The organism is Pseudomonas sp. IT-P294 (assembly GCF_949767865.1).
In the GTDB taxonomy this organism is placed as follows: domain Bacteria; phylum Pseudomonadota; class Gammaproteobacteria; order Pseudomonadales; family Pseudomonadaceae; genus Aquipseudomonas.
The window spans coordinates 224,703-282,373 of sequence record NZ_CATKQW010000044.1 but is presented as its reverse complement, the minus strand read 5'-3'; the positions used below and the strand labels follow the sequence as shown (position 1 = coordinate 282,373).

39 protein-coding genes and 1 pseudogene (2 of these 40 cut by a window edge) are annotated in these 57,671 nt (G+C 59.3%); 21 read left to right on the top strand and 19 right to left on the bottom strand.

The window, feature by feature from the left end:
• Positions 1 to 901, top strand: partial view of a hypothetical protein gene (locus ACM6I0_RS24060; protein ID WP_414923460.1) — the final stretch only. It extends 2,033 nt beyond the left edge of the window; the window shows 901 of its 2,934 coding nt (coding positions 2,034–2,934); its start codon lies off the left edge, out of view; its stop codon occupies positions 899 to 901.
• Between the two features lie 68 nt (positions 902 to 969).
• Here the strand turns inward: ACM6I0_RS24060 and ACM6I0_RS24055 are convergent, their stop codons facing one another.
• Positions 970 to 1,989 carry an alpha/beta fold hydrolase gene (locus ACM6I0_RS24055; RefSeq protein ID WP_414923459.1) on the bottom strand — a complete coding sequence of 340 codons (1,020 nt, stop codon included), beginning with the start codon at positions 1,987 to 1,989 and terminating at the stop codon, positions 970 to 972.
• Between the two features lie 258 nt (positions 1,990 to 2,247).
• A complete protein-coding gene (metE, locus tag ACM6I0_RS24050) occupies positions 2,248 to 4,560 on the bottom strand; it encodes a 5-methyltetrahydropteroyltriglutamate--homocysteine S-methyltransferase (RefSeq protein WP_285429482.1) in 2,313 nt (770 codons plus the stop codon).
• A gap of 119 nt (positions 4,561 to 4,679) precedes the next feature.
• On the opposite strand from metE, the gene metR reads away from it, so the two are divergent.
• Positions 4,680 to 5,597, top strand: a complete 918-nt coding sequence (gene metR / locus ACM6I0_RS24045; protein ID WP_008155262.1) for a transcriptional regulator MetR — start codon at positions 4,680 to 4,682, stop codon at positions 5,595 to 5,597.
• Positions 5,598 to 5,728: 131 nt separating this feature from the next.
• Here the strand turns inward: metR and ACM6I0_RS24040 are convergent.
• The 4 genes and pseudogenes from ACM6I0_RS24040 to ACM6I0_RS24025 all read right to left on the bottom strand — a co-directional run bounded on the left by ACM6I0_RS24040 (position 5,729) and on the right by ACM6I0_RS24025 (position 8,897).
• Positions 5,729 to 6,226 (bottom strand): annotated as a pseudogene (locus ACM6I0_RS24040) (GNAT family N-acetyltransferase).
• 2 nt (positions 6,227 to 6,228) lie between these two features.
• The gene (locus ACM6I0_RS24035; protein WP_285429481.1) at positions 6,229 to 6,867 is read right to left on the bottom strand and encodes a LysE family translocator; all 639 of its coding nucleotides are present in this window, start codon (positions 6,865 to 6,867) and stop codon (positions 6,229 to 6,231) included.
• Positions 6,868 to 6,892: 25 nt separating this feature from the next.
• The gene (locus tag ACM6I0_RS24030; protein WP_285429480.1) at positions 6,893 to 7,327 is read right to left on the bottom strand and encodes an NUDIX hydrolase; all 435 of its coding nucleotides are present in this window, start codon (positions 7,325 to 7,327) and stop codon (positions 6,893 to 6,895) included.
• A gap of 190 nt (positions 7,328 to 7,517) precedes the next feature.
• Positions 7,518 to 8,897 carry an HD domain-containing phosphohydrolase gene (locus ACM6I0_RS24025; protein WP_414923458.1) on the bottom strand — a complete coding sequence of 460 codons (1,380 nt, stop codon included), beginning with the start codon at positions 8,895 to 8,897 and terminating at the stop codon, positions 7,518 to 7,520.
• Positions 8,898 to 9,161: 264 nt separating this feature from the next.
• Here ACM6I0_RS24025 and ACM6I0_RS24020 point away from each other — a divergent pair, with 264 nt between their 5' ends.
• The 5 genes from ACM6I0_RS24020 to ACM6I0_RS24000 are packed head-to-tail and all read left to right on the top strand — an operon-like array spanning position 9,162 to position 17,545.
• The gene (locus ACM6I0_RS24020; protein WP_414923457.1) at positions 9,162 to 11,459 is read left to right on the top strand and encodes an EAL domain-containing protein; all 2,298 of its coding nucleotides are present in this window, start codon (positions 9,162 to 9,164) and stop codon (positions 11,457 to 11,459) included.
• The gene (locus ACM6I0_RS24015) at positions 11,456 to 13,330 is read left to right on the top strand and encodes an EAL domain-containing protein (RefSeq protein ID WP_414923456.1); all 1,875 of its coding nucleotides are present in this window, start codon (positions 11,456 to 11,458) and stop codon (positions 13,328 to 13,330) included. Before ACM6I0_RS24020 ends, ACM6I0_RS24015 begins: the two co-directional genes overlap by 4 nt.
• Before the next feature lie 44 nt (positions 13,331 to 13,374).
• Positions 13,375 to 14,334 carry a cytochrome-c peroxidase gene (locus ACM6I0_RS24010; RefSeq protein WP_414923455.1) on the top strand — a complete coding sequence of 320 codons (960 nt, stop codon included), beginning with the start codon at positions 13,375 to 13,377 and terminating at the stop codon, positions 14,332 to 14,334.
• Positions 14,331 to 16,142, top strand: a complete 1,812-nt coding sequence (locus ACM6I0_RS24005) for a DAHL domain-containing protein (RefSeq protein WP_414923454.1) — start codon at positions 14,331 to 14,333, stop codon at positions 16,140 to 16,142. Before ACM6I0_RS24010 ends, ACM6I0_RS24005 begins: the two co-directional genes overlap by 4 nt.
• On the top strand, positions 16,139 to 17,545 hold the full coding sequence (locus ACM6I0_RS24000; protein ID WP_414923453.1) for an ATP-binding protein: 1,407 nt from the start codon (positions 16,139 to 16,141) through the stop codon (positions 17,543 to 17,545). The genes ACM6I0_RS24005 and ACM6I0_RS24000 overlap by 4 nt, the downstream gene beginning before the upstream one ends.
• A gap of 38 nt (positions 17,546 to 17,583) precedes the next feature.
• On the opposite strand, the gene ACM6I0_RS23995 is transcribed toward ACM6I0_RS24000, so the two are convergent.
• Both ACM6I0_RS23995 and ACM6I0_RS23990 read right to left on the bottom strand, forming a co-directional pair.
• A complete protein-coding gene (locus tag ACM6I0_RS23995; RefSeq protein WP_414923452.1) occupies positions 17,584 to 18,909 on the bottom strand; it encodes an APC family permease in 1,326 nt (441 codons plus the stop codon).
• Between the two features lie 223 nt (positions 18,910 to 19,132).
• Complete coding sequence (locus ACM6I0_RS23990) at positions 19,133 to 19,954, bottom strand: carbon-nitrogen hydrolase family protein (RefSeq protein ID WP_414923451.1); 822 nt, start codon at positions 19,952 to 19,954, stop codon at positions 19,133 to 19,135.
• 124 nt (positions 19,955 to 20,078) lie between these two features.
• Here ACM6I0_RS23990 and ACM6I0_RS23985 point away from each other — a divergent pair, with 124 nt between their 5' ends.
• Together ACM6I0_RS23985 and ACM6I0_RS23980 are read left to right on the top strand one after the other, a co-directional pair.
• Positions 20,079 to 20,879, top strand: a complete 801-nt coding sequence (locus ACM6I0_RS23985) for a helix-turn-helix transcriptional regulator (RefSeq protein ID WP_259153397.1) — start codon at positions 20,079 to 20,081, stop codon at positions 20,877 to 20,879.
• A gap of 191 nt (positions 20,880 to 21,070) precedes the next feature.
• Entirely contained in the window at positions 21,071 to 22,690 is a 1,620-nt protein-coding gene (locus ACM6I0_RS23980) for an FMN-binding glutamate synthase family protein (protein ID WP_414923450.1), read from the top strand.
• Between the two features lie 53 nt (positions 22,691 to 22,743).
• Here the strand turns inward: ACM6I0_RS23980 and ACM6I0_RS23975 are convergent, their stop codons facing one another.
• Together ACM6I0_RS23975 and ACM6I0_RS23970 are read right to left on the bottom strand one after the other, a co-directional pair.
• The gene (locus ACM6I0_RS23975) at positions 22,744 to 23,118 is read right to left on the bottom strand and encodes a GtrA family protein (RefSeq protein WP_414923449.1); all 375 of its coding nucleotides are present in this window, start codon (positions 23,116 to 23,118) and stop codon (positions 22,744 to 22,746) included.
• A gap of 127 nt (positions 23,119 to 23,245) precedes the next feature.
• Positions 23,246 to 24,751 (bottom strand): glucosyltransferase domain-containing protein, encoded by a 1,506-nt coding sequence (locus ACM6I0_RS23970; protein WP_414923448.1) that lies wholly within the window; start codon positions 24,749 to 24,751, stop codon positions 23,246 to 23,248.
• A gap of 248 nt (positions 24,752 to 24,999) precedes the next feature.
• Between ACM6I0_RS23970 and ACM6I0_RS23965 the strand changes: the two genes are divergently transcribed.
• Positions 25,000 to 26,124, top strand: a complete 1,125-nt coding sequence (locus ACM6I0_RS23965) for an OpgC family protein (RefSeq protein ID WP_414923447.1) — start codon at positions 25,000 to 25,002, stop codon at positions 26,122 to 26,124.
• An 896-nt stretch (positions 26,125 to 27,020) separates the two neighbouring features.
• Here ACM6I0_RS23965 and ACM6I0_RS23960 read toward each other — a convergent pair.
• Positions 27,021 to 28,442 (bottom strand): amino acid permease, encoded by a 1,422-nt coding sequence (locus tag ACM6I0_RS23960; RefSeq protein WP_414923446.1) that lies wholly within the window; start codon positions 28,440 to 28,442, stop codon positions 27,021 to 27,023.
• 522 nt (positions 28,443 to 28,964) lie between these two features.
• On the opposite strand from ACM6I0_RS23960, the gene ACM6I0_RS23955 reads away from it, so the two are divergent.
• Both ACM6I0_RS23955 and ACM6I0_RS23950 read left to right on the top strand, forming a co-directional pair.
• Entirely contained in the window at positions 28,965 to 32,081 is a 3,117-nt protein-coding gene (locus ACM6I0_RS23955; protein ID WP_414923445.1) for a transglycosylase domain-containing protein, read from the top strand.
• Between the two features lie 390 nt (positions 32,082 to 32,471).
• Positions 32,472 to 37,289 (top strand): NEL-type E3 ubiquitin ligase domain-containing protein, encoded by a 4,818-nt coding sequence (locus ACM6I0_RS23950; protein WP_414923444.1) that lies wholly within the window; start codon positions 32,472 to 32,474, stop codon positions 37,287 to 37,289.
• Between the two features lie 47 nt (positions 37,290 to 37,336).
• On the opposite strand, the gene ACM6I0_RS23945 is transcribed toward ACM6I0_RS23950, so the two are convergent.
• The 6 genes from ACM6I0_RS23945 to ACM6I0_RS23920 form a co-directional block, all read right to left on the bottom strand.
• Positions 37,337 to 38,554 (bottom strand): hypothetical protein, encoded by a 1,218-nt coding sequence (locus tag ACM6I0_RS23945; RefSeq protein ID WP_414923443.1) that lies wholly within the window; start codon positions 38,552 to 38,554, stop codon positions 37,337 to 37,339.
• Positions 38,555 to 38,604: 50 nt separating this feature from the next.
• Positions 38,605 to 39,105, bottom strand: a complete 501-nt coding sequence (locus ACM6I0_RS23940) for a CS1 type fimbrial major subunit (protein ID WP_414923442.1) — start codon at positions 39,103 to 39,105, stop codon at positions 38,605 to 38,607.
• 15 nt (positions 39,106 to 39,120) lie between these two features.
• Positions 39,121 to 39,861 carry a molecular chaperone gene (locus ACM6I0_RS23935; protein ID WP_414923441.1) on the bottom strand — a complete coding sequence of 247 codons (741 nt, stop codon included), beginning with the start codon at positions 39,859 to 39,861 and terminating at the stop codon, positions 39,121 to 39,123.
• A gap of 43 nt (positions 39,862 to 39,904) precedes the next feature.
• Positions 39,905 to 41,170: a hypothetical protein gene (locus ACM6I0_RS23930; protein WP_414923440.1), complete on the bottom strand. Its 1,266-nt coding sequence runs from the start codon at positions 41,168 to 41,170 to the stop codon at positions 39,905 to 39,907.
• Between the two features lie 31 nt (positions 41,171 to 41,201).
• Complete coding sequence (locus tag ACM6I0_RS23925) at positions 41,202 to 43,724, bottom strand: TcfC E-set like domain-containing protein (protein WP_414923439.1); 2,523 nt, start codon at positions 43,722 to 43,724, stop codon at positions 41,202 to 41,204.
• Between the two features lie 109 nt (positions 43,725 to 43,833).
• Positions 43,834 to 44,319 carry an adhesin gene (locus tag ACM6I0_RS23920; protein WP_414923438.1) on the bottom strand — a complete coding sequence of 162 codons (486 nt, stop codon included), beginning with the start codon at positions 44,317 to 44,319 and terminating at the stop codon, positions 43,834 to 43,836.
• Positions 44,320 to 44,818: 499 nt separating this feature from the next.
• Here ACM6I0_RS23920 and ACM6I0_RS23915 point away from each other — a divergent pair, with 499 nt between their 5' ends.
• Together ACM6I0_RS23915 and ACM6I0_RS23910 are read left to right on the top strand one after the other, a co-directional pair.
• Positions 44,819 to 45,397 (top strand): PadR family transcriptional regulator, encoded by a 579-nt coding sequence (locus tag ACM6I0_RS23915; RefSeq protein WP_259156627.1) that lies wholly within the window; start codon positions 44,819 to 44,821, stop codon positions 45,395 to 45,397.
• The gene (locus ACM6I0_RS23910) at positions 45,394 to 46,179 is read left to right on the top strand and encodes a siderophore-interacting protein (RefSeq protein WP_414923437.1); all 786 of its coding nucleotides are present in this window, start codon (positions 45,394 to 45,396) and stop codon (positions 46,177 to 46,179) included. Before ACM6I0_RS23915 ends, ACM6I0_RS23910 begins: the two co-directional genes overlap by 4 nt.
• Before the next feature lie 124 nt (positions 46,180 to 46,303).
• On the opposite strand, the gene ACM6I0_RS23905 is transcribed toward ACM6I0_RS23910, so the two are convergent.
• The gene (locus ACM6I0_RS23905) at positions 46,304 to 46,975 is read right to left on the bottom strand and encodes a Pr6Pr family membrane protein (RefSeq protein WP_414923436.1); all 672 of its coding nucleotides are present in this window, start codon (positions 46,973 to 46,975) and stop codon (positions 46,304 to 46,306) included.
• 2 nt (positions 46,976 to 46,977) lie between these two features.
• Positions 46,978 to 47,208, bottom strand: coding sequence for a VF530 family protein (locus ACM6I0_RS23900; protein WP_259156632.1), 231 nt, complete (start codon positions 47,206 to 47,208; stop codon positions 46,978 to 46,980).
• A 285-nt stretch (positions 47,209 to 47,493) separates the two neighbouring features.
• On the opposite strand from ACM6I0_RS23900, the gene ACM6I0_RS23895 reads away from it, so the two are divergent.
• The 7 genes from ACM6I0_RS23895 to ACM6I0_RS23865 form a co-directional block, all read left to right on the top strand.
• The gene (locus tag ACM6I0_RS23895; protein WP_414923435.1) at positions 47,494 to 48,876 is read left to right on the top strand and encodes a carbohydrate porin; all 1,383 of its coding nucleotides are present in this window, start codon (positions 47,494 to 47,496) and stop codon (positions 48,874 to 48,876) included.
• A 209-nt stretch (positions 48,877 to 49,085) separates the two neighbouring features.
• Positions 49,086 to 51,494 carry a glucose/quinate/shikimate family membrane-bound PQQ-dependent dehydrogenase gene (locus tag ACM6I0_RS23890; protein WP_414923434.1) on the top strand — a complete coding sequence of 803 codons (2,409 nt, stop codon included), beginning with the start codon at positions 49,086 to 49,088 and terminating at the stop codon, positions 51,492 to 51,494.
• A gap of 537 nt (positions 51,495 to 52,031) precedes the next feature.
• Positions 52,032 to 52,409, top strand: a complete 378-nt coding sequence (locus ACM6I0_RS23885) for a DUF6124 family protein (protein WP_414923433.1) — start codon at positions 52,032 to 52,034, stop codon at positions 52,407 to 52,409.
• A gap of 454 nt (positions 52,410 to 52,863) precedes the next feature.
• Positions 52,864 to 53,241: a DUF6124 family protein gene (locus ACM6I0_RS23880; RefSeq protein ID WP_414923432.1), complete on the top strand. Its 378-nt coding sequence runs from the start codon at positions 52,864 to 52,866 to the stop codon at positions 53,239 to 53,241.
• A gap of 1,120 nt (positions 53,242 to 54,361) precedes the next feature.
• Positions 54,362 to 56,779, top strand: coding sequence for an endopeptidase La (gene lon / locus ACM6I0_RS23875; RefSeq protein ID WP_285432270.1), 2,418 nt, complete (start codon positions 54,362 to 54,364; stop codon positions 56,777 to 56,779).
• A gap of 201 nt (positions 56,780 to 56,980) precedes the next feature.
• Positions 56,981 to 57,373, top strand: a complete 393-nt coding sequence (locus tag ACM6I0_RS23870) for a protease inhibitor I42 family protein (RefSeq protein ID WP_414923431.1) — start codon at positions 56,981 to 56,983, stop codon at positions 57,371 to 57,373.
• Between the two features lie 2 nt (positions 57,374 to 57,375).
• A protein-coding gene (locus ACM6I0_RS23865) for a lysoplasmalogenase (RefSeq protein ID WP_414923430.1) crosses the window boundary here: on the top strand, positions 57,376 to 57,671 show its beginning. It continues 340 nt past the right edge of the window; the window shows 296 of its 636 coding nt (coding positions 1–296); the start codon lies at positions 57,376 to 57,378; its stop codon lies off the right edge, out of view.

Below are 57,671 nucleotides of genomic sequence, written 5' to 3'. Positions count from 1 at the left end.
GAGTGTCCCCGTAGAACTTCGCGACCACGGCATGATTGTCGCCACACCAACCTCCACCGACGGGCGCAGCTGGTCATACACCATCACCACCCTGGCACCGGGCTCGCACAGCTTCACCGTGCAGACCCCCGGTACCAATCGGCCCTCCGCTATTTGGGCCTTTACAGTGCAGGAAGCGCAGACACCCACCATTACTTCCGTCACGGCAGGTGGCCGCCTGGTACCCAATAACGGCGCCACTTATTACCAGAACAACATCATTATTCAAGGTGGCGCAACGCCGGGACAGCAGGTCGAGGTCTATGATAACGGCGCCAGTCTCGGGCGCTTCCCGGTCTCTGACAATGGCGGATGGGTAGTGCCTGCGCGAGGGTTTGCGGTGACCAGTCATGTCATCACAGCACGCACGATCGACGGCACTAAACAATCGCTACCGCACACTTTCACCGTCCAGCAAGGATTGCTGGGCGATACTTCGGACTTCAAATACGTGGACTTGCAAGGCTGGGTCTGGGGCGGTGCGGGAAGCGCGCGGGACTTTACATTTTACGTGGGCGCCGGGAGAAACTATTACGCGCTGAACAACTACACCTATACGAACTCATCACACGGTGTGGTGCTGCAAAAATCGTATTCCAACCTGCAACCGGGGGTCAGCTATCGGTACCAGTTTGCCGTAGCCCGAATGGATGGCCATTTTGATTATCCGGTACTTCGCTTGCGGACCAGCACGGGTGCTGCATCGGCGTATCTGACGATAACCTCCTTTAACTTTATTGTTCTTGAGTTGTATTTCATTGCGACCACACCCGAGGTAATCCTCTATCTCGACAGCGGCCAACCCAGTGGCAACGGCAACGATTACGACATGGCATGGGCGGCTGTGAGCAAGATGTCTTAAGCAATAAAACCCCGCTGACCGTTATCCGGCCAGCGGGGTTTATTGTCCGGAAGTCGTTTGGGTACGGGCTAGAGCAGGTTCGGCGCCACCACCGGATCAATCTGCGCCCAATGCGACCTGTCTTCACGGTGCGCCTGCAAATACGGCAACACCGCCGCCAGCAACGGCGCCTTGAACGCTTCCTGGAAGCGATGCGCCAACCCCGGAATCAGCTTCAACTGACTGCCGCGGATATGCGCCGCCAGGTGCACGCCATGCATCACCGGCAACAAAGGATCGGCCGTACCGTGCACCACCAGTGTCGGCACTCGCAGTTGGTTGAGCAGTTCCACGCGGCTGCGCTCGGCGAGGATTGCCATGATCTGGCGCTTCACGCCTTCGGGGTTGAACGCCCGGTCATAAGACAGCGCCGCCTGATGCAGCAACACTTGGCGATCATCACTCACTGACGGACTGCCCAGCGCCGCCAGCAAATCGGCCTGCTGTTCCAGCGCCACTTCACGACTCGGCGCGCTTCGGCGGGCGAGCAACTGCAACAGCGCCGCACTCGGCGCCGGCAAGCCTTCGGCTCCGGAACTGGTCATGATCAGGGTCAGGCTCTCGACCCGTTGCGGCGCCATCGCCGCCATGTGCTGGGCAATCATCCCGCCCATGCTCGCGCCCAACACGTGGAATTGATCGACGTGCAATGCGTCCATCAGGCCAAAGGCATCGTCCGCCATGTCTGTCAGGGTGTAAGGCGCCGACACCGGCAACCCGAGTTTGTAGCGCAGCACTTCAAAGGTCAGGTTGGCGTCCGCAGGCGCTTGCCGCCAGGTGGAGAGGCCGACATCGCGATTGTCATAACGAATCACCCGAAAACCCTGCTGACACAACGCGACCACCACCTCGTCCGGCCAGTGAATCAACTGCCCACCCAGGCCCATCACCAGCAATAACGCAGGGTCGGAAGCACGGCCGATGCTCTGGTACGCCAGGCTCACCTGCGCCAGATCGGCATGTTCGGTTGGAACATTGACGTCGCAACGAGACGCCGCCAAAGACGGCAGGCCAAACAACAGAGCGGCCAGAAAAATGAATACACGCATGAAAAAACACCAAAACGCAGAACCCCAGTAGAGCGCGAGTCTGATGAAGTTTGATCAAGCGCGCTGCCACAGTTACGTGACAGTTTGATGAAGATTGCCGAGTGGTCATCTCCGGACAGAAGATCGTTCACACGCTCTGCGTGGGAATGCAGCCCGTGACGCTCCGCGTCACTGGACGCGGAGCGTCCCTTGAGGCATTCCCACGCAGAGCGTGGGAACGATCAAAATGTGGGAGCGAGCCTGCTCGCGATGGCGTCCTTAGGCCAACTGACTACGCAACTGCCGCGCCGCCGCCACCATGTTCACCAACGCCGCCTCAGTCTCCGGCCACGCCCGGGTTTTCAACCCGCAATCCGGATTCACCCACAACCGCTCTGCCGGAATCCGCTTCACCGCTTTGCTCATCAACTTGACCATCTCGGCAGTGTCCGGCACCCGTGGCGAGTGGATGTCATAAACCCCAGGGCCGATGTCGTTCGGGTAGTCGAAGGCTTCGAACGCCTCCAGCAGTTCCATGTCCGAGCGTGAGGTTTCGATGGTGATGACGTCAGCGTCCATCGCCGCGATGGCTTCGATCACGTCATTGAATTCGCTGTAGCACATGTGGGTGTGGATCTGGGTTTCATCGCGCACACCCGAGGCGCTCAGGCGGAATGCTTCCACCGCCCAATCGAGGTATTCCTGCCATTGCGCCCGGCGCAGCGGCAAGCCTTCGCGGAAGGCGGCTTCGTCGATTTGCACAATTTTGATGCCGGCGGCTTCCAGGTCGACCACTTCGTCACGCAGGGCCAATGCCAACTGCTGCGCCTGGATTTTGCGCGACACGTCTTCGCGCGGGAATGACCACATCAGCATGGTCACGGGACCGGTGAGCATGCCTTTCATGACCTTGTCGGTGAGGCTTTGCGCGTAGGTGATCCAGTCGACGGTCATGGCGTTCGGACGGCTCAGGTCGCCGTAGATGATCGCCGGTTTGACGCAGCGCGAACCGTAGCTCTGGACCCAGCCGAAACGGGTGAACAGGTAGCCGTCCAGTTGCTCGGCGAAGTATTCGACCATGTCGTTGCGTTCGGCTTCACCGTGCACCAGCACGTCCAGGCCCAGGCGTTCCTGGATTTGCACGGCGTGGCGGATTTCGCTGTGCATGGCGTCGGTGTAATCGTTGGCCGACAACTTGCCTTGCTTGAAGGCCTGACGCGCCAGGCGAATCGAACCGGTTTGCGGGAACGAGCCGATAGTGGTGGTCGGGAACGCCGGCAGTTGCAAGCGCGCCTGTTGCTGCGTAATGCGTTTGGCAAACGGCGACTGGCGCTGGCTGTCCGCTGCGCCAATGGCGTTGAGGCGTGCCTGGACGTCGGCTTTGTGGATACGCGGCGACTCGGCACGGCTGGCTGCAATGGCACGGCTTTGCGCGAGTGCGGCTTGCACCTTGGGCGACTGCGGATCGTTGAGGGCATCGCGCAGCACGGCGATTTCACCGCACTTTTGCACGGCGAAGGCCAGCCAGGATTTCAGCTCAGGGTCGAGTTTGTCTTCGCGTTCCAGGTCCACCGGGCTGTGCAGCAGCGAGCAGGAGCTGCTGACCCACAGGTTGTCGCCGAAGCGCTCCTGGGCGAATTGCAGTTGTGACAGGACTTGCTCCAGCTCGCAGCGCCAGACGTTGCGGCCGTTCACCAGCCCGACCGAAAGAATCTTGTAGGTCGGCAGACGATCCAGCACCTGGCCGAGTTGATCCGGCGCACGCACGGCGTCGATGTGCAGGCCTTGCACCGGCAGGCCAACGGCCAGCCCGAGGTTGTCTTCCAGGCCACTGAAGTAGGTCGCCACAAGCTTCTTCAGTGGCGAGTACTGGAGGATGTGATAGGCGCGTTCGAAGGCGTTTTTCCAGGCTTGCGGCAGGTCGAGGGTCAGGATCGGTTCGTCGATCTGCACCCATTCCACGCCTTGCGCGGCGAGGCGACCGAGGATTTCGTTGTAGACCGGCAGCAGACGTTCGAGCAATTCGAGCTTGTCGAAGTCGTTGCCCTTGGCTTTGCCCAACCACAGGTAAGTCAGCGGGCCAATGATCACCGGTTTGACGTTGTGACCCAGCGCTTTGGCCTCGTCGACTTCGTCGAACAGCTGTTCCCAGCTCAGTTTGAATTGTTGATCAGCGCTGAATTCCGGGACCAGGTAGTGGTAGTTGGTGTCGAACCACTTGGTCAGCTCCTGGGCGTATTGCGCGGTGCCGTGTTCGCTGCCGCAGCAGGCTGCCGTGGCGCCACGGGCCATGGCGAACAAGGTGTCGAGGGTCGGCAGGCCTTGGGCATCCTTGGCGCTGTCGAAGCGCTCGGGAATCACGCCGAAGGTCAGTGAATGGGTCAGGACCTGGTCGTACCAGGCGAAGTCGCCGACGGGCAGCAGGTCGATGCCGGCGTCTTTCTGCAATTGCCAGTGGCTGGCGCGCAATTGGCGGCCGACGCTGTTCAGCGCGTCCTGGTCCAGATCGCCCTTCCAGTAGGATTCGAGGGCTTTTTTCAATTCGCGGTCCGCGCCGATGCGGGGGAAACCAAGTGTGTGCGCCAGAGCCATGATGAGTTTGTTCCTATAAAGAGGCTGTAAAACATGGCGCTATTGTCGACAGCCAACCCAACATGAGACAAACTCAACCTTTTCGTGTTCATCACAAGTTTTCCTCATGGAGCAATCCGGTGCTTGAAATCCGTCACCTGAAGACCTTGCACGCCTTGCGCGAAGCCGACAGCCTGGTCGACGCCGCCGACCGGCTGCACCTGACGCAGTCAGCCCTGTCCCACCAGTTCAAGGAACTGGAAGAGCGCATGGGCATGCCACTGTTCGTGCGCAAGACCAAACCGGTGCGTTTCACCAGTGCCGGTTTGCGCCTGCTGCAACTGGCCGACGCGACCTTGCCGCTGCTGCGTGGTGCCGAACGTGATATCGCGCGCCTGGCGGGCGGTACGGCGGGACGCTTGCACATGGCGATCGAGTGCCACAGTTGTTTCCAGTGGCTGATGCCGACCATCGACCAGTTCCGCGATGCCTGGCCGGAAGTCGAGCTGGACCTGGCTTCGGGCTTCTCCTTCGCCCCGCTGCCGGCCCTGGCCCGGGGCGATCTGGACCTGGTGGTGACTTCCGATCCGTTGGAACTGGCCGGGATCACCTATGTGCCGTTGTTCACCTATGAAGCGATGCTCGCGGTGGCCAACCAGCACCGTTTGGCGAGCAAGGCTTACATCGTTCCGGAAGACCTGCTCACGGAAACGCTGATCACCTACCCGGTGGAACGCGATCGACTGGACATCTTCACCCGCTTCCTGGAACCCGCCGACATCGAACCGGCGCAGGTCCGCACCTCGGAACTGACGGTGATGATGATGCAATTGGTGGCCAGCGGGCGCGGCGTGTGCGGGATGCCGCATTGGGCGCTGCATGAATACAGCTCACGCGGCTATGTGAAGGCCAAGCGACTGGGCGAGAAGGGATTGTTTGCGACGCTGTATGCGGGGATTCGCGCAGACATGCTGGATGCGCCGTACATGCGCGATTTCTTGCTGACGGCCAAGGACACGTCGTTCTCGACCCTGGACGGGGTCAGCGCCGTCCGCTAGCGCTAGCGATCATTCCCACGCTCCGCGTGGGAATGCCGCCAGGGACGCTCCGCGTTCCGCTTCACGAACTGACGCAGAGCGTCAGAGGATGCATTCCCACGCAGAGCGTGGGAACGATCATTGCGGTGGGTTCAGAGTTCTCGCCACATGTGGATTTTGTCGAAGTAGTCTTCGCCGACGCGCACGGCCATCGGTTCGAGGCCGAACTGAATGAAGCCGCAGCGCTGGTACAAGTTGAACGCCGCCTCATTGCCGGCGGTGACGGTCAGCTGGATCAGCTTCAGGCGTTCATGGTTCTGCGCCTCGGCCAGTGCCGTCTGCACCAGACGATAACCCAAGCCGCGCTGCCGGACTTTGCCGGACACGTACATGCCGAACAGCGTTGCCTTGTGCTAGGCCTTTTGCCGAGGTTCGAAGGCGAGGCCGACGATGCCCACCAGCTTGCCCTCTTCGAACGCCCCGAACACCACCTCCAGCTTGCCGGTCAGGCGCGACTCCCACCAACTCAGCGGCATCGTGGCGCGCTCGCGCACGCTTGAGGTGAACGCCTGCGGGTGCAGGTCGTAGGCTTCAAGCATCAGGGCGCGATAGTCCAGGGCATGGCTGGCATCCAGTCGCTCAATCCACATGGTCAAGCCATCCGCCGCTGCTCAAGCATCAGTCGCACCGCCAGCGCTGACAGGACAAAGCCCATGAAATAGCGTTGCACCGCCAGCCAGGACGGGTTGTTGACGAACCAGGACGCGATGCCCGCCGCAAACATCGCGATCAGCAGATTGACGCTGAAACTGACGCTGATCTGGGTCAGGCCCAGCACGATGCTCTGGGTGAACACCGAACCGTGCTCAGGGGTGATGAATTGCGGAAACACCGACAGGTAAAACACCGCGATCTTCGGGTTCAGCGCACTGGTGAGAAAGCCCATGGTGATCAGTTTGCGCGACGAGTCCGGCGGCAATTGCTGCGCTTCGAACGGCGAACGCGCGCCGGGTTTGATGGCCTGCCAGGCCAGCCACAGCAGGTACAGCGCGCCCGCCCACTTGAGCACTTCATAGGCCATCGGCACGGCCAGAAACACCGCCGTCAAGCCAGCGGCGGCGGCAAACAAATGCACGAAAAATCCCGCGACTACGCCAAGCAACGAGGTCACGCCGGCCTTGCGCCCCTGACAGATCGAGCGGGAAATCAGGTAGATCATGTTCGGCCCCGGCGTCAGTACCATCAACAGTGCGGCGGCAGCGAAAATCAGCAAGTCTTGTAGCGGGATCATGGGGGCAATCCTAGTCCGTGAATGATCAGGTGGTCGCGGTCAGCGAAGCTCGATAAAACGGCAGGATCAGGTCCCGTGTCAATGGCGCCAGTGTGAGATCGCCGTCGGTGGCCGGATCAATCCAGCGCACCTCTTCGATCTCGGCGGCAGGCGACACGTCTGCGTCGATGCTCAGCTGAAAGAGTTCGGCCTGGACCACATAGCCCGGCTCGTTGGCGGCCGGAGCCGAAAACGGTCCCAGATACTGCGCGCGGGCGGGGTCGATGCGCAGGCCCAATTCTTCTTCCAGTTCACGGGCCAGGGCCTGGACCGGTTGCTCATGGGGCTCGATCTTGCCACCGGGTTGCATAAACGCTGCGGTGCCGCGCTTGCGCACCAGCAAAGTGCGACCGTCGGGACCGATCAACAGGGCGGCAGCAATGCGGATGATGCGGGGGGAAGCGGCGGATAAAAGCGTCATGAATGTAAAAGTGCCTGGGATGAAAGGCGTAAAGGATCACATGGGCACGGGTTCTGCGTCACCCCGAAATTCCCCTGCAAAGCACGACAGCGCCCTTTGTGGGAGCGAGCCTGCTCGCGATGAACGATGACGCGGTAAACCTGAAAAAATGCGTCGTCAGCATCGCGAGCAAGCTCGCTCATACAGCGGATCAGTGCTGCGGCTGAGCAGTCTCCAGCGCCCCAAGAGTCACGCCCTCCACTTCCTCCGGCACTTTCACGAAAATGCTGTATTTCGCCCCTTCCATCGCCTCGAAAGCGATCAGCTTCTCTATCAGCGGCCCACTCATCACCTTGCCCGCGTTGAGCAGCAACATGCCGTTATCGGCATTGAGGTTGCGTGCCAGCAGCATGCCAGCAGCCAGGTCCCGGGTGGTCAGCACTTTGACCGTCGGATCGGCCAGCGAGACGTCGCTCAGGTACGCGGCGCAGACCTGAATGAAGTCCTCGACCAGATCCGGGTCATACAGTCGCCCGGCGTACTGTCGGATATAGACCAGCGCTTCATCGCTGTTCATCTGGCGCTCAAGGATCAGTCCGCGCTGCAACTCGATGAAATCCACCGCCAGTTTCAGCCAGCGCGATCCGAGCGGAATCGCCTCGCCCTTGAGCCGGTCGGGGAACCCGCTGCCATCCCAGCGCTCCTGATGGTGAAGGATCAAGCGCGCCGCATCCTTCATCGGGTCGAGGGTCATCAGCAACGATTCGCTTTGCTTCGGATAACCGCGATAGCGCTCGCGATCGGTGTGGTGCAGCAGGTCCGATGGCGCACTTATCATGCTGTCGGTCCAGCTCAGCTTGCCGATGTTGTAGAGCGCTGCGGCCATGGTCAGGTCGCGGGTGCTGCCCTCGTCCACGCCGTGGAGTTTGCAGTACACACGCACCAGTTCAATGATTTGCCGGTTCGTCTGCTTGGCAGGCGGCAAGCGCAGGTTGGCCAGCAACGAGAACACCTCGGTGCCGGTGACATAGCTGTGTTTGAGCTCTTCGTACGCCAGGTCGAGCATGTCGGCGGTCTGCTGCAGCTCGGAAGTACGAGCCGCGACGTGTTTTTCCAGGGTCGCGTTCAAGACCTTCAATTCTTCGTTGCGATGCCACGTCTCGCGTTCCAGGCGCAACCGTTCACGCTCGGAGTGCTGGTAGGCCAGCGACTGTCGCAACGTCAGCAGCAATTCCTCATCGTGCCAGGGTTTGCTGATGTAACGGTCAATCTGGCCTTCGTTGATGGCTTTGACGATCGTTGTCAGGTCGGCGTACCCGGTCAACAAAATGCGCAGCGTATCGGGATAGTGCTGGTGAATGTGCGCCAGCAGCGTCGCACCGTCCATATTGGGCATACGCGCATCGCTCATCACCAGGTCGACGGGCTCGAGCGCCATGATTTCCAGCGCCTGGGCACCGCTGGTGGCCAATAACACTTCGTAGGGCTGGCCGCGTAAAAGTCGACGCAAACTGTTGAGGATCGATTCCTCATCGTCGACCAGTAACACCCTGGGTCTATCGGTGATCGTGGGGGGGAGTTGCTCTTCCATGGCATAACCTCAAGCGAAGCGGGTACATCGTGCGTCAAGTCGCAGCCAAACAATCCCCTTTGGCCACGCCTGAGATACAGGCTAGATGATTTTGCACACTTGTTCTGGAAATGATTCGTTTCAGTCGGGTAGGCGAAGTGCTGTACAGGAGACTATGCTGCATTCACTCGGATCCATTATTTGTAACGCATGGCCACGTGATCAGGGAAAGGATGCCCCTATGAGTACATCACACCGCACTGCATCCGTTCCGGCCGTACGCTTATGAGTACGCTGCTGGCGCGAACCAATCGTCGGATTCTCATCGTCGACGACACCGCTTCGATCCATGCGGACTTCATCAAGATCCTCAGTCCGCCATCAATCGATGACGAAGACCTGACCAACGCCGAAAAAGCCCTGTTCGGGATGCAAGCGACGGCAGTACTGCAAAGCTTCGTGCTCGATTCGGCGTTTCAGGGCCTTGAAGCCCTGCGCAAGGTCGAGCAAGCACTGGCCAACGACCTGCCCTACGCGCTGGCGTTCATCGACATGCGCATGCCGCCGGGCTGGGACGGTCTGGAAACCATTGAACGGTTGTGGCAGGTCGATCCCAAGCTGCAAGTGGCCCTGTGCACCGCCTATTCCGACTATTCCTGGGAAGACATCGATGAACGCCTGGAGCTGGGCGATCGGTTGCTGATTCTGAAAAAACCCTTCGACGCCATTGAAATCCGTCAGATAGCCAGTGCCCTGACCGCCAAATGGCAGATGACCGAAGACGCGGCGCTGAAGATGTCGTTGCTGGAGCAGGCGGTCGAGGAACGCACCCGGGAGCTGTCCGATGCCAACATCATCGTGCAGAACAGCCCGACCATCTTGTATCGCCTGCGCGGCGAACCCTCGTTTCCGCTGATGTACATCTCCCACAACATCACCAAGTACGGTCACGTCGCGGCGAACCTGGTCGCCTCGGCCAACTGGGCCCGGGAGCTGATTCATCCCGACGATCAACCGAAAGTCGACACGGCGATGGCTCGAGTGCTGGACCGTCACGCGGCGGGAGCCTCCATCGAGTTCCGCATGCGCACCGGCGACGGTGCCTGGCGCTGGGTGGAGAACCGCTATATCCCGGTGCGCGACGATGAAGGACGCTTGCTGGAAGTCGAAGGCATCATCATCGACGTCACCGAGCGCAAAGTCGCCGAAGAGAAAATCGCCTTGCTGGCCCGCACCGACGGACTGACCGGGCTGGCCAACCGGGCCACCCTGATCGAGCGCTTGCACCAGGCGTTCGCCGCCGCCCGTCGGGGGGCCACACCGTTCGCGATGTTCTACCTGGACCTGGATCACTTCAAACGGATCAACGACACCCTCGGTCATCCGGTGGGCGACCTGTTGCTGCAAGAGGTGTCCCGACGCATCAAGGCCTGCGTGCGGGAAAACGATGTGGTCGCGCGCCTCGGCGGCGACGAGTTCGCCATCCTGCAACTGGACGTCAGCGACCCGACTCATTCCGCGGCGCTGGCCGCCAAGGTCCGCGATGCCCTGGTGCTGCCCTACTTGCTCGCCAGCAACGACGTGCGCGTTTCCGTGAGCATCGGCATCAGCAGCTACTCGCCGCTCATTACCAGTGCCGACGGTCTGCTAAGCCAGGCTGACATGGCGCTCTACCGCTCCAAGGAACAAGGCCGAAACCAGTACCACTTCTATTCCGAGGAGATCAATCAGGAGGTGGTCGAACGCATGACCATCGCCAGCGACTTGAAAGACGCCATCAAGCATGAAGAGCTAGAGCTCAATTACTGGCCCGAAGTGGAACTGAGCAGCGGCAAAATCCTCGGCATGGAAGCCCAGGTCATCTGGAATCACCCCGAACGCGGCTTGCTGGAAGGACCGGCGTTCTTGCCGGCGGCGGAAAAAACCGGCGCCATTATCGCCCTCGGTCACTGGGTACTGGATCGCGCCTGCCAGCAAATGCGCCAGTGGCGCGATGAAGGCATGGCGCCGCCGGTCATTGCCATCAAGCTGTCACTGGCCCAGCTCAAGAGTGGTCCCGAGCTGATCTATGACGTACTGCGCACCACCGCGCGCTATGAACTGTGCCCCTGGGACCTGCGTTTCGATGTCACCGAAGCGACCCTGGCCCAGACCAAGTGGACCCACAACGACGTGCTGCCGCGCCTGCGTGAGCTGGGGGTGAAGATCGCCATCGACGACTTCGGCACCGAATATTCCTCGTTCGACTACCTCAAGACTTACCAGGTCAATCACCTGAAACTCGCCCAGGAGTTTATCGACACCGCGGCCCGGGATCCGGCTTGCGCCAACACATTGCGCGCCATCATCAATTTCGCTCGAGAAGTAGGGATCGGAATCATTGCTGAAGGTGTCGAAACCCAGGAACAGCGTAGTTCGCTGATGGCCACAGGCTCGCCAATGAACGCACAGGGTTACTTCTTCAGCAAAGCGGTCAGCAGCCAACAAGCCGCTCGCTTGCTCAAAGCCGGCAGCATCATGCCCGCCAGCTTTCAAACCGGACCGATCCGGGACAACCCACACTCCACGGAGGACAAGGGATGAAAACGTCCTCCGTGCAGACCAACCGGCGCATCCTGATCATCGATGACACGCCCTCGATCCATCAGGACTTTCGCAAAATCCTCGGTCCCGACACCGAAGACGAGCAGTCCCTGGCCGGCACTGAAGAAACGCTGTTCGGCACGCCCAAGTCTGACCGGCTGACGTTCCAGCTCGACTCGGCCTATCAGGGCCAGGAAGCGCTCGAACTGGTCAAGCGCGCCCAGGCCGAGGGTCGCCCCTACGCGATGGCCTTCACCGACATGCGCATGCCGCCGGGTTGGGACGGCCTGGAAACCGTCGAACAACTCTGGAAGGTCGACCCGCATCTGCAAATCGCCCTGTGCACGGCCTTTTCGGATTACAGCTGGGAAGAAATGGCCGAACGACTCGAGTACGGCGACCAGTTGCTGGTGTTGAAAAAACCCTTCGACAGTGTGGAAATCCGCCAGATGGCCAGCGCCCTGACCTGGAAATGGCAGATGACCCAGGACGCCGAGACGAAAGTGCAAAGCCTGGAGCAGACCATCGAGGCACGCGTCCACGAACTGCTCAAGGTGTCTCACCTGCTGCAATACGACGTGTTGACCGAGCTGCCCAACAGCACACTGCTCGGTGATCGGCTGAACCAGTCCCTGGCATTGTCCCGCCGCCATGACAAGCAATTGGCGGTGATGTTTGTGGGCCTTGACCGCTTCAAGCGCATCAACAATGCATTGGGGCACCCGGCCGGTGACGAAATGCTCAAACGGGTCGGGCAGAACCTGGTGGCTACGGTGCGCGAGTCCGACTCGGTGTTTCGCTATGGCTCTGACGAGTTCGTGGTGATCCTGGCCGATATCCGCCACCCGCAACAAACCAAAGGCATCGCCGAAAAAATCCTGAGCGCCATTCGCGCTCCCCAGCACATCGCCGGCCATGACCTGAGCGTGACCGCCAGCCTGGGCATCAGCATTTATCCCGATGACGGCTTCGATGCCATCGCGCTGATCAAGAAAGCCGAAACCGCGATGCGCAATATCAAGGAAATCGGCCCGAACGACTTCAGCTTCTTCCTCGACGAAATGAACCAGCGCGCCCGGGATCAACAAAGCATCGAAACAGGGATTCGCCTGGCACTGGAGCGCGACGAATTTGTGCTGCATTACCAGCCCAAGCTCGACCTCGGCACGGGTCAGGTGGTGGGTGCCGAAGCCTTAATCCGCTGGCTCAAACCCGGGCATGGCCTGGTTTACCCGACTGACTTCATCGGTGTCGCCGAAGACAGCGGCCTGATCGTGCCGTTGAGCAAATGGGTACTGGCCCAGGCCTGTCGTCAAGCCTGCGCCTGGCAGGCCGCGGGCCTGCCCAAGCTGTGCATGTCGGTGAACGTATCGGCCATCGATTTTCGCCAGCGAGGTTTCGTCGAAGGCATTGAACAAGTCCTTGAACAAACCGGCCTGGACCCTTCATTGCTGGAACTGGAAATCACCGAAGGGGTGTTGATGCAGAACGTCGATGCCACCGTCTCCGCCCTGAACCGCATAAAAGACTTGGGTGTGCGGCTGGCCATCGACGACTTCGGCACCGGTTATTCCAGCCTGAGTTACCTGCGACGGTTCCCCATCAACGTGCTGAAAATCGACCAGTCGTTCATTCGCGGCCTGACCCGCGACAGCAGCGATGCGGCATTGGTCAGCGCGATCATCAGCCTGGGCAAAAGCCTCAAGCTGACCATCATCGCCGAAGGGGTGGAAACCCTCGAACAACTGGATTTTCTAAAGGCTCATCAATGCGAGGAAGGCCAGGGTTATTACTTCAGCAAAGCCGTCGAGCCGGACGCCTTTGTGCAGTACATGACGTCGGTGAAGTCTCCCCCGTTCGCAGCCACCTGACCGATATGAAGCGACGCTTCGGCCATCCGCCAAGGAATCATAAGATGTCGCCATTGCTGTACTGCCTGCTGCTGGTGCCTTTGCTCGGACTCAGTGCGGGCGCGGTCTGCGAGCCGCTGAATGAACCACTCAAACCGCTGCCGGCCGCTCCAGAACAAAACCCGCAGCGCGTCGAACTGGGTCGCCAGTTGTTCAATGAGACCCGATTGTCGGTCAACAACAGCCTGTCCTGCGCCAGCTGTCATCACCTGGAAAACGGTGGCGCCGATGACAAGGCATTTTCCATTGGCTTCAACGGCCAGCCTGTGACAATCAACACCCCCAGCGTATTCAATGCCAGCCTGAACTTCCGACAGTTCTGGAACGGTCGCGCCGACACCCTGGAAACCCAGGTCCACACCGTGGTGCAAAGCCCCAGTGAGATGGGCAGCAACTGGGAACACGTGGTGCAGACCTTGTCGGCCGATCCGGCGTATCACCGCGCATTTGCCGACGCCTACCCGGACGGCGTGACCCAGCCCAATGTGCAAAATGCCCTGGCCGCCTACGAGCGCACGCTGCTCAGTGCCAACTCGCGTTTCGACCAATACCTGAAAGGCAATACCGACATCCTCACGATCGAAGAAAAATACGGTTACCAACGCTTCAAGGATTACGGCTGCATCACCTGCCATCAAGGCGTCAACATCGGCGGCAACATGTTCCAGAAGTTCGGCGTGATGGGTGATTACTTCAAGATGCGGGGTAACCCGACCGAAACCGACCTGGGGCGCTATCTGGTGACCAAGGACGAAGAGGACCGCAACGTGTTCAAGGTCCCAAGCCTGCGTAACGTCGCCGTGACCGCGCCGTACTTTCACGACGGCTCGGCCAAAACCCTCGAGGACGCCGTGGACGTGATGTTCACCTTTCAGCTGGGACGCATCCCCTCCGCAGACGACAAGGGCCTGATCATCCAGTTCCTCAAGACCCTGACCGGTGAATGGGAAGGCAAACCCTTATGAAAATGTCCCATCGCAGCAGCCTGGCACTCCTCGGCATCGCGGCGCTGTTACTGGCCTCGATGCTGTTGTTTCTGTACCTCAAATCCAGCTCGAACCAAACGCTGACCTACACCGAGTCCCGGTATCTGATTTCCCGGATGAAACAGCTGAACGCGCAATGGGAAACGGAAATCCTCAAGGCCCGGATAGACACCAACCACAACTACGATCCCCTGGTCACGCCGCTGACCGAGATGACTCAGTTGTGGGAGCGGTTCGACACGATGGAGTCCAGTCACGGCCGCAACGATTCCCCCCTCTGGCGCGCCAGCCATGATGCCTATCTGAGCGCTTTCGAGGAAAAGTCCCGGCTGGTGGAACAGTTCAAATCGCACAATGCCGTCTTGCGCAACTCCCTGGCGTTTCTGCCGACCGCCGAAGATGACATTCAGCAACCCCTTGCCCAGTTGCTGGACAGCGACAAACTGCAGCTGCAAAACATTGCCACCGACACCTATGACCTGCTGCTCAGCGGCCTGGAATTTGCCCAGGTCACCTCTGATGACAAAGCCGCCGACATCCTGGTGGGCCTGAACAAACTGAGCGTGAACAAGTTGAGCCTGCCGGAGGAGTTCCACCGTCCGATCGATATCCTGAGCAATCACGTCGCGCTGATCCTGCGGGAACAGCCGGTGGTCAACCGCTTGCTGGAAAACATCGAAGCCATTCCCGTGGCCGAACGGCTGGACGACATCACCGACCTGCTGAACAAGGATCAACAGCAGGCCGTCGCGATCGATCAGCGCTACCACTTCTACATGCTGGTGTTTTCCGTGCTGTTGGTGATGTTGCTGGTGTACATGGCGATTCACTTGATGCGCAGTTTCACGGTGATCAACCGCGTCAACAAAGCCCTGCAAACCGCCAATGACGACCTCGAACACCGGGTCGAAGAACGCACCCGCGAGCTCAAGGATACCCAGAGTGAACTGCTCGATACCGCACGCCTGGCTGGCATGGCCGAGATCGCTACCAATGTGTTGCACAACGTCGGCAACGTGCTCAACAGCGTGAACATCTCGGCAGACCTGGTCTCGCGCAAACTGCGCAGCAGCAAGGCTCAAGGTCTCGGCAAGGCGATGCAGCTGATCAACGCCTATCCTGGCGACATTGGCACGTTCCTGACCCAGGACGAGAAAGGCAAATTACTGCCCGGCTACCTGAACCAACTGGTCGAAGCCATTGCGCTCGAACAACACAGCATGACCGACGAACTCGCCCAACTGACCAAGAGCGTCGATCACATCAAGGACATTGTCGCCACCCAGCAGTCCTATGCCGGTGCCAACAACCTGACGGAACCGCTGCACATCAGCGAGTTGCTCGAAGACGCCCTGCGCATGAATTCCGGCGCCCTGACCCGGCACCATGTGACGGTGATCAAGGAGTACAACGACGTGCCGCAGGTCATGGGGGACAAGCATCGGTTGCTACTGATCCTGATCAACCTGATCAGCAACGCAAAATACGCCATGTCCGACCTCAGCAATCGCCCGCGACAAATGACACTGGGGGTGAAAATCGTTGAAGACGCGACCCTGCAGATCAGCGTCAAGGATGATGGCGAAGGCATCGCGCCGGAAAACATGACCCGAATCTTTGCTCACGGATTTACCACCCGCAAGGAAGGTCACGGCTTCGGCCTGCACAGTTGCGCCCTGGCGGCTATCGAGATGAACGGCCACCTCAGCGCGCACAGCGACGGGCCTGGAAAAGGTGCACTGTTCACCCTGCAGATCCCGCTGAAAACCGTTACGGAGCAGGCATGAACGAATCCTCGAACCGACGCATTCTGCTGATCGACGACACGCCGTCCATTCACGAGGACTTTCGCAAGATCCTCACGCCCGTGGCGGTGCAGCAAGTCGAACTGGACGAAATGGAAGCCGCGCTGTTTGGCATTGAAGTCAAAGCCGCGGGTACCCTGTTCGAACTGGACTCGGCTTACGGCGGCCAGGAAGGCCTGGAACTTCTCAACCAGGCCTTGCAGCAAAACCGCCCGTACGCCCTCGCCTTCGTCGACATGCGCATGCCCGAAGGCTGGGACGGCGCGCAGACCATCGAACACTTGTGGCGGCAAGACCCGCACCTGCAAGTGGTGGTGTGTACCGCGTATTCCGACTATTCCTGGGATGAACTGCTGGAGCGTCTACACGCACATGACCGCTTGCTGATCCTGAAAAAACCGTTCGACAACATCGAAGTCCAGCAGATGGCCAACACCCTGCTGACCAAGTGGGAAATGACTGAACGGGCCTCTGTGCAGATGAGCAATCTGGAGCACCTGGTTAACCTGCGCACGGCCGAGTTCAAAGAGGCCAGCGTGGCGTTGCAGCGAGAAATTGACGAGCGCAAACAGCTTGAATCGCAATTGGTGCAATCGGAAAAACTCGCCTCCCTCGGTCAGTTGGCGGCCGGCGTCGCCCATGAAATCAACAACCCCATCGGCTTTATTTCCTCCAACCTCGGCAGCCTCGAGGGTTACTTCAAGCAACTGCAGGCCATGCTCGATGCCTATCGCGATGCCGAAGAGGCGATTGGCTCAAGCGAGGTGCTCGAACGGCTTGGGCAATTACGCGAACGGGTCGAGCTGGAGTTTCTGCGCGAGGACATTCCGTTACTGATCAAGGAATCCAAGGACGGCATCAACCGCGTCGGGCAGATCGTCAAGGACCTGAAGGACTTCTCCCGCGTGGACTCGAATCAGGAATGGCAGTGGACCAATCTGCAACAGGGCATCGAATCGACCCTGAACATCGTCGCCAATGAACTCAAGTATAAGGCCGATGTGCTGAAGGAATATCAGGTGTTGCCCGACATCGAGTGCCTGCCGTCGCAAATCAATCAGGTGATCATGAACCTGATCGTCAACGCGTCGCAGGCAATGGGACCGCAACGCGGCACCATTACATTGCGTACCGGGGTTGAGGAGCAAAAGGTCTGGATCGAGGTGGCAGACACCGGCTCGGGTATCGCGCCGGACACCCTGCAAAAAATATTCGACCCCTTCTTCACCACCAAACCGGTGGGCCAAGGGACGGGGCTGGGCTTGTCCCTGTCCTATGGCATTGTGAAGAAGCACCGGGGGGATATCACAGTGCGTAGCGAGGTGGGTGCCGGGAGCACGTTCCGGGTCGAGTTGCCCATGCACCAGACAAAACCCGCCGCCTGAACACCGTCGCTCCCACAGGGTTATGCAGTGTCCGGAGGTCAGGTGGCTTCCTGGAAATCCATCTCCGGAGGCTGGCGGCGGAAACCACTGGTCAACACCGCCAGGTACACCACGCCAATCGCCAGCCAGCTCAAGCCCAGGTAAATCGCCAGGTGATCGAGGCTGACCATCAGCCACAAATCGGCGGCCAGGCCAATGAACGGGAACAACAGGAACAGCACGAACTCACGCAGCCCCTTCTTTTCACCGCCGATCCAGTAATGAAAGATCACCGACAGGTTCACCAGGCTGAAGGCCAGGAACGCGCCGAAGTTGATGAACGAGGTCGAGGTGGTGACGTCCAGTTTCAGCGCCAGCAACGCGACGACGGCGCACAACAGGATGCTGTTGACCGGGGTGCCGAAGCGCTCGTGCAACGTGCCGAAGAACGATTTCGGCAGCACACCGTCACGGCCCATGGCGAACAACAGACGCGAACCACTGGCCTGCGCCGACAGGCCCGAGGCGAACTGGCCGACGATCAGGCCAATCAGGAAGATCGTCACGAACAGGTCGCCACCGACGTTGCGGGCGATTTCATAGGCCGCCGAGTCGACGTTATCGAACTGGAACGAGGGATGCGCAATCTGCACGAAGTAGGAGACGCTGACGAAGATCAGCCCGCCGATCAGGGTAATCAGCATGATTGCTCGCGGGATGGTGCGGCGTGGGTCGCGGGTTTCTTCGGTCAGGGTGCTGACCGCGTCAAATCCAAGGAACGAGTAACAGGCGATGGCCGCACCGCTCATGATCAGCGGCATCTGCATGTCGCCGTTGAAGAACGGTTTGATCGACCACAACGGCGTGTTCGCATCGCCGCCGACGTAGTGAACGCACAGCGCGACGAAGGCGATCAGCACCAGGAACTGCACCAGCATCAGCAAGGCGTTGATGCCGTTGGCCAGTTTCAGGCCGACGATATTGATCGCACTGGTGATGCCGATAAATGCCAGCACCCAGATCCACTGCGGCACGGCCGGGAACGCGGAGTTGAGGTAGGCCGCACCGATCAGCCAGATTGCCATCGGCAGGAACAGGTAATCGAGCAGCACGGCCCACCCGGCGATAAATCCGAGTTTGGGGCTGATCGCTTTGCGCACATAACTGTAGGCGGAACCGGCGACGGGGAACGCCGACGCCATTCGGCCGTAGCTCATGGCCGTGAAAAACATCGCCACCAGCGCCGCCAGGTACGCGGCCGGCACCATGCCGGCGGTGGATTGAGCGAGGATGCCAAAAGTGCCGAGCACAATGATCGGCGTCATGTAGGCAATGCCGAACAGCACCACCGAACCCAATGACAGGGTGCGTTGCAAACGAGCCATGAGCGACTACTCCGAATTTATTAGATTTATGGCAGAGCCGAGTTCGGCGCTAAATTTCGGGTGTTTCGTTGTTGTTTTGGGTGATCGGTCAAACAGGTGTGTTGACTATTCGGGCCTCATCGCGAGCAAGCTCGCTCCCACATTGGATGTGTATCCACTGGAGACCACCTGTGGGAGCGAGCTTGCTCGCGATGGCGGCAGTCGAGCCGATAAAGTGTCTGGATCAGCGCGAAGGAATCAGCAACTCCCGAACGCCAGAAGTCTGCTCGACGATTTCCCCCGGCAACTTCAGCCGTTGATCATCCAGGTACCGATAGTCCTTACGTGCCGCTTCCAACTGGCTGAAATCCAGTTCAACCGCAAACTGCCCCTCCTCCCGTCCGGCTTCGAACAGCAACGTGCCCAGCGGGTCCACCAGCGCACTGCCACCGGCAAATACCAGCCCGTCGTCGCTGTCTTTCACACGGTTGACCATCAGCGCGAACGCCTGGTTTTCCTGGGCCCGGGCCATGATCGCGGTGCGGTGAGTCGGGCCGTAAGGGTCCATGTTGCCGTTGGTGACGATCAGCAGTTCAGCGCCCAGCTGCGCCAGGGCGCGGGCGGTTTCCGGGAATTCAATGTCGTAGCAAATCAGCAGGCCGACGCGCACGCCGTTCCACAGGCAGGTGGCGTAACGGTCACCGGCCTCGAACACGCCGCGATCCGAAGCCCACAGGTGCGTCTTGCGGTATTTCAGCGCGATGCCTTCGGGAGTAATCAGCAGCGTGGTGTTGTAGAAACGGCCGTTGTCGTTCTCGGCCATGCCAATCACCACCGCGATGTTGCGTTCGCGGGCAGCCGCCACAATGGCACTGACGGTAGGCCCGTTGAGCGGTTCGGCGGTCTGGTCCACGGTGGCGGCGGTGGGAAAGCCCATCAGGTGGGTTTCCGGGAAGACGATCAGTTGTGTGTCGCCAGCGCAGGCAGCAATCGCCGCCAAGGCGCGTTCGAGGTTGTACGCAGTGCCGTTGTCACGGCCCGCCAACTGGGCGAGTTCGACTTTCATGGGGAGTCCTTGTGATGGGCCGGGCGGCAGAAAGATTGCCCGGTCTGTGTCTGTGCGCCAGTATGCGCAGCAAGCAGCGGGCCGGGGAATCACGCCGCTGGGGTAACCCGATAGGGGTAGAGGCATGACACTTTCGTTAGACGACATCGCTTGGCACCGCTCGGTCGGACAACTGATCGACGCGCTGGACAAGCCCAATTTCTGGACGCAACTGGTGCGCCTGCTGGATCAGTACGTGACCTTCGACAGCTGGGTGGCCCTGCTTTTCAGCGCCGACCAGCACCCGCAAGTGTTCGCCGAATGCCCCGGACTGGACGGCAGCCCGGATCAGCTCTTCCAGGATTACCTGCGCGGCCTGTACTTGCTGGATCCGTTCTACATCGCCTGCCGTGAGCAATCGCGCACCGGCCTCTATCGGTTGTCGGAAGTGGCGCCGGAGCACTTCGAGCTGACCGAGTATTACCAGCGCTACTTTCGTCTGAATGTGGTGGCCGATGAAATCCAGTTCAATTGCCAGCTCGAAGGCGACCGCACCCTGTGCCTGTCATTGGGCAGCCAGCAGCGTTTCAGTGGTCAGCAGATTGCCTTGTTGTCGCTGATCCAGCCTTGGGTGCTGGGCCTTTTGCGCCAACGCCTGCCCTACGAAATCAACGAAGTCGTGGCCCTTGCGCCCACCCCGCCGCAGGGTGACTGGCGGGTGCAACTGGAGGCTTCGGTGCAGCAACTCAAAGGCGCGCAATTGACTGCGCGCGAACTGGACGTCGGCCGTTTGATGCTCAGCGGTTGCTCCAGTAAAGAAATCGCCCGTAAGCTGGAAATCTCTGTAGAAACCGTGAAAGTCCATAAGAAACACATGTACAGCAAGTTGGGGATCAAATCCCAGTCCGAGCTGTTTTCGATTTTTCTCCAGGCGCAGAATGCCTGATTAGACAGTGCATTGCTTTTCTGTGGGAGCGAGCTTGCTCCGGGCGGCGTTCCGACGATCGCGGTCTTTCATTCAGCATTGATGTCGACTGAACCACCGCAATCGCGAGCAGGCTCACTCCTACAAGGATCTGTGTTTGTATCCATGCCTCTGTGCGTTGAAATTATTGAGTCCGAACCCAAGGAAACCGTATGAGCCTGTCACTCCTGAGCCGCTACGCCTTCTTTGCCGCTTGCGTGATCTTCACCCTCGCCAGCCTGCCTTTTCTGCAACACGACTGGCTCTGGCCGATCACCGCCGTCACGGGCGTGCTCAGCCTGATCGGTATTTTCGACCTGCTGCAAAGCCCCCACGCGGTGCGCCGCAACTACCCGATCCTGGGCAACATTCGCTACCTGGTGGAGGGCATTCGCCCGGAAATCCGCCAATACCTGCTCGAATCCGACAGCGACGCCCTGCCCTTCTCCCGGTCCCAGCGCTCGCTGGTCTATTCACGAGCCAAAAATGAAACCGCCGACAAACCGTTCGGCACGCTGATCGATGTTTATCAATCGGGTTTCGAATTCATTGGCCACTCCATGCGTCCGGCACCGTTGAGCGACCCGAGCGGTTTCCGGGTCATCGTCGGCGGCCCGCAGTGCACCCAGCCGTACTCGGCGTCGGTGTTCAACATCTCGGCGATGAGCTTCGGCTCGCTCAGCGCCAACGCCATTCGCGCGTTGAACCAGGGCGCCAAACTCGGCAACTTCGCCCACGACACGGGTGAAGGCAGCATCAGCGCCTATCACCGGGAAAACGGCGGCGACCTGACCTGGGAATTGGGCAGCGGCTATTTCGGCTGCCGCACCGCAGACGGACGCTTCGACCCGGAACGCTTCGCCGCCCAGGCGCAGACGCCGCAAGTGCGGATGATCGAAATCAAGATGAGCCAAGGTGCCAAACCCGGTCACGGCGGCATCCTGCCCAAGCACAAGGTCACCAAGGAAATCGCCGAAACCCGCGGCATTCTGATGGGCGAAGATTGCATCTCACCGTCGCGCCACAGCGCGTTTTCCACGCCGATCGAACTGATGCATTTCATCCAGCAATTGCGTGAGCTGTCCGGTGGAAAACCGGTGGGCTTCAAATTCTGCCTCGGCCACCCGTGGGAATTCATGGGCATCGCCAAGGCCATGCTGGAAACCGGCATCCTCCCGGACTTCATCGTGGTCGACGGCAAGGAAGGCGGCACCGGCGCCGCCCCGGTGGAATTCACCGACCACATCGGCGTACCGATGCGCGAAGGCTTGTTGTTCGTGCACAACACCCTGGTGGGCCTGAACCTGCGCGACAAAATCAAACTGGGCGCCAGCGGCAAAATCGTCAGCGCCTTCGACATCGCCAGCGTGCTAGCCATCGGCGCCGATTGGGCCAACTCGGCACGCGGCTTCATGTTCGCCATCGGCTGCATCCAGTCGCAAAGCTGCCACACCAACAAATGCCCGACCGGTGTCGCCACACAGGACGCCTTGCGCCAACGCGCTTTGGTAGTTCCGGACAAGGCACAGCGTGTCTTCAACTTCCACCGCAACACGCTCAAGGCCCTGGCGGAAATGCTCGCGGCGGCCGGGCTCGATCACCCGTCACAGTTGTCGGCCAAGCATCTGGTGCGACGCATGTCGGCGACCGAGATCAAGTTGTTCTCGCAGTTGCATGTGTTCTTGAAGCCGGGGGAATTGCTCACTGGGGAAGTGAACGGCGAGTTCTACTCGCGGATGTGGCAGATGGCGCGGGCGGATAGTTTTGAGCCGAATGAGGTGGTTGCTGCTTAACGTTTGTTCGACACGCCAGCCTCAAGGAGGGGGCTGGCATCGACGAGCCCCCTTCATTCTTCCTGTTCCTTGAACAGGATCAACCTCGAAAAGAACATCCCGCAGATCAGGCTCAACAACGAGAACGACCCAACGGTCACCCACCCATCGAGTTTCCAGACATCGGCAAAATGTCCAACAACGAAACTCATTGCCCCCATAAAGCACACATACGCCAGATAACAACGTACCGACGTCCCGTCTTCAAACGTATACAGCGCATGCACATAAAAAGAGAACAACGCCGCCACGCAAAACGCCGCCAGGTTACTGGCCGCCTGACTGAGTTGGGCCGCGGTGACGAGTACGTAAAATAGTTGCCAATGAATCAGCGTATTGGCGACGCCAATTGCCGCAAAAGTGGAAAACGCTTTCCATAAAGCTTTCATGTCCGATCCTTGGCCTATTGCTGTTTCTGGGGTGTTTCAAACCTAAAGTCAGGGCCGATGGGCGTCTACTGTCAGAAATAACAGATAGCGCCCCCATCCCGACCAACGGTCATGCCGATGATTTCACTCACCACAGAAGCGCTTTAACCGGAACCGGCTCTTTCATGACAATGAAGCCGTAATCCCCCAGCAGATAAATGCGATAGAACAGCGTGTCCACCAGCGGCGGATAACCCAGGTAGCCGACCCGCGTGGCATTGCGTCGTTCGTTTTCCCGGACCACGTTGGTGATGCCGGTTTTCGGCAGGTTTTCGGCGAGCATGTAGAAGTCGTTGTTCAACAAATAGTGCAACACCGGCATCTGCTTGAACGTCCCGGCAGCTGACACCAGCCAGTGGTCGGAGTACGTCACCGACAGGTAGATACGCTTGGCTTGGCGCAATGCCGGGCGGGAGGCGATGTCGGCACTCAGGGCAAACAGCGCCTGAGTCGCGAAGGTTTTTTGCTGCGTCAGTACCCGTCCGTAAGCGAAGGACAGCGAGAGCATTGCCAGCAAGGGGACCAGCAACAACAGCGGCAGTTTTCCGTGTGCCGGCGCAAGCGCCAGATGGCTGAGGTAAAACAGCAGCACCAGCACCACAGCAAAGCCCATCAACGTTCGGGCGCCTTCGTTGAAGTCGCGGAAAAACAAGGTTGCGCCCGGCACCAGCAACATCAGCATGGGCAGAAGTAACAGACACAGCAGGCCGATCACGCTTTTCTTCAGGCCAGTGTCGGGTCGCTCCATCACGTGCTGACCCACACGCACGGCACCCGCAATGGCGCACAACAACAATCCGGCGAACACCCAGGCCAACCCGCCATGAAACAGCAGCACGACTTTTTCCAGGACCCGCCCCGCATTCACCTCAATTTGCAGCAGCGGTGCCGCCGCCCCGTTCAAAAAACCGGTTCGGTTCTGAGTCATGTAGGAATAGGCCGTGGCGTAGTAGATCAACCAGGCCAGCACCGTCTGCGCGACTTTCCAGCCAATCATTGCGCGCCACGCCGGCCAGGGTAATTTGTCGTTGGCGCCGCGCAGCAACTCCAGACAACAGAGCCCGAGAAACACATTGATACTGACCTGATACAAGCCAGCGGCCAACGCGATCAGCACGGCCGGTACGACCAGTCGCCGGACGGGTGAAGCGCTTCGATAGGTGATCGCGTAAATCACTGCAACAACGCTCAGCGCCATGGTCGGCCCGTCATATTGATAGGACAGGTTCTGCAGAAAAAACGGGGTGTACCAAAGTGGCAACACCACCAGGCAATGGGCAAGCGTCGGTTCAGGGAAGTAGTGGAACGTCAGGCGGGTCAACGCCGCACTCATGGCCAGCGTAACGACCAACAGGGGCAGCGGGAAGATATTGGGCGCGGCACCGCTGAATGTCAGGACGTTGTAGAACCATTGCGCGAACAGACGCCCCTCGCCCGCCCAGCCTGTGCCCGCGGCCAGGGTGCGCCAGTTGTCGTCGATATAGGGAAAGTCCGCGAGGATCAAAGGGAGGATGTAAATCAGCGTCGCAAAAAGAAACAACAGCCAGACCTGACGGCCGGTGAGCTCTTTGTCGAGCCATTCGCTGATCTTCATTCCGGCGCCTCTGGAGGAATTCCGCCTTCAATCGGTAGAGCTTTGAACTCCGACGTTACTCAGAGATTGCAGGTACGTATGGCTTTTAGACTAGCGGTTGTCCCATGACGATGCTCAGAGACATTCCGTAATATCCACGCTTTGCAATTGCCGGCGAATCCCTGCACCCTGCGCGCCGCCAATGTGCGGCGCGTCACCTTTTCAGCGCCGACCGTTTCTACTTCAAAACCGTTCAAGAGCCCGTAACCATGACGACTGAACGCGATCACCGAATCGACTTTTTCCGGGGCCTGGCGCTGATCTTCATTTTCTGGGATCACGTGCCCCACAACCCGCTGGGTCAAATCACCCTGCGTAATTTCGGCTTCAGCGATGCTGCGGAAATTTTCGTTTTTCTCGCCGGTTATGCGGCCGTCCTGGCCTACGGCAAGATCCTGGCGCGCGACGGATTTCTGATTGCCTGCGTGAAAATCCTGCGCCGCGCCTGGGTGTTGTATGTGGTGCATATTTTCCTGCTGGCGATGCTGATGGGCATTGTGTTCTTCGCCAACAGCCACGTGGAAACCCGCGACCTGGTCGAGGAAATGGGCCTGCATCACTTCATCACCAACCCGCAGCAAGCGTTGACGGATGAGTTGCTGTTGCGCTTCAAACCTAACCTGATGGACCCGTTGCCGCTGTACATCGTGCTGCTGGCCGGGTTACCGCTGGTGCTGCCGATGCTGGTGCGCAAGGCCTGGGCGGTGGTTGCGGTGTCGTTGACGGTGTACCTGCTGGCGCCGTCGTTTGGCTGGAACCTGGCGGCGATCAAGGACGGTGTGTGGTATTTCAATCCGGTCACGTGGCAATTGCTGTTTGTGCTTGGCGGTGCCGCGGCGATTCACGGGCAGCGGCCACGGCCGGTCGACATTCGTCCGCTGCTGCGCCGGCCGTTGTTTGTCAGCGCGGCGGTGTATGTGGTGGTGACGGGTGTGATTACTGTCTTGTGGCGTTGGCCGCACATCCACGATGCGCTGATGCCGGCCAGTCTGAGTAATCTGCTGTACCCGATCAGCAAGACGGATCTGTCGCCCGTGCGGCTTTTGCATTTTCTGGCGTTGGCGTATGTGGCGGCGAAGCTGTTGCCGGACAGGGGCTGGACGCGCAACTGGCTGGCGCAGCAATGCTGTCGGATGGGGCGCTATTCGCTGGAGGTGTTTTGCCTCGGTGTGTTGCTGGCGCCATTGGCGGATATGGTCAATGCCATGACTGATGATGCCTTTGCCATGCAGGTTTTCACTGCGTTGGTGGGGGCTGGGTTGATGGGGTTGTTGGGGGGGTGGCTGGAGTTCAATAAGCGGTTGAATCGGGTGCCTTATGTTGCGGCGGTTTGAAGCGGAAAGGCTTTGGGGGTTGGGGGCATATCCGTTTCTGCGGTAACGGCGGCTTAGGGTTCCGCCCTGACGGCGGGTCACTTTCGAAAAGCGCGAAAGTAACCAAAGCGCTTTGCCCCTGACGTTCGGTGCCTCGCCAAGGCTCGGCATGCCCTCGCTCCGGTCCTGCTCCGTGGGCCCGCCGCCATCGGCCATCCATGGCCGGGGGCGGCTACCGCGGCATCCTTGCCGCGGTGCCCACTGCGCAGAACCTCCACTCGGCCTCTCGAGGGGGCGTGTACCGCAAAAGCCAAAGCGAGGCGGCCTACGGGCCGACCTGTTTGCTCAACGCTTGCGCGTAGTGATGATCGTTCCCACGCTCCGCGTGGGAATGCATCCCGTGACGCTCCGCGTCACCCTTGCGTAAGACTCAAGCCTGGTGTCGACAGCGGAACGCGGAGCGTCCCCGGCGGCATTCCCACGCGGAGCATGGGAACGATCAACAGCAACAGCAACAGCATCGCGAGCAAGCTCACTCCCACATAAAGCAGAGCAGATAGGCGCACCGCTTTTGCTTCTCACCACTCATCAGGTCGAGCGTTAGCTCGCCTTCAGCTTTTGATCTTGATCTTGATCTGCCCCGTCGGAAGGCCGAACGCAGGTTCTGCGCAGTGGGCAACCCGGCATGGATGGCCGATGGCGGCGGGCCCACGGAGCAGGACCGGAGTGAGGGAATGCCGAGCCTAGGCGAGGCACCGTACGTCAGGGGCGCAAGCGCTTGGTTACTTGGCGCTTTTCCAAGTAACCCGCCGTCAGGGCGGAACCAATAGCCGCCGTTACCCAAGTAATGGATATGCCCCCACCCGCCCGACCAGCAATCAATCAAGCAATCAAGCAAGCAAACCAATCACCAAAACTTAAGAAGCCGACCCCACCGCCCCTTGAGACACATTCGTCGGCTGCAACTTGAACACATAGAACAACACCGTCAGCAGCACCAGAAACGCCGGCCCGACATACAACGCCACGCGGGTATCCGGGAAGTACGCCATCAACCCCACCACCAACACCAAAAATGCCAGCGCCAGGTACGAACTGACCGGGTACAACCACATACGGTATTTCAAACCCGCACGCTCACTGGCGCTCAGGCCTTTGCGGAACTTCAGCTGAGCCAGCAAAATCATCACCCAGGTCCAGATCGCGCCGAAAGTGGCAATCGCGGTCACCCAGACAAACACCTTCTCTGGCACCAGATAGTTCAGCAGCACACCCAGCAACAACGCACCCATCGACAGCAGCAGTGCGCGACGCGGCACGCCGTTGCTCGAGGTCTTGGCGAAACCGGCCGGGGCCTGGCCGTTCTGCGCCAGACTGTAGAGCATGCGCCCGGTGCTGAAGATGCCACCGTTGCAGGACGACAGCGCCGCAGTGATCACCACGAAGTTGATGATACCGGCGGCCGTCTTGATGCCCAGACGCTCGAACGTCATCACGAACGGACTGCCCTGGGTGCCGATTTCGTTCCACGGATAGATCGACAGAATCACGAACAACGCGCCGACGTAGAACAGCAGAATCCGCCAGAACACCGAGCCGATTGCGTTGGGAATAGTCTTCTGCGGGTTCTTCGCTTCACCGGCAGTCAGGCCGATCATCTCGACCCCGAGGTAGGCGAACATCACCATTTGCAAGGACATCAACACGCCTTGCACGCCGTTAGGCATGAAGCCGCCATGGGCCCAGAGATTGGAAATCCCCAAGGCCACGCCATCGTTACCGAAGCCGAAAGCAATCACGCCGATGCCGCCGATCACCATCGCGATGATGGTGACGATCTTGATCAAGGCGAACCAGAACTCGAACTCACCGAAGGCCTTGACCGCGATCAGGTTGATGGTGCCCATGCTGACCAACGCCGACAGCGCCCAGATCCAGCGCGGCACATCAGGAAACCAGACGCCCATGTACACCGCCACCGCGGTGATTTCCGCGACGCACGTCACCAGCCACAAGAACCAGTAATTCCAGCCAGTCAGAAAGCCGGCCAACGGCCCAAGGTAGTCTTGAGCGTAACGGCTGAAGGAGCCCGCCACCGGATTGTGCACAGCCATTTCGCCCAGGGCGCGCATGATCACCAGGATCGCCAGACCGCCGATGATGTAGGACAGCATGATGGCCGGGCCGGCCATTTCGATGGCCTTGGCCGAACCGAGGAACAGGCCGACGCCGATACAGGCACCCAGTGCCATCAAGCGAATATGCCGTTCGCCGAGTTCGCGTTTAAGCGGGCCGCCCTGAGCGGTCTCGCCGTGGGGCAGATGATTGCCAACTGGCATGGGGTACAACCTCGTCTTGTTATTGGATATGACCACCGAGTGTCCAAGCGCTGACCGGTAAGCCAGTGCTTGTGAAAAACCGGGCCTGCTTCGTGGGCAGAACCGTCCTGTAGGACAAAACCTCCAGGATCAGCGGGGCGTGCAGTATAAAAAGCTTAAGGCAGGAGTTTTCACTCTATAAACCACAACATTCAGCCAGAACTCTCGGGAAAAGCGCGGTTTACGGAGGGGCATTACCTGGTTTTTCCGCGTTTGCTCGGGGCTGAAACGGCGTCGAGTATTGCACAACAATGGTGCATCGTCATGCCCATGCGCAGAGGGAATTTACGCTGCGAAGGCTCTACAACAAGCCTCTTCACCCATTACCCCGCTTTTGCCCTATAACCGCCACCGGCAGCTATAGGAATGACTGTGGATCCAGAAAAATTCACGCCATCACGGTCCACAATTTTTTCACCATCGCCAACCACCGTCTAAGCTTCAGACAAGTCCGATCAATCTGCGTGAATGGATCAATCGACTATGGGCGCTTTGTGGCAAACCGATACGAGTAAAACTGTGGTCCCGACTGAGCGTGTGGATGAAGCGCCTATACCTGAAAAACCGCCTCGCAGTCGCATCAAACACGGCTGGGGTGCGTTCTGGTTGCTGCTGTTGATTATCCTGTTGGTGCTGGGCCTCGCTGCCGCCAAGGAAATGCGCACGTCCAGTTTTCAATCCCGGGAGGTCAGCAAGTTTGCCGCGTCCCTGAGCTACGATTTGCAACCCGGTCCCAGCAATGCCATTCGCTATCCCGGCGCGGGTCCATTCGACCTGCGTCTGGGCTACAGCTCTCTGGGTGAGTTCCTGCCACGCTTAATCAAACGCAACTACGTCGTGGCGTCACAGACCCGCTTTTCGCAAAAACTGATGGACTACACCGACAGGGGGCTTTTCGTCCCCTACGCGGAGAAAATACAGGCGGGCCTGTCAATTACCGATTGCCGGGCGGAACCGCTTTACCAGTACAAATACCCACAACAGCTGTATTCAAGCTTTGAGGCCATCCCGCCCGTGGTGGTCAACAGTCTGTTGTTTATTGAAAACCGCTTTTTGCTCGACCCTCGCCAGCCAATGGCCAACCCGGCGGTGGACTGGCCGCGATTCGGCATGGCGATCTGGTCTCAGATCGCCAAGCTGATCCACCTGCCAGGGCAGTCGGCGGGCGGCAGTACGCTGGCGACGCAGCTTGAGAAATACCGGCACTCGCCCGATGGCCTGACCGTATCGGGCGCGGAAAAGATCCGGCAGATGATTTCCGCCACCGTGCGGGCTTATCAATCCGGCCCCGAAACCCTGCAAGTCCGGCAAAATGTGGTGCGCGACTACCTCAACAGCGTGCCGCTGTCGGCGGTACCGGGCCACGGTGAAGTGCACGGCATGGCCGAAGGCTTGCGCGTCTGGTACGGCGCCGATTTCAACGCGGCCAACGAACGACTGAACAGCAACGCCACGGATCCCAAGACCATGGCCGAAAAAGGCCTGGCACTGCGCGAGATGCTGTCGTTGATGATCGCCCAGCGCCGCCCTTCCCATTACCTGACCAAGGGTCGTGATGAACTGGCTGACCTCACTGACAGCCATATCCGTCTGCTGGCACAAAACGGCGTGATCGATGCACCGTTCGCCGCCGCAGCACTGGCCAGTAAAGTGACGTATCGCGACTGGCAAACCCAGCCCACCATCCAGCCCATCGAAACCAACAAAGGCATCAGCGTGGCGCGCAGCCGTCTGGGCGGCTTGCTCAACCGTCCGCTGTACGACCTCGACCGCCTCGACTTGTCCGCCACCAGCACCCTGCAGGGCGACCTGCAATCGAAGGCCACCGAATACCTCAAGCACCTGGCGGACCCGGCGTTTGCAACGCAGATCGGCTTGATGGGTGAACGCTTGCTCACCCCCACCAGCACCACCCAGGTGCGCTACAGCTTCACGCTGTTCGAATTGACCCCGGACGGTGCCCGGGTGCGGGTGCAGACCGACAGCACCGATCAGCCGTTCGATATCAACGAAGGCAGCAAGCTGGAGCTGGGCTCCACCGCGAAAATGCGCGTGCTCACCACCTACCTGCAAATCATGGCCGAGCTGCACGACAAATACGCCGGCATGACGGTTCCGGAATTGAAGAAAGTCAACGTCCCGGAACAGGATCGCCTGAGCCGCTGGGCCGTCGATTACCTGATCCAGAACAAGGACCGCAACCTGCCGGCGATGCTTGGCGCCGCGCTGGATCGCAAATACTCGGCCAACCCCGGCGAAGCGTTTTTCACCGGTGGCGGGCTGCACGTGTTCCATAACTTCCGCAAGGAAGACAACGGCCGCATGCCGAGCCTGCGCGATGCCCTGCGCGAATCGATCAACCTGCCGTTCATTCGGTTGATGCGTGACCTGGTGCGCTACGCCACCTACTCGGGTCCCAACAACAGCGCCGAATTGCTCGGAGACGACCGCGACCCTCGGCGTCAGGAATACCTCGCCGATTTCGCCGACCGCGAAGGCACATCGTTCCTGCTGAAGTTCTGGAAGAAGTACAAAAACAAGGACACCCAGGCACGACTCGACACCTTCCTCGACAGCATGCGCCCGACCCCGATTCGCATGGCGGCGGTGCACCGTTATCTGCTGCCGCAGGCCAGTCAGGAAAGCTTCAACACCTTCGTGCGCTCGCACCTCAAAGGCGCCAAGCTCACTGAAAAACTCACCGACGAGCGCCTGCAACGCCTCTACGAAAATTACAGCCCCGGCGCCTATGACCTGCCGGACCAGGGCTTTATCGCCAAGGTTCACCCGCTGGACCTGTGGCTGATGGGCTATCTGTTGAACAACCCGGATGCCAAGTGGAGCCAGATCGTCAAAGCCAGCCAGTTCGAACGCCAGGAAGTGTATAGCTGGCTGTTCAAGAGCCGTCACAAAGGCGCCCGCGACAGCCGCATTCGCACCATGCTGGAGATCGAGGCGTTTCTCGATATTCATCAACGCTGGCAGAAAGTCGGCTATCCGTTCGATCACCTGGTGCCATCGCTGGCCACCGCCATCGGCAGCTCCGGCGACCGTCCCGCAGCGCTGGGCGAGCTGATCGGCACCATCCTCAACGATGGCGTGCGCATGCCGACCCTACGTATCGACACCCTGCACTTCGCCGCCAACACACCGTATGAAACCAAGCTGATCAACGACCCGGATGTCGGCAAACGGGTGATGCCTTCCGAAGTGGCGGCGGCGATGCGTGAAGCCTTGTCGCAGGTGGTGGATGCCGGTACAGCCAAACGTGTTTCCGGCAGTTTCGTGAGCCCCGATGGCAAACCACTGGCCATGGGCGGCAAGACCGGGACCGGCGACAACCGCATCGAGGCCATTGGTTCGGGCGGACGGATTCTCAGTTCGAAGTCGATCAACCGCACGGCGACCTTCGTGTTCTACATCGGCGACAACCATTTCGGCACCCTGACAGCCTTTGTTCCCGGGCGCTCCGCCGAAGCCTTCAAATTCACCTCGGCGTTGCCGGTGCAAGTGCTCAAGGGCATGGCGCCGATCCTGACACCGTACCTGCAGCCAGGGAGTCACACAGGATGCCTGCCTGTTGAAGTTGCCCGACGTTAATAGGGGCGGTAATTAATTATTTTCGGCATTGATAATCTCAATGCGTCGACACGTACCCAGCGGTATTCAACAGCAGGAATTCAAACTTTTACTTTGAGCCTTGGGCGTTAGGCTGATGCCTCTCTTCAACGCTCAAGGTTTAAAAAGATGCCTGAAATACAAGGAAGTATATTCAACGGCCCCTTGCAGGGGGCCGACGATACCAAAGGCCGCCATTACCCCTTTATAAAGAACCGGATCCACCCCACCTTCACCAGCGCTTCATTGCAAAGGGCCCGGGAGCTGAGCCTCACTCAGAAGGCAAACGGGCAATGGATAAAGAGCGCCAGCGACTTTGATCATGACCGGTTACAAGAAGCCAATCTCAAACTCTGGTCCACTCAAAACAGGGTGGATCGTTTTATCGATAAGTTACAAAACATCTATAAGTTCGCCGAACCGTTACTCACCGACGCATTAAGTAAACAGTACGACGTCAACGTGGACGTCAAGACGACGTATTTACACCTCTACTTGCCCAAAGAGCGCCCTTGGTATGTGGTTGACCTCTCCGGCGGTGTGGTGACCCGCACGGTTTCACTGCTGGACGCGGCGCTGCACAACTTTGCGCTGAGCGAAACCTGCGAACCCGACTCGGACTTCATCAGCCAGCCCGATGCGCGCGGGCACTTCGACATTCAACCCATCAAACACAAAATGTCCATCGCACAGTTCCAGGCGTTATGTCGCGAACTGGACATCGGCGCGCGCTACTCCCGGTACCTCAATGAACAGCTGCTGCCCAGTGACGGGCTGGCGCGGATTTTTTTGAAACGTAACGTGGTCGAGCACGAGAAAGCTGCGTTCAAGGCGGCTGCGCAACAGGCCGTGATGACCCATGACATCGACGCCGACGCTTGCGACCTGATCCTGAAAATGCTCGAGGGTCAGCGCAACCTCACCCGCAAGGGCCGGGTGATGCAATTCACTCAACTGTTCATGCAGGACAGCCTGCTGGCCGGGATCGTGTTGATCACCCCGGACCTGGAACGAACCCGCGACGTCGTGCCGATTTTTGCCTATGTCCCGCAAGACCCCGAGCATCCCCTCAAAGAATATCCGTCAACCGTCGCGTTCATGAATGAGCTGACTCGCCAGCTGCGTGACAACAAGGTCATCTCGTCGACCGCCATGACTTATCGCCAGTACTTCAGCCGGTTTGTCGACCAATCCGCGCGCGGGCATTTTTTCGGCGGATTGCAGCAACGTCTGTTCGAGATCAAATGGCATCCCAAAGAACCGCTGGACCCACGTCCAAGCTGGCGTGAAGAGCCGGTCAGCAGCCCCAATCTGCAGTTCAGCGCCGAACCGATCAGCGGTGACGTGTGGGAGTACCTCTATGAGCAGAAGCTGAACAAGATCTTCAATGATGCGCGGCATATCGCCGTGTCCACCGCCGACACCGATCGCAATGCCCGATGGGCCTGGTGGGAAAACTTCAAGAAAGTCGTCTCGGACCTCTTCAACGTCGCGCTGCTGGTTCTCACCCCGTTCGTCCCGGGGCTGGGTGAATTGATGATGGCGTACACCGCCTACCAGATCACCACCGACGTCATCGAATCCATCGTGGACCTGACACTGGGCCTGTGGATTGAGGCCACCGAACATATTGTCGGGGTTGTGACGGATGTCGTTCAGTTGGCCGCCTTCGCCGCCGGAGCGCAGATCGGACAGATCGCCCGCCTCAAACTCTCACCGCTGATCGAAGGTATGAAACAGGTGGAACTGCCCAGTGGCCAGCAACGCCTGTGGCATCCCGACCTCAAGCCCTACGAGCAGCCGAACGTCGAGTTACCGGCCGACTCCGTGCCTGACACATTGGGCCTGCATACCCACGCAAGCCAAAAGATTCTGCCGCTGGACAACACACTTTACGCCGTGCAAAAAGACCCGAAAACGGGCACCTACCGTGTCCGACATCCCCATCGCGGCAAGGCCTATTTACCCGAGCTGAAACACAACGGTTTGGGTGCCTGGACACATGAAGCGGAAAACCCGCGAGACTGGGACCATCCGACACTGATGCGACGTCTTGGATACCGCGTCGACGGTTTCAACGATGCACAACTGGAGCAGATTCGCATTGCCAGCGGCACCGAGGCGGCGGCATTACGCCGAATGTACGTCGACAACAGCGCACCACCGCCCTTGCTCACCGACGGCCTTGATCGCGCAGACATCCAGCAGCAAACCGAGCTGGCAATTGATGACATTCGCTACGGACGGCCAATCGATCCCGCTTCTTACTGGTTCGAACCGCTGGCGACTTACCTCGAGGGCTGGCCCTCGGACAAGGCCCTGAGGGTCTACGAAAACGCCGAACTGAGGGGCCGCTTTCGTACCTACGGTAATGCCTTGGCAAGCGACGAACAGACACTCGCCATCAGTCTGTCGCGCCTCATGCAGGGTGACCTGCCACAGCAACTCGTCGAGTTCCTGAGCGAAGAAGAACTTCAAGCGCTGCTCGGCCCGGGCGTCGCCAGGGAAGAACAGCTCCAGGCGCTGCGCAATCAACTGGCTGACGAGGCAGACCGCCTGCGACCCGATATCTTCAATCAGCGCTATCAAGCGTCACAAGCGAGCGCAAACCCGCAGGTCCAACAGCTGCGCGAGGTGGCTCCAGAGCTGCCGAGCCGAGCGGCAACGGTACTGCTCAACAATGCCAGCGGCGCCGAGCTCAAACGCATGACGTGGGACAAACGCCTGCCACTGGACCTGAAAAACCGGGTACGTGAAGCGGCGTTCGAAGCGCGGGCCAACCACGCCTATGAAGGCTTCACCGACGATGCGCGTTGGGGGCCGGAAACCGAGCGACTGGTGCTGAATGCGCTCAGGATTCACACCGATGCATTGGGCGATTTGCGTATCGACGTACGCCAGGGCACCGACATCGGGCCGCTACGATGCAGCGTGGGGGCAGAAGACGCGTCGGTCATCCGGGTATTGATCAAGGACGCCGGGGCACGCTACGAAGTGTGGGACGCCGACAACCAAAAATTGCATGACGCCGACGACTTTTACGAATCGGTACTCAACGCCCTGTCGGACGACAAACGCCTGCAACTGGGGTATCGACCCGGCCAAGGGGCCTCGTTCAAACAATGGGTACTGGTCAAAACCCAAGCCCCCGCCGAGCGCCGGATCGCGCTGGCAGAGCCGCCGATTCGCCCGGTCGGCGAACCGGACACTTTGTTGCTGTTGCGTGGCCCGGGCTTTTCCATACAAAGGGCCACCCTGGCGGAACGGGTGCAAGGCATTTACCCGCACTTGAACGAGCGCGAGATCAGCACCTTTGTCAGCTCGCTGGGCGAAGAACCTCAGGCGCGCAAGACCCTCGATAGGCTTGACCGCGAACTGTACGATCTTCAAGTCATACTCAAAAAATGGCGGTATCGCCAACCAGAAGCCTGGGGCCCGAATCATAGCGGGTTCATGAACGGTGGCGGGCTGCACATTTACGAGCGGCTCATCGCCTGTTTTCAAAGAAAGTCGATGGCTTTTGGCGAACGCAGCGCAACACTCGAAGGCGGGTATGTGCTGGACCTGTCAACGGAGTTCAACACCCTTGATCTTGAACTGTGGTGGCGCGAACTGCCTGATCTCAAGTATTACCTCGACCAGGTCAGTACGCTGAATCTGGACCGCACCGACTTTTCCACCAGCGCCACAGGGTTGTTGAAGGATTTCCCTAATCTTCGACAACTGAGTGCCCGAGGCTGCGGATTGGAAAAGCTCCCGGTAACGATTGGCAAAATGCATTTCCTTCGCACGCTGCGTTTGATGAACAACCGGATCCGGTTGAGCCGGGCAGCCGTCGAGCAATTACGCCATTTGACGCACATGGAAACGCTCAGGCTCGATGACAACCCACCGTTGGGTCTGCTGCCGAACGTCGAACGCATGCCGAAACTGAAGATTCTGAGTTTGAGCAACACCGGCGCAACCGCTTGGCCTGAAGGCCTGTTCGCAAGGCATCGCCCGCACGGGTTTTATCTGGACCTGATGCAAAATCCGTTGCGCGACATCCCTGTGGTTGTTCCCGGCTCGGACGCCGCGCGCCTCGTGGCACGCACGCGACTGTTTCCGACCGATCTTTCGGATACCAACCAGATTGTCTATACGGACTACCGGATGTCAGTCGGCATCAGCCCGGATAATCTGTACTCGGCTATCGCCGATCGTGCGATCGATCAGTGGCCTATGTCCGACGATTCCCAATGGTGGAGCCACAACTCTGCAGGCCTGGGAATCTTCAGGGTGGAAGCCTGGCATGACCTGATGACCGAGCCAGACTCCCAAGGGTTCTTCAGCTTGATCCAGAAGCAGACCGAATCGGCCGACTACCGCGCCGATGGCGAGCGGCGCAAACAACTGAGTGACCGTGTATGGCGAATGATCGAAGCCATTGACCTGGACAAGGCATTGCGCCGGGAGCTGTTCGATATGGCCACCGCCCCAACCACCTGCGGTGACGCCGGAGCCCAGGTATTCAACAACATGGGCATCAAAGTCCTGGTCAGCGAGGCCTATGCCCAGTCGACATCGACCGCGATCCTGGAAGGCAAGCTGGTGGCCCTGGCCAAAGGCGCCGCGCGTCTTGAACGGGTGGATGACATCGCCCGGGCTGATTTCTCCAGCCGAAAAGGTCATCCTGATGAAGTCCAAGTGTTTCTCGCTTACGAGACCGGCCTTGCCCAGCGTCTCGGTTTACCCTGGCAATCGCAGAGCATGCTCTATCGACCCATTGCCGGCGTGAGTACCAAAATGCTCGATACGGCCTTCGATACCGTGATGTCGATGGAAGGCGGCGACGGTTTGATCAACCACATGATCGAGCAGTCGTTCTGGGAAAAACACCTGCATGACACGTATCCCACGGAGTTCAGGCGCAATGCCCGGACGTATGAAATCAGAACCGATCAATTGGATGAATTGCGCGAGGCCCAGCGTTCCTGGGCGAATTCCAAAGGACAGGTGATTGCGCAAAGACAAGCGATCAAGAAGCGACTGCTGGACCTTGCCAACCAACTGAACGTTCAGGAAAACCGTGTGCTCACCGATGAAGAAATGACTGATGAGGTCTACGGCGGATTGCTGAACGACATCGGCTACGAGGAGAAACAGCTGAGCAGGCGGTTGACCCGACAGGCGCTGCTCAACGCCGGCTAACCGCCAGTGCCCTGAAGGCAAACAAACGCCTTCAGGGCATGCTGCGCTTATCCGATATCCGAATCCCAAACCACGGTGAAGTTTCCGGAATATTTGGAGGCCTCGCCCGGCTTCAACATGTAGTTCACGTAATAAGGTGCAATCTCGAAATGCAGAATGCCCGGCGCACGATCCAGGTAAAAACCGGGTTTGAATTCTTGTGCATTCACCTGCCCGATATGCAACGGACGACGCTTGACCGGTTGCCCGCTGGTATCCGTCAAGCCGTTCGGCAAGCTGACACTGAGTTGCACCACCGCGGCGCGTTGCGAAACGGGGTCGCGAATCATGCAATCGAACAATCCCGGAATGTCACACTCCAGATGCATCTTGAAACGGCTCGACGAAGAGATATTGAACGTCTGATCACGAAACAGTCGTGTCGGTTTACGCCCCTGAGCCAGCCAGGACTGCCAGCCACCTTCCGGGACCAGCTCCACACGATCACCGCCAGGAGGTATATCCACTTTCAAGGTGTGTTCGACCGTCAGGCTGAAGTTGAGGTTGATCAAATCGTCATCGGGCAACATGACATCACCCATATCAAAATCCTGCTGCGGCCCTACGGTGTAGTTCATGACGCCCCGGTAAGTGCCTGTCGACATCTTCAGCGGATCAGGTGTGACCAGCTCATATGAAAAACTGACATCCTGATAGGCAAATCCAAGCGTCTCGGGAATCGGTTGGTAAGCCCGTTTCGCACAGCTCCCCGCATTGGCCGGCACTCGCCAGAAAAACGCGTAGTAATACGCGCTCCCGTAACCTACGCCGCCATAATTGCACGGCGCAGGCGCATTGACCCAAGAGGCGTCCCAAACGCCGACAGGAAGCGGTTCCTTGATGGTGTAAGCCGCCCCTATGCCATTGACGCGCATCTTTACCGTCTCGGCCTTTCCGCTGCCATCATGGATGACCGTGACTTCCTTCCAGTACGACGGTGTCCGGAACATCGCGCCTTGACGCTCGGCATGCTCAGGCAGGATAGGCGCGATGGACCTGAAGCGAACCGGTAAAGCGATGCTGAAAACGCCATTTTCGCAATACGCCGGATGATCCTTGCAATACCCCCCTTGCGGGGTCGTGTTCTTGAATTCGTTGTGCATGGGCTTTGCCGGGTCAGGCCGAAACACGGCCGTCAAATCCACAGACACCGCGCCTGCCGACGCAGTAAATCCCCCCGTCAATACCAGCGCACTCAACTGGCTCGTTATTCTGATTTTGTCCATGGTTCATACAGTCCTTTTGGGTGCTTCTGTGCAAATCCGATGGGTGCGCATCACGCTCCAGGCAACACCGCATTGAAAATCAGATTGACGCTGCCAAAGTAATTTCCAGGCTTGTAAACGCCGTCGACCGGTGGAAATGGCACGACCTCCAGCAGCAACCGTTTACCCAACGCCGCTTCGCTCATCGGCAGCACTTCGCGGTTATCCAGCTCACTCAACAGAACGCCGTTGAACAGTACTCGCAAGCCAATGTCATGGGCATCAGTGCCGTTCGACAGATAAGGCCGACCCTCAAGCTTTGCTTCAATCGAGCCGGCCTCATTTTTCACATCGAAGTACTTGCGCAGACTGCCCAGTGTCGACGTCGAGAGGTTCCACGGCAGGCGTTGTTCACGATGAATCCAGCCAGGGTCAGAGGGGATCACGTAGAACGCCAGGGTCGGAATCGTCACGAACACGTCGAACGTGCGCGCTTCTCTGGCCGCGTAGGCCCACGAGCTTGCCAACAAGGCGGCAGCCAGCACGGGCATGACAGTCAGTTTCTTGAACATGGTCACCACCCGGGGTCAGCCCTTCACGTCTATTTTTTTGCTGCTCTCACCTTCGACCAAGGTGAAGCGGTACTCGCGGCCGGCCTGCTTCTCGAACTGAAACGTGCGACCAGCCAGAATGTGATGCTTGGTCGTTGGCTGGCAGTCCTGCTCGTTCTTGATCGAGCAATCCTTGAACTCGTCGATCACCACCACCGTGTTGCCGTTGTTGCGGATCCGGTAGTTGCCCGTCTCGTTCTCGATCGCGCTGTCGAAACGCGCGTCCTTGGGCCGCACGAAAAACACCGCACCGTAACCTGCCAGCACGGTGACCCCGGCGGACAATGATTTTTTGTAGTCTTCGCGCTCTTCGCTGGAAACGGCGAATTCGTCTTCCTTCTCTGGAACCACCGGTATGAAACGCACCCGGAAGTAGCGCTCCCGGTCGCGTTCCCCCATGTACAGCAACCGTGTGCCCTGCATGCCTTTGGCCGGCACGATCAGCCGCGCCGGACTGGCCATCAAGCCATCCCGGGCATTGCCGTCGGCCTGGGTCTTGAGCGGCACTTCGCGCGAGGTGCCATCGGCTTCATAGAGGATTTCAAGGATGTTGACCTTGACGAAGGCCGTGCTGTCGCCGCCATTGAATACGCGCTTCAAGTAGGTACTTTTGTCGCCGTCCAGGTAGTCGTAAACGGTCCCGATATTGATGCTCGGCGCGGCGTGCGCCAGTTGCGCGAAAAGATAAAAACCAAACAGTGCCAACAGGTGTTTCATCGTACTGAACCTCATTGAATTGAATGCTGCAAAGGGCGGCTCGCTAGATGTCTGAATCCCAGATCACCGTCACATTCCCGGAGTACTGGCGTTGTTGCTCGGGCCTTATCATTTGCGCGACTTCGTCGGGAGGAATCTCGAAGTGCAGCGTTCCCGGTCTTCGCTCCACATAAAAAGCCGGTTGAAATAATCCGGTGCCGCTGCCGTCACGCAACAGGGGGCGCCGTTCGACAGCGAGGCCGTTGGCGTCATTCAAACCCCGAGGCAGGCTGACGCTGACGTTCAGGGGCACGAGGTGGCCGGACACCAGCTCGCGTAATGAGCAGGACTTGCCGTCCTGGGTGTATTCACACTCCAGATTCATCTTGAAGCGCGAACTGGCCGAGATATTGAAGGTCTGGTCGCGGAACAGGCGTGTGGGTCTGCGCCCCTGCTGCAACCAGGCTTGCCAGCCGCCCTGCGGGACCAGTTCAATCCGGTTGCCGCCCGGCGGAATCTCGACTTTGAGGGTATGTTCGACTGTCAAGGTGAAGTCGAGCTGAATGATGTTGTCCGAGGGCGCGACGACATCGCCCAGATCGAAGTCGCCACCGGGACCGATCGAATAGACCATCGTCCCCTGGTAGATGCCAGTAGACATCTTCAGCGGATCCGGCGTGCGCAGTTCGTAGGTGAAATCCAGAGACTCATAACCAAACCCGGGAATGAGGAATTTGGCCTGCTTGCCACACACCGCTTCTGTAGGGGTCAGCCAGAAGAATTGGAAACCGGTGTGACCGTAATAGGTTGTGGTGCCTATGGCCACGCATGGCCCCGGCGCTGTCCGCCAGTCGCTTCCCCACAAGGCCGTATGCGCCCTGACATACTCCGTTTCCCCTGTCAGCTCCATCACGGAATCGCTGAGCCTGTAAACGCCACCCATCCCGGCAATGCGCACCTCGACCGTGGCGGGTTCACCGGTCTCGCGGTTCAACACCGTCAACGCTCGCCAGGCGGCTGGCGTCTTGATCATCGCGCCTTTACGTACGTCCGCTTGGTTGGGCTGGATCGCGCCTTGGACTCCAACATTCACGTGAGAACGCAAACTGAATACGCCGTAACTTTTGCAGATGGCGGGGTAAGCCCAGCAAAATCCTTCATTTCGCGTGGTGTTCTTGAACTCATTTTCCTGCGGGTTGCCCGGATCCGGGTTGAAAGTGGCAGTGATCTGTTTAGCCACCGCTCCCGCTTGCGACGGCGTGACAACCAGGCAGGCCGCAATGAAAAACGTTCTTGCCGTGCGCCATGGCACAGTCAATAAACTCATCATTTTGTGAACTCCAGACATTGAGCGGCCTTCATCAACCGGCGCTCTGCGCGGCATCACCCACATCCGCCAACGTGTCTGGCGTGCAGCGCAAATCCCCAATCATCAACACATTGTTTTCAGTTCGCCCCTGGCTAGGGTCCAGCCGGAACTGACACAGCAACTGATTGCCGTGGCGCACTTCCAGCGTCGGTGAGCCGGCGTTCATTTCCATGGAGAAGAACCCGTCCACCTCACTCACCCCGCGACTGGCGTGGTTGATGATGTGGTGGCCCTTGAGCGGATTGCCCTGAGGGTCGATCAAGCGACCGAGCACGGTGAGGGTTTGCATCACGCGAATTTGCCGATAACCCACACCGCCCTTGTTCAGGTGATAGCTGGAACGGGCCGGTTGAATGGTCGCGGCGGGGACGTCGGTGCCCTCGAAGTCGAAACTGACCGAGCTGCTTTTGTAAGCCGTGATCGGCACAAAATTGCGCCCGGGTTTGAGCACCGCACTGCCACCGCTCAAATCGTCGGCGCGCAGGATAATGCCGTCGATGTCCGATTCGACATCGATGATCATGCCGGCACCATTGCGGTGGTATTGGCTGGTCACGACCATTTTTTTACCGCCGACGGCCACGGTGCTATCCAGGTTCAAACCGCCGGTGAGGTCGTTGTTGAACGAGGAGCGCTGGATAAACCCGTCACCGTTCGCCAGGTCCGATTGCATCGACCCCATTGCGTTCAAACCGATACCGTAGGTGTCGCTGATGACCGTGGCCGAGACGTTTTGCAGCAGATGATCCTGCAAGTCTTTGCGGTAGGTGAGCGAGGCATTGTTATCGCGGCCACCGTCACGGGCGGTGCGCGTGCCGATGCTGCCGGAGATCTGCTCACCGGGGCCGCCCAACGCAATGTTCACACTTAAGTCGATGCCCCGATTACGGTCGTCTCCCGAGCTCACGCTGCCTGGACGATCGAACAGCGACAGGCGCCAATTGGCATCGCTGCCGAACAATCGAGAACGTTGGGTCCATCCCAGATCCACACCCGTGCCATTGGTGTTGCCTTCGCTGTGGGACACCCGGACATTAGCCGAACTCTTGCTGGTAATCCGGTGGTTTACCGATAACGACGAGTTACTGGTTTGCCCGATGAATACGTTGCGCTGCTGCACCCGCGTGCCGTCCGGCAGGGTGTCGTACAGCCGAGTGGTGTCGAGCCAGCTGCGGTTATGGCTGGCGACGAGGCTGCCGCTGCCATAGGAATAGAGTCCCTGCACATCGAGGCCGGTGCCGTAGTCTTCGGTTTTGTAGACGTTGGCGAAAAGGCTGGCGTTGTTGACGATTGCCCAGTCAATCGACGTGCCGTATTGCAGCGAGTCGCGCACCTGCCGCCCTGTCAGACCGAGGATCACACGCGGGTGCCACAGGAAGTTGAGCGCGGCACCGGCGGTCATGTCACCGTCGTCCTGCTGTTCCCAGTTGCTGAGCAATTTGGATTCGCGACCGGCGAACAGGTTGTAGCGCCAGCGCTCGTCATGATTGCGCCAATTGTTCGGTTTGTAGACCAGCTCCAGGGTGCTGGAAGTGATCTGGCCGTCTTCGATCAGGCGCACTTCCACTTCATAAATACCGCCGGGCAGCGGGCGCGTATCGAGGGTCTGCAACCCTGCCGGGACGGCCTGAGTGTTGATCAGCAACCCGTCGCGGTAAATCTCCACAGAACCCTGTCGATTGGCCGTGACATAGATCGGATAAACCGCCGGTTTCGGATTGTTGATCGCCAGGCTGTCGGAACTGCCATACATGACACCCAACGCGGTATCGGGGCTCGCGCCAAACGAACGCGGCTGACGGGTCAGGCCTTCGGAGTTGGGCGTGAAATAGCCCAGGCGCACAAAGTTGCCCTGCAATTCACGCTGGGTAAACAGCTCATGCACGGCGTGATTGGTCTGGTTGTCGACACCGCCCAGGCGCGACAGCTGCATATTGACCGCTTGGGTCCAGTTGCCCAGGCTGCTGCTGGCTTCCAGACCGTAACGACCACCGAGGTCCTGGTTCTGGCCACCATTGAGGTTCAATTGGTTGCGCACGATCAAGCCAGTGCTGCCGCCTTCGGGCAGGTTGTAATACTGCTGCACCTGATCGTCACGTTCGGCGTTTTCCGTGAGGATCGACACCAACGAGTTTTCGAGGCTGTAGTGCACGGCCAACAGTTGTTCGGGGCAATTGGCCTGGCAGGCGCCCAGCGCCACGCCTTGTTTCAGATAGTTGGCCCAGATCTCGCGTTCGCTGGGTTTGATAGTGCTGTCGCTGACATCATTGAAGTCAACTAAGGTAATTCGATCATCGCGGGTCAACACGACCATCGCCTCACCGAGAAACTGTTGATCAAGTTCCACGCGCACCGCCAGCGGCACATCAAAGAAGTGTTCTTCGAAGTCGCTCGGTAACCCCTTGGCTTGCGCAAGCAAACTTCGAGGTGTGTGGCCGTTGTCCGCTGGCGCGGCCAGGGCGGTTGCACAAAAACATAGGGCAAGCGCCGTCGCGATGGGAGTCATCGGGAACATGAACGAAATACTCTGAAGATAAATGCGTTGAAACCCGATCGACAGGCAGTGATGACCCATCGACCGGTAAGTGCTAACGAATAAGGCTGAGCCTTAAGTCATGGCTGACTTAGATGCGCGGAACGGCATCGAAGATCACGACTGGATTGGCCGTGTAAAGACCTGTCTGATTGTTCCCCGGCAGGGCGGCGGTAATCAACAGATCAGCCCGCATGCCCCCGTTGGATTCGGTATCGCCGACCACTTCTTTAGGCATACCGGTCAAGGTTACGCCGTTGAAGGCATAGGTCAGCGCGATGGTGCTGTTGCCGTTGTACAGGGGTTGCGGACCACCTTCCACATACGCATGGACCGAACCGAGGGTGTTGCGGATATCGTAAGCCGCACGCAGCGGGGCCAAGCTCTCGGTTATCACGTTCCAGGCCATATTTTCATCTTTACCGAAGTCAGGATTCACCGGTTGAGCGTAGAAATCATTGGTGGGGATATTCGCGCTGATGTTGATGGACGAGCGCGCTTCTCCCGCAGCGAACGCCATCGAAGAACTCAGGGCCAGGAGGGTCATCGGAACGGTGATTGCAAGCTTCTTGAACATTATTAAGTACCTGTCAGTTTCAAAGGATTGGGCCGAGAAAAGTCTTGAAACGCGAATACCACTCAACACGAAGATGGCGATTTCGCTTAACTTTCGACGCCGGAGAATGATCGTCAAATCCGTTGAGAAAGTAAGTACGTAACTTCCTAAGAACATGTAGTAACAACGACTTTCAAGTAGCAGGAAAAAAGTCAAAAAAACACTAACGGCACTGCTTTACCCTCAGAGAAATACTACACACAGTTCTAACTAAAAAAGCACACAGATATAAACTAACCCCGCCCCTGTAAGACCGGTACTACTTAACTACTGCCAGGCAATTAATGATAAGCAGACCCACTTACAATTAGTTCAATTACTCTAAAAAATCAATCGACTCATCATCCATTGCCCATAGTCTTTGAGCGCCGCTCAAGGGCGACCGTTGGTCCAGAACGCTTGCGCAAGCCATAAGATATATCTTAAGTTGTATCTAAACACGACGAGAGAAGACGCAAAAATGAGAGACCATCATTCCCATCGAGACCACGGCGACGTCCGCGACGGCTTCGAAAAACGTCCTGGCCCCGGCCGCGAACGCGGCGGTCGTGGCCCACGCGTATTTGCCCCCGGCGACCTGAAACTGCTGCTGCTGGCGTTGATCGCCGAACAGCCTTGCCACGGTTATGACCTGATCCGCCAGATCGAAAGCATGTTCGACGGCGCCTACAGCCCCAGTCCCGGCGTGATCTACCCGACCCTGACCTTTCTTGAAGAAAGCGAAATGATCCTGGGCGATGCCGAGGGCGGCAAAAAACGCTACAGCATCACCGACGCCGGACGTCAGTCATTGACCGACCAGGCCATTGCGCTGGACGGCGTGCGGATGCGCATCGAGGTCAGCAAGCGCTCATTGCGCGGCCAGGATCGGCCCGCCGAGATCCACGAGGCTGTGCATAACTTGCGTCACGCCTTGCAAATGCACCACGGCCGCTGGAGCCCGGAAGAAATCCTGCGGGTGCGCGACCTCCTCAACAACACCGCCAAAGCCATCGTCGACGGCCCTGCCGTTCAGCCCGTTCAGGAGAAAGCCGAATGACTGAAGTGATCGTGCAATCCATTCACCGTGTCATGCATGAAATCAAACGCCGTCGCCTGCAAGTATTGCGGGTGGTTGACCTGACGCCGCGGATGCGCCGGATTACGTTGGGCGGGCCGGAGTTGGCCGGCTTCGTCAGCCTCGGCACGGATGACCACGTCAAACTGCTGTTCCCGCAAAACGCAGCGGAACAAGCGGCACTGGAAACCCTGGTGCTCGGTGCTGGCAAGGACAACGGCCCCCTGCCGGCGATGCGCGATTACACGCCACGTCGTTACGACCTCGACACTCTGGAACTGGACATCGACTTTGTGTTGCACGGCGACGGCCCTGCCTCGACCTGGGCCGAGCAGGCGCAACCCGGCCAGTTCCTGCACATCGGCGGGCCACGCGGCTCGATGATCGTGCCGGACATGTTCGACAGCTACCTGTTGATCGGCGATGAAACCGCCCTGCCCGCTATCGCCCGGCGTCTTGAAGGCCTGGCGGCCAATCGGCGTGCGTTGGTGGTCATTGAAGTGGAAAACGGCGCCGAACAGCAAAAACTAGACAGCCCGGCTCAGGTCAACGTGATCTGGGTCCTGCGCGAAGGCGGCCGGAACAACCTGTTGAACACCGTGAAGCAACTGCACATTCCTGGCGGCAGCCTGTATGCGTGGGTGGCCACCGAGACCAAAGTGTCGCGGCAGATCCGTCGGGTGCTGCTCGATGAGCACGGCCTGAACGAGCAATTCGTCAAGGCGGTCGGCTACTGGCGTGCGGATGGCAGCGACGAGGAGTGATCGACTCCAGGGCGCCATCGCGAGCAAGCTCGCTCCCACAGAGGGCTCGGTTGTTCACAGATCATTTGCTCACAATCGATCCAATGTGGGAGCGAGCTTGCTCGCGATGGCGATGGGCCAACCACTAAAAATCTCGATCCTTTGCACGACGCCCAAGCCACCGATCCAAACCGATCAACCCAAGCGCAATCAGCACAAACCCCGCCAGCAACCCTGCGGCATTCAAAAACACCTGTGGATAACCCAGCTTGTCCACATCAATGAATGGATAGGGATAGACCGCCAACTCATGCCCACGCAGCAGTAAATAGGCGAAATACACCAATGGGTAAATCACCCACCGGCCGATATGCCGCACCCGCAACGTGCCCTTGGGCACACAGCCCCCCCAATACACCAGAAACAGCAACGGCATGACGTCATGCATCAGCTCATCGGCCAGCAATTGCCAGCCTTCGGGATGCCACAGATGGCGCAGCAGCAGACTGTACGCCAGACCGACCACGGCAATGCTGACGGCAATCCCACTGCTCACCCACGGCTGCAAAAACCAGCGGCGCGCCGCCGATTCGCGGGACGTCCATTCGCAGGTCAGGACGGTCGCCACCAGCGTATTGGTCAGCACGGTGAAATAGCTGAAAAAACTCAACAGCCCGCCCAGCAGACTGGCCGCCAAGGTCCAACGCGAGTAGAAAATCAGGTAGAGCTGGATGCTCAAACCGGCCCACCCGAGCACCGCCGCCACCGCCACACAACGACGCCTTGCGACAGCACCAGGCGCCAACAGCTTGACCATGTTCAGACCGGACGCTTGGTGCGCATCAACTTCACGTACAAGCGTTCGACCTTCTCCCGGGCCCACGGGGTTTTACGCAGGAACGTCAGGCTCGACTTGATGCTCGGGTCGCTCTTGAAGCAGCGGATATCGATGCGCTCGGCCAGCCCCGACCATTCGTAGTGTTCAACCAGGGCGTTGAGGATTTGTTCCAGCGTCACGCCATGCAGCGGGTCGTTGTTCTGTTCGGTCATGCCGGGCCTTCGAGCGATGTCAGGTTGGGAAGCCGCGCACCTTAGCCGACGGTGTGGCCGGGTGGAAGCGCTCTGTGCGCTATCCCCTAAATGTAGGTGACCTTTACCGGATCGGCGCACGGCACTGTTACCAAATACGAAATAATTCATGTCACTAAAAGCACTTTCTCTATTTGTAACAGGACATTATCCTTGCGCCCGTCAAGCTGAAACGCTTCCGCTGCCCGCTTCACTCCTGCCGCGTTCAGTTCACTCCCTTAGAAAAAGACCCAGAATTTCTCCTTTATGCCTGATTTTCAAACTTCGCGAGACAGCGCTGTCCGCATCGCTGTTGCCAGCCGAAAAGCACTCAACCTGATCGGCGGTTTCACCGCGATGGGCCTCGCCACGTGCACCCAGGCCGCTCAAGCCTTTGATAGCGAATCACCCTGGATGCTCGGCGACTGGAATGGCACGCGCACCGAACTTTCGGAAAAAGGCTACGACTTCAAAGTCGATTACACCGGCGAGATGGGCAGCAATCTGCACGGCGGCTACGACCATGACCGCACCACACGCTACAGCGATCAGTTCGGCCTCGGCACCCACCTGGACTTGCAGAAAATTTTGGGCTGGAACGCGGCTGAATTTCAGCTGACCGTCACCGAGCGCAACGGCAATAACATCAGCAACGACCGGATCAACGATCCTCGCGTCGGTGGTTTCACCTCGGCCCAGGAAGTCTGGGGGCGTGGGCAAACCTGGCGCCTGACGCAGATGTGGTATCAGCAGAAATTCTTCGATCAGAAGCTCGACATCAAAGTCGGTCGTTTCGGCGAAGGCGAGGACTTCAACAGCTTCCCCTGCGACTTCCAGAACCTGGCGTTCTGCGGCTCCCAGGTCGGCAACTGGGTCGGTGGCATCTGGTACAACTGGCCGGTCAGCCAGTGGGCGATGCGCGTCAAATATCACCTGACGCCAGAGCTGTACGCGCAAATTGGCGCGTATGAGCAGAACCCGTCGAACCTCGATCGCGGCAACGGCTTCAAGCTCAGCGGCAGTGGCACCCAGGGCGCGATCCTGCCGGTGGAACTGGTGTGGTCGCCCAAGCTCAATGGCCTGCCGGGTGAATACCGCGCCGGTTATTACTACAGCAGCGCCAACGCCACCGATGTCTACAAGGACAGCAACGGCCAGCCCGCCGCCCTGAGTGGCGAGGCTTACCGCAGCGCGTCGAGCAAACACGGCGTGTGGCTCGGCATACAGCAGCAGATCACCAGCCGTGCCAGCGACAACTCGCGCGGCTTGAGCGTGTTCGCCAACGGCACGATGCACGACAAGAAGACCAACGCCATCGACAACTATGTCCAGGCGGGCGTCGTCTACAAAGGCTTGTTCGATGCACGCGCCAAAGACGACATCGGCTTCGCCCTGGCGCGGGTTCACGTCAACCCGGCCTTTCGCAAGAACGCCGAGGCAACCAATCAGGCCCACGCGGTCTTCGACTTTGACGACCCGTCGTTTCTGCCGCCGCAGGACACCGAATACAGCGCCGAACTCTATTACGGCGTGCACGTCACGAACTGGCTGACCGTGCGCCCGAACCTGCAATACATCCGCCACCCCGGTGGCGTGGACAAGGTCGATGACGCGTTGATTGGCGGGATAAAAATCCAGTCATCGTTCTGACCCACACCACAAAACCCTTGTGGGAGCGGGCTTGCTCGCGAAAGCGGTGGGTCAGTCAACATTGATGTTGAGGCTGATGGCCTCTTCGCGAGCAAGCCCGCTCCCACAAGGATCAAGTTTCACTTTTATAACTGAACCATGCCCACGCCAGATCGTCATCTACAGTGAACTTGCGCGGGACTACTTAAAACGTCACGGAGAACCACACTATGAGCACTGATGGTGCTTTGAGTCGAAGCCGTTTGCTGCCGAGCCTGCTCGGCATCCTGCTTCTGCTAATGGGCCTGGCCATGCTGGCAGGCGGGATCAAGCTGAGCATGCTCGGCGGCTCGCTGTATTACTTGCTGGCCGGTATCGGCCTGACGCTGACCGGCGTGCTGCTGATCATGGCTCGCCGCGCTGCGCTGGGCCTCTACGCACTGGTGTTGTTCGCCAGTACGGTTTGGGCCTTGTGGGAAGTCGGCCTCGACTGGTGGCAACTGGTGCCGCGTCTGGCGATGTTGTTTGCGCTGGGCATCGTCATGTTGCTGCCGTGGTTCCGCCGTCCACTGCTGATCACCGGCCCCGCGCCGATGGGCACTGGCGCGCTGAGCGTTGCCGTGGTGCTGGCAGGCGCTACCGCACTGGCCAGCCAGTTCACCAACCCTGGTGAAATCAAAGGCCAACTGGACCGCGACAGCGTGCCGGGCATGACCAACACCGCCCCGGCCATGCCCGACGGTGACTGGAACTCCTACGGCCGCAGCGCCCATGGCGATCGTTACTCGCCACTGGCGCAGATCACCCCGCAAAACGTGAACAAACTGGTCCCGGCCTGGACCTTTCGCACTGGCGATCTGCCAGGGCCGAATGACCCAGGCGAAACCACGGCCGAAAACACCCCGCTGAAAGTCAACGGCATGCTGTATGTCTGCACGCCGCACAGCAAGGTGATCGCGCTGGACCCGGACACCGGCAAGGAAATCTGGCGTTTCGATCCGAAGCTCTCCACGCAGAACGCGGCGAACTTCAAGGGCTGGGCGCACATGACCTGCCGTGGCGTGTCGTATCACGATGATGCTGCTTACGCCTCCGAACAGAGCCCGACCGGCAGCGCCAGCGCGCCAGTTGCCAGCGCCTGCCCACGCCGGATCTTCCTGCCGACCGCCGACACCCGTCTGATCGCCCTGAACGCCGACACCGGCAAAATGTGCGAAGACTTCGGCAACAAAGGCCAGGTCGACCTGAGCGCCAACATCGGCGGCTTCAATGCCGGCGGTTACTACTCGACTTCGCCGCCAGCCGTCACCAAAGACCTGGTCGTGATTGGCGGCCACGTCACCGATAACGTCTCCACCGACGAGCCAAGCGGCGTGATCCGCGCGTTCGACGTGCACACCGGCAAACTGGTGTGGAACTGGGACAGCGGCAAACCGGACGACACCACGCCGATTGCCGAAGGCAAAACCTACACCCGTAACTCGCCGAACATGTGGTCCATGTTCGCCGTCGACGAAAAACTCGGCATGCTCTACCTGCCGATGGGCAACCAGACCCCCGACCAGTTCGGTGGCGCTCGCACCCCGGAATCGGAACTGCACGCTGCCGGCCTGACCGCCCTCGACATTGCCACCGGTAAAGTGCGCTGGCACTTCCAGTTCACCCACCACGACCTGTGGGACATGGACGTCGGCGGCCAGCCAACCCTGATGGACCTGAAAACCGCGGACGGTGTAAAACCGGCCGTGCTCGCGTCCACCAAGCAAGGCAGCATCTACGTGCTGGATCGCACCACCGGCAAAGCGATCGTGCCGATCAACGAAGTGCCTGTTCCGCAGGGTGCTGTCGAAGGTGATCACACCTCGCCGACCCAACCGAAATCCGACCTCAACCTGATGCCGCCGCCCCTCAAAGAGCGCGACATGTGGGGCGTGACTCCGTTCGACCAACTGATCTGCCGGATCGACTTCAAATCCATGCGCTACGACGGCCCGTTCACGCCGCCATCGCTGCAAGGTTCGATCGTTTATCCAGGCAACTTCGGCGTGTTCGACTGGGGCGGCATCTCGGTTGATCCGGTGCGTCAGATCGCTTTCATGAACCCGGACTACATGGCGTTCAAATCGAAACTGATCCCGGCCGCCGAAATCGCCGCCCAGGGCCCGCGTAAAAGCGAAACCCAAGGCGTGCAACCGAACAAGGGCGCGCCATACGGCGTCATCCTCGAACCCCTGCTCTCGCCTCTGGGCCTGCCATGCCAGGCACCGGCCTGGGGTTACGTGACAGCGGTCGACCTGACCACCACCAAAATCATCTGGAAACACAAAAACGGCACCGTGCGCGACAGCTCACCGGTTCCAATCCCGCTGAGCATGGGCGTACCTAGCCTGGGCGGCACCTTCACCACCGCAGGTGGCGTGGGCTTCCTGAGCGGCACCCTCGACCAGTACCTGCGTGCCTACGACATGAAAAACGGCAAGCAACTGTGGGAAGGCCGCCTGCCCGCTGGCGCGCAAACCACCCCAATGACCTACACCGGCAAAGACGGCAAGCAATACGTGCTCGTCGTCGCTGGCGGCCATGGTTCGCTGGGCACCAAGCAAGGTGACTACGTGATGGCGTACAAACTGTCCGAGTAAGGTTTAGCGGCGGTTAAAGCAAAGGCGACTCCTGTGAGGGGGTCGCCTTTTTTTGTGGCCGCTATTTTCGCCTCACCACTGATCACCAGTGGGAGCGAGCCTGCTCGCGATAGCGGTGTGTCAGACGACTGAGATGTTGAATTTTAAACAGCCATCGCGAGCAGGCTCGCTCCCACATTTCGATTGAGATCAGTCTGAAAAATCTGTGGAGGTCCTACAGACGAAGCGATTGTTGAGGGGGATTCCGACAGGTTGTGTCGGTTGTTGTGTCGGAAGCCGGGGGGATAGGCTTTGGGTGTCGCTGCAAAATCAGCGGCCGGGCTTCGCGGTCTGAACTGGATTACTTGGTGCATAATCACCGCCCTCAACCGACTCTCCTTCATAGTTTGTCGATTGGTTTCATGGTGGCTGTGCGCGGGATACCTTCGGGTATGCCGGGTTTACCAAGTGCTCGGTCCGCGAACCTGCGTACAGCTGCCACCCTCCATCGCATCGCGGCGATTAGTGGCAGCTCCATTACTGACTTGGAGCTTCACCATGATCAAAGAAACACCCAATCCCCCGGAAGCCGACGACGTCTCCCCCTACGAATCCGCCGACTCCAAAAAATTCAACGACGCCGCCGAACGCGCGCTGGACCACTACCTCAAACCTGCCGCCCTCAAATCACCGGCCAACCGCAAACCCAGCACCCTGTTCCTGGTTGCGCCGGACATCAAAGACGAAGACCTGCTGGCCCACACCTGCGAATCGTTGGCCCAGGCCAGCGTCATGGCCAGTGACTTCGCCGGCTATCTGGAAGGCCCGCACCGACACACGGCAATGGCGACTCAGCAGATTGTGATGCTGGCCGAGCTGGCGGTGAACCGGATGCTGGATAACGTCGAACTGCCGACACCTTCGCCACACCGCTAATCCCTGTGGGAGCGAGCTTGCTCGCGATGGCGGCGTGTCAGTCGATACCAGTGTTGAATGTTAAACAGCCATCGCGATCAGGCTCACTCCCGCATTTGGTCGAGGTTGGCCTGAAAAAATCTGCGAACGTCCTACAGAAATGAAAATTCCAGAGGACGATTCCGACATGTTCTGGCGGTTGTTGTGTCGGAAGGCTGGGAGATAGGCTTTGAGGGTCGCTGCAAAATCAGCGGCCGGGCTTCGCGGTCTGAACTGGATTACTTGGTGCATAATCACCGCCCTCAACCGACTCTCCTTCATAGTTTGTCGATTGGTTTCATGGTGGCTGTGCGCGGGATACCTTCGGGTATGCCGGGTTTCCAAATGGCTCGGTCTGCGACCCCGCGTACAGCTGCCTCCTTCACATCGCGTCGCAGCGATCAGTGGCAGCCGAACCTTCATTTGGAGTATCACCATGATCAAAGAAACACCAAACCCGCCCGCCGCAGACGACGTCTCCCCCTACGAATCCGCCGATTCCAAAAAATTCAACGACGCCGCCGAACGTGCGCTGGACCACTACCTCAACCCTGCCGCCCTCAAATCACCGGCTAACCGCAAACCCAGCACCCTGTTCCTGGTTGCGCCGGACATCAAAGACGAAGACCTGCTGGCCCACACCTGCGAGTCACTGGCCCAGGCCAGTGTCATGGCCAGTGACTTCGCCGGCTATCTCGAAGGCCCACACCGACACACGGCAATGGCGATTCAGCAGATTGTGATGCTGGCCGAGCTGGCGGTGAACCGGATGCTGGATAACGTCGAACTGCCGACACCTTCGCCACACCGCTAATCCCTGTGGGAGCAAGCTCGCAGCCACAATAAGTTTTGTACATCTGCAAGAGATTGGTCGGCTGGCAGGGCGCCATCGCTGGCAGGCCAGCTGCCACAGAGTTCGATGTGCACCTGCAAGAGATTGGTCGGCTGGTGGGCCGCCATCGCTGGCAAGCCAGCTCCCACAGGGTTCGGTGTACATCTGCAGGAGATTGGTTGGCTGGTGGGCCGCCATCGCTGGCAGGCCAGCTCCCACAGGTTCGGTGTACATCTGCAGGAGATTGGTCGGCTGTCAGGCCGCCATCGCTGCGATGCGGCGACCCGACAGGCCAGCTCCCACAATAAAAACCGAGGTACACCGCCCGCTCCTCACCACTCAACAGGCCGAGCGGTAGCTCGCCTGCAGCTCTTGATCTTGATCCACCTGCCCCTTCGGGACGCGGAGCGTCCCGGGCTGCATTCCCACGCGGAGCGTAGGGAACGATCAACTGGCGGCAGGAAGAGACTGGTCGGCTGGCCGGGCGCCATCGCGGCGATGCGGCGACCCGACAAGCCCGCTCCCACAGGGTTCGTGCACACCTGCAAGAGATTGGTCGGCTAGCAGGCCGCCATCGCTAGCAGGCCAGCTCCCACAATAAAAACCAAGGTACACCGCCCGCTTTTAACCACTCAACAGGCCGAGCGTTAGCTCGCCTGCAGCTTTTGATCTACCCGCCCCTTCGGCAGGCTGAGTGGAGGCGTTCATCTGGGGGGCAGGCGCGTAGCGCCGTGCGGCGAAGCCGCACACATCGAGAGGAGGTCGTCGCGAAGCAGACCGGAGGCGATGCCCCCAGATGAATGCCGGAACGAAGGAACACCGAGCCCCAGCGAGGGGCCGGACGCCGGGGCGAGCCTTTTTTTTGCTTACTTTTTTTGAGGCGTTTGTCAAAAAAAGTGAGTCGCCGTCAGGGCGAAACCCTAAGCCGCCGTTACCGCAGCAACGGATATATACCCCCCCCCATAAGAACATGGTCGGCCCAAAGGCCGCCAAGTCCCCAGCACCCGTCCAAACCCTGAACACACCCAGAAATATCCCAGCCCATTGAAACCGCAGCCAACCCGCCCCATCTAAGACCCATACCCCATTGCGCAGGTGCCCCATGAGCGACCAGCAAGAATTCCCCGAAGACCCGAGCGAATACGCCGACCCAGAAAACGCCGAACACCCCGCCTCCAGCAAAGGCCTCGCCCTGCCCGGCCAAAACCTGCCGGACAAGGTCTACATCATCCCGATCCACAACCGCCCGTTCTTCCCGGCCCAAGTCCTGCCAGTCATCGTCAACGAAGAACCCTGGGCCGAAACCCTCGACCTCGTCAGCAAATCCGACCACCACTCCCTGGCCCTGTTCTACATGGACACCCCCCAGGAAGACCCACGCCATTTCGACACCTCGGCCCTGCCGCTCTACGGCACCCTGGTCAAAGTGCACCACGCCAGCCGCGAAAACGGCAAACTGCAATTCGTCGCCCAAGGCCTGACCCGCGTACGCATCCGCACCTGGCTCAAACACCATCGCCCGCCGTACCTGGTCGAAGTCGAATACCCGCACCAGCCCACCGAGCCGACCGATGAGGTCAAGGCCTACGGCATGGCGCTGATCAACGCCATCAAAGAACTGCTGCCGCTCAACCCGCTGTACAGCGAAGAACTGAAAAACTACCTCAACCGCTTCAGCCCCAACGACCCCTCGCCACTGACCGACTTCGCCGCAGCCCTGACCTCGGCCACCGGCAGCGAACTGCAAGAAGTGCTCGACTGCGTGCCAATGCTCAAGCGCATGGAAAAAGTCCTGCCGATGCTGCGCAAGGAAGTCGAAGTCGCACGCCTGCAGAAAGAGATTTCAGCCGAAGTTAACCGCAAGATCGGCGAACATCAGCGCGAGTTCTTCCTCAAGGAACAACTCAAGGTCATCCAGCAAGAGCTGGGCCTGACCAAGGACGACCGCAGCGCCGACATCGAACAGTTCGAGCAACGCCTGGAAGGCAAAGTGTTGCCGACCCAGGCGCAAAAACGCATCGAAGAGGAAATGAACAAGCTGTCGATCCTCGAGACCGGCTCCCCGGAATACGCAGTCACCCGCAACTACCTCGACTGGGCGACCTCGGTGCCGTGGGGCGTGTACGGCGAAGACAAACTCGACCTCAAGCACGCGCGCAAAGTGCTGGACAAGCACCACGCCGGCCTCGACGACATCAAGGACCGCATCCTCGAATTCCTCGCGGTCGGTGCTTACAAAGGCGAGATCAGCGGTTCCATCGTGCTGCTGGTCGGCCCACCGGGCGTAGGTAAAACCAGCGTCGGCAAATCCATCGCCGAATCCCTCGGGCGACCGTTCTATCGCTTCAGCCTCGGCGGCATGCGCGACGAAGCCGAAATCAAGGGCCACCGCCGCACGTACATCGGCGCGCAACCGGGCAAACTCGTCCACGCGTTGAAAGACGTCGAAGTGATGAACCCGGTGATCATGCTCGACGAAATCGACAAGATGGGCCAAAGCTACCAGGGCGACCCGGCCTCGGCGCTGCTGGAAACCCTCGACCCGGAACAGAACGTCGAATTCCTCGACCACTATCTTGACCTGCGCCTGGACTTGTCCAAAGTGCTGTTCATCTGCACGGCCAACACCCTGGACTCGATTCCCGGCCCGTTGCTGGACCGGATGGAAGTGATTCGCCTGTCGGGTTACATCACCGAAGAAAAAATCGCCATCGCCAAGCGCCACTTGTGGCCCAAGCAGCTGGAAAAGGCCGGCGTATCCAAAAGCAGCCTGAGCATCAGCGACAGCGCGTTGAAGGCCCTGATCGACGGTTACGCCCGTGAAGCTGGGGTGCGTCAGTTGGAAAAACAACTGGGCAAACTGGTGCGCAAGGCCGTGGTCAAGCTGATCGACGAACCCAAAGCGGTGATCAAGCTCGGCCCCAAAGACCTCGAAGCCTCCCTCGGCCATCCAGTGTTCCGCAACGAGCAAGTGCTGTCCGGGGTCGGTGTCATCACTGGCCTGGCCTGGACCAGCATGGGCGGCGCGACCCTGCCGATCGAAGCCACGCGAATCCACACCTTGAACCGAGGCTTCAAACTCACCGGGCAACTGGGCGATGTGATGAAAGAGTCGGCGGAAATCGCCTACAGCTACGTCAGTTCGAACCTGAAGTCATTTGGCGGTGATCCGAAGTTCTTCGACGAAGCCTTCGTCCACCTGCACGTCCCGGAAGGCGCAACTCCGAAAGACGGCCCAAGCGCCGGCGTGACCATGGCCAGCGCCCTGCTCTCGCTCGCCCGCAACCAGCCGCCGAAAAAAGGCGTGGCCATGACCGGAGAACTGACGCTGACCGGGCACGTACTGCCAATTGGCGGGGTGCGAGAGAAGGTCATCGCAGCGCGGCGGCAGAAGATTTTTGAATTGATCCTGCCCGAGCCGAACCGTGGAAGCTTTGAAGAACTGCCGGACTATCTGAAGGAAGGGATTACCGTGCACTTCGCCAAACGCTTTGCGGATGTGGCGAAGATTCTGTTCTGACCCCACAACCTGATCGTTCCCACGCTCTGCGTGGGAATGCATTCGGTGACGCTCTGCGTCACGCCTGTAAAGGGACGCGGAGCGTCCCGGGCGGCATTCCCACGCAGAGCGTGGGAACGATCCCTCCCGCAGCGCCGTCACACTTTGTCTCATCTTCAGTTATGCTCGCCGTTCGTCGTGAACGCCGGAGCCTCTGCCCCCATGTCCCCCACTCGCCTGTTTGTCCCCCTCGCCCTTTCACTGTTGGCGGCTTGCACCACGCAACCGAAACAGAACGTGACCGTGGAAAAACAAAGCGAATGCCCCGTGCAACTGCGCAGCGGGCAAAACCTGATCCTGACCCTGCCCAGTAACCCGACCACCGGATATCGCTGGGCGATTCAAGACTCCGCCGGCGGCGTGTTGCAAGCACTCGGCCCCGAGGTCTATAGCAACCCCGAAGACGCCGGAATTGTCGGCAGTGCCGGTATTTCCACTTGGCGCTTTCAGGCGTTCGCCGCCGGCAACGGTCGTCTGCGCCTGACTTCCCAACAGCCTTGGGCGCCGGAAGTGCTGCCGGTGGACACCTTCGACTGCGCGATCTCGGTTAACTGATCATGGGTTGGCTGATCCTGGCGCTGATGGGTGCGGTGACGTTCCTCTATGGGCTCAGCGTGCATGCCGCGTTGTTATGCCTGCTGGTCAAGCCACTGCCGGTGCTGGCCTTGCTCGGTTGGTTGCACGACGCACCGCCCACTGAGTACCGCCGCTGGATCAGTCTAGGTTTGATTTTCTCCCTGCTCGGCGATGTGTTGCTGGCGTGGCCGGGGGATTTGTTTGTGTTTGGCCTCGGTGCGTTTTTGGTCGCGCATCTGGCGTATCTGAAGGCCTATTTGAGCGACTGCCGGCGGTT

Bases quoted from the DNA above. Each gene is read 5' to 3' on its own strand.
- ACM6I0_RS23965 (WP_414923447.1), top strand. From the start codon at position 25,000: ATGACGACTGAACGCGATCACCGAATCGACTTTTTCCGGGGCCTGGCG.
- ACM6I0_RS23920 (WP_414923438.1), bottom strand. From the start codon at position 44,319: ATGTTCAAGAAGCTTGCAATCACCGTTCCGATGACCCTCCTGGCCCTG.
- ACM6I0_RS23980 (WP_414923450.1), top strand. From the start codon at position 21,071: ATGAGCCTGTCACTCCTGAGCCGCTACGCCTTCTTTGCCGCTTGCGTG.
- ACM6I0_RS23890 (WP_414923434.1), top strand. From the start codon at position 49,086: ATGAGCACTGATGGTGCTTTGAGTCGAAGCCGTTTGCTGCCGAGCCTG.
- ACM6I0_RS23960 (WP_414923446.1), bottom strand. From the start codon at position 28,442: ATGCCAGTTGGCAATCATCTGCCCCACGGCGAGACCGCTCAGGGCGGC.
- lon (WP_285432270.1), top strand. From the start codon at position 54,362: ATGAGCGACCAGCAAGAATTCCCCGAAGACCCGAGCGAATACGCCGAC.
- ACM6I0_RS23955 (WP_414923445.1), top strand. From the start codon at position 28,965: ATGGGCGCTTTGTGGCAAACCGATACGAGTAAAACTGTGGTCCCGACT.
- ACM6I0_RS23985 (WP_259153397.1), top strand. From the start codon at position 20,079: ATGACACTTTCGTTAGACGACATCGCTTGGCACCGCTCGGTCGGACAA.
- ACM6I0_RS23905 (WP_414923436.1), bottom strand. From the start codon at position 46,975: ATGGTCAAGCTGTTGGCGCCTGGTGCTGTCGCAAGGCGTCGTTGTGTG.
- ACM6I0_RS24010 (WP_414923455.1), top strand. From the start codon at position 13,375: ATGTCGCCATTGCTGTACTGCCTGCTGCTGGTGCCTTTGCTCGGACTC.
- ACM6I0_RS24020 (WP_414923457.1), top strand. From the start codon at position 9,162: ATGAGTACGCTGCTGGCGCGAACCAATCGTCGGATTCTCATCGTCGAC.
- ACM6I0_RS23895 (WP_414923435.1), top strand. From the start codon at position 47,494: ATGCCTGATTTTCAAACTTCGCGAGACAGCGCTGTCCGCATCGCTGTT.
- ACM6I0_RS23915 (WP_259156627.1), top strand. From the start codon at position 44,819: ATGAGAGACCATCATTCCCATCGAGACCACGGCGACGTCCGCGACGGC.
- ACM6I0_RS23995 (WP_414923452.1), bottom strand. From the start codon at position 18,909: ATGGCTCGTTTGCAACGCACCCTGTCATTGGGTTCGGTGGTGCTGTTC.
- ACM6I0_RS24030 (WP_285429480.1), bottom strand. From the start codon at position 7,327: ATGACGCTTTTATCCGCCGCTTCCCCCCGCATCATCCGCATTGCTGCC.
- ACM6I0_RS23870 (WP_414923431.1), top strand. From the start codon at position 56,981: ATGTCCCCCACTCGCCTGTTTGTCCCCCTCGCCCTTTCACTGTTGGCG.
- ACM6I0_RS23900 (WP_259156632.1), bottom strand. From the start codon at position 47,208: ATGACCGAACAGAACAACGACCCGCTGCATGGCGTGACGCTGGAACAA.
- metE (WP_285429482.1), bottom strand. From the start codon at position 4,560: ATGGCTCTGGCGCACACACTTGGTTTCCCCCGCATCGGCGCGGACCGC.
- ACM6I0_RS23945 (WP_414923443.1), bottom strand. From the start codon at position 38,554: ATGGACAAAATCAGAATAACGAGCCAGTTGAGTGCGCTGGTATTGACG.
- ACM6I0_RS23935 (WP_414923441.1), bottom strand. From the start codon at position 39,861: ATGAAACACCTGTTGGCACTGTTTGGTTTTTATCTTTTCGCGCAACTG.
- ACM6I0_RS24055 (WP_414923459.1), bottom strand. From the start codon at position 1,989: ATGCGTGTATTCATTTTTCTGGCCGCTCTGTTGTTTGGCCTGCCGTCT.
- ACM6I0_RS23880 (WP_414923432.1), top strand. From the start codon at position 52,864: ATGATCAAAGAAACACCAAACCCGCCCGCCGCAGACGACGTCTCCCCC.
- ACM6I0_RS23930 (WP_414923440.1), bottom strand. From the start codon at position 41,170: ATGATGAGTTTATTGACTGTGCCATGGCGCACGGCAAGAACGTTTTTC.
- ACM6I0_RS23940 (WP_414923442.1), bottom strand. From the start codon at position 39,105: ATGTTCAAGAAACTGACTGTCATGCCCGTGCTGGCTGCCGCCTTGTTG.
- ACM6I0_RS23990 (WP_414923451.1), bottom strand. From the start codon at position 19,954: ATGAAAGTCGAACTCGCCCAGTTGGCGGGCCGTGACAACGGCACTGCG.
- ACM6I0_RS23970 (WP_414923448.1), bottom strand. From the start codon at position 24,751: ATGAAGATCAGCGAATGGCTCGACAAAGAGCTCACCGGCCGTCAGGTC.
- ACM6I0_RS24035 (WP_285429481.1), bottom strand. From the start codon at position 6,867: ATGATCCCGCTACAAGACTTGCTGATTTTCGCTGCCGCCGCACTGTTG.
- ACM6I0_RS24000 (WP_414923453.1), top strand. From the start codon at position 16,139: ATGAACGAATCCTCGAACCGACGCATTCTGCTGATCGACGACACGCCG.
- ACM6I0_RS23910 (WP_414923437.1), top strand. From the start codon at position 45,394: ATGACTGAAGTGATCGTGCAATCCATTCACCGTGTCATGCATGAAATC.
- ACM6I0_RS23885 (WP_414923433.1), top strand. From the start codon at position 52,032: ATGATCAAAGAAACACCCAATCCCCCGGAAGCCGACGACGTCTCCCCC.
- ACM6I0_RS24005 (WP_414923454.1), top strand. From the start codon at position 14,331: ATGAAAATGTCCCATCGCAGCAGCCTGGCACTCCTCGGCATCGCGGCG.
- ACM6I0_RS23975 (WP_414923449.1), bottom strand. From the start codon at position 23,118: ATGAAAGCTTTATGGAAAGCGTTTTCCACTTTTGCGGCAATTGGCGTC.
- ACM6I0_RS24025 (WP_414923458.1), bottom strand. From the start codon at position 8,897: ATGGAAGAGCAACTCCCCCCCACGATCACCGATAGACCCAGGGTGTTA.
- ACM6I0_RS24015 (WP_414923456.1), top strand. From the start codon at position 11,456: ATGAAAACGTCCTCCGTGCAGACCAACCGGCGCATCCTGATCATCGAT.
- ACM6I0_RS23925 (WP_414923439.1), bottom strand. From the start codon at position 43,724: ATGTTCCCGATGACTCCCATCGCGACGGCGCTTGCCCTATGTTTTTGT.